Annotated in this window: 42 protein-coding genes, 2 tRNA genes and 2 pseudogenes; 38 read left to right on the top strand and 8 right to left on the bottom strand. The window is 45.0% G+C overall.

Annotated elements, in window-relative coordinates:
* On the bottom strand, positions 1-247 hold a 247-nt coding region (locus tag K2P83_RS09215; RefSeq protein WP_292928496.1), incomplete at its 3' end, for a hypothetical protein.
* Between the two features lie 414 nt (positions 248-661).
* On the opposite strand from K2P83_RS09215, the gene K2P83_RS09210 reads away from it, so the two are divergent.
* Together K2P83_RS09210 and K2P83_RS09205 are read left to right on the top strand one after the other, a co-directional pair.
* Positions 662-991, top strand: coding sequence for a hypothetical protein (locus K2P83_RS09210; protein ID WP_292928494.1), 330 nt, complete (start codon positions 662-664; stop codon positions 989-991).
* Between the two features lie 213 nt (positions 992-1,204).
* Complete coding sequence (locus K2P83_RS09205; RefSeq protein ID WP_292928492.1) at positions 1,205-1,678, top strand: hypothetical protein; 474 nt, start codon at positions 1,205-1,207, stop codon at positions 1,676-1,678.
* 172 nt (positions 1,679-1,850) lie between these two features.
* Here K2P83_RS09205 and K2P83_RS09200 read toward each other — a convergent pair whose 3' ends face one another.
* Positions 1,851-2,813, bottom strand: a complete 963-nt coding sequence (locus K2P83_RS09200; protein WP_292928490.1) for a copper oxidase — start codon at positions 2,811-2,813, stop codon at positions 1,851-1,853.
* The gene (locus K2P83_RS09195; RefSeq protein ID WP_292928488.1) at positions 2,813-4,522 is read right to left on the bottom strand and encodes a multicopper oxidase domain-containing protein; all 1,710 of its coding nucleotides are present in this window, start codon (positions 4,520-4,522) and stop codon (positions 2,813-2,815) included. The genes K2P83_RS09200 and K2P83_RS09195 overlap by 1 nt, the downstream gene beginning before the upstream one ends.
* A gap of 376 nt (positions 4,523-4,898) precedes the next feature.
* On the opposite strand from K2P83_RS09195, the gene K2P83_RS09190 reads away from it, so the two are divergent.
* The 11 genes and pseudogenes from K2P83_RS09190 to K2P83_RS09140 all read left to right on the top strand — a co-directional run bounded on the left by K2P83_RS09190 (position 4,899) and on the right by K2P83_RS09140 (position 18,182).
* Positions 4,899-6,209: an efflux RND transporter periplasmic adaptor subunit gene (locus tag K2P83_RS09190; RefSeq protein WP_292928486.1), complete on the top strand. Its 1,311-nt coding sequence runs from the start codon at positions 4,899-4,901 to the stop codon at positions 6,207-6,209.
* Positions 6,210-6,224: 15 nt separating this feature from the next.
* The gene (locus K2P83_RS09185; RefSeq protein ID WP_292928484.1) at positions 6,225-9,335 is read left to right on the top strand and encodes a multidrug efflux RND transporter permease subunit; all 3,111 of its coding nucleotides are present in this window, start codon (positions 6,225-6,227) and stop codon (positions 9,333-9,335) included.
* Between the two features lie 107 nt (positions 9,336-9,442).
* Positions 9,443-9,931: pseudogene (locus K2P83_RS09180) on the top strand (shikimate kinase); the annotation flags it as partial.
* Between the two features lie 108 nt (positions 9,932-10,039).
* Complete coding sequence (gene aroB, locus K2P83_RS09175) at positions 10,040-11,140, top strand: 3-dehydroquinate synthase (protein ID WP_292928498.1); 1,101 nt, start codon at positions 10,040-10,042, stop codon at positions 11,138-11,140.
* A complete protein-coding gene (locus K2P83_RS09170) occupies positions 11,133-12,254 on the top strand; it encodes a deoxyguanosinetriphosphate triphosphohydrolase (protein WP_292928482.1) in 1,122 nt (373 codons plus the stop codon). Before aroB ends, K2P83_RS09170 begins: the two co-directional genes overlap by 8 nt.
* Positions 12,255-12,430: 176 nt before the next feature.
* Entirely contained in the window at positions 12,431-13,504 is a 1,074-nt protein-coding gene (hemE, locus tag K2P83_RS09165; RefSeq protein WP_292928480.1) for a uroporphyrinogen decarboxylase, read from the top strand.
* Between the two features lie 44 nt (positions 13,505-13,548).
* Positions 13,549-14,244, top strand: coding sequence for a response regulator transcription factor (locus tag K2P83_RS09160; protein WP_292928478.1), 696 nt, complete (start codon positions 13,549-13,551; stop codon positions 14,242-14,244).
* Positions 14,219-15,508 (top strand): HAMP domain-containing sensor histidine kinase, encoded by a 1,290-nt coding sequence (locus K2P83_RS09155; RefSeq protein ID WP_292928476.1) that lies wholly within the window; start codon positions 14,219-14,221, stop codon positions 15,506-15,508. Before K2P83_RS09160 ends, K2P83_RS09155 begins: the two co-directional genes overlap by 26 nt.
* 241 nt (positions 15,509-15,749) lie before the next feature.
* A complete protein-coding gene (locus K2P83_RS09150; protein WP_292928474.1) occupies positions 15,750-16,706 on the top strand; it encodes a sodium-dependent bicarbonate transport family permease in 957 nt (318 codons plus the stop codon).
* 42 nt (positions 16,707-16,748) lie between these two features.
* Complete coding sequence (locus tag K2P83_RS09145; RefSeq protein ID WP_292928472.1) at positions 16,749-17,066, top strand: transcriptional regulator; 318 nt, start codon at positions 16,749-16,751, stop codon at positions 17,064-17,066.
* 321 nt (positions 17,067-17,387) lie between these two features.
* On the top strand, positions 17,388-18,182 hold the full coding sequence (locus K2P83_RS09140; RefSeq protein WP_292928470.1) for a lysophospholipid acyltransferase family protein: 795 nt from the start codon (positions 17,388-17,390) through the stop codon (positions 18,180-18,182).
* Here the strand turns inward: K2P83_RS09140 and K2P83_RS09135 are convergent.
* Genes K2P83_RS09135 through K2P83_RS09125 form a run of 3 tightly spaced genes read right to left on the bottom strand, consistent with a single transcriptional unit; the run spans position 18,133 to position 20,244 of the window.
* Positions 18,133-18,936, bottom strand: a complete 804-nt coding sequence (locus K2P83_RS09135; protein ID WP_292928468.1) for a symmetrical bis(5'-nucleosyl)-tetraphosphatase — start codon at positions 18,934-18,936, stop codon at positions 18,133-18,135. The two genes, K2P83_RS09140 and K2P83_RS09135, sit on opposite strands and share 50 nt — an antisense overlap.
* A gap of 46 nt (positions 18,937-18,982) precedes the next feature.
* Positions 18,983-19,789 carry a 4-hydroxy-tetrahydrodipicolinate reductase gene (dapB, locus tag K2P83_RS09130; RefSeq protein WP_292928466.1) on the bottom strand — a complete coding sequence of 269 codons (807 nt, stop codon included), beginning with the start codon at positions 19,787-19,789 and terminating at the stop codon, positions 18,983-18,985.
* Positions 19,790-19,830: 41 nt separating this feature from the next.
* Positions 19,831-20,244, bottom strand: coding sequence for an outer membrane protein assembly factor BamE (locus K2P83_RS09125; RefSeq protein ID WP_292928464.1), 414 nt, complete (start codon positions 20,242-20,244; stop codon positions 19,831-19,833).
* A gap of 77 nt (positions 20,245-20,321) precedes the next feature.
* Here K2P83_RS09125 and fur point away from each other — a divergent pair, with 77 nt between their 5' ends.
* Together fur and K2P83_RS09115 are read left to right on the top strand one after the other, a co-directional pair.
* Positions 20,322-20,762 (top strand): ferric iron uptake transcriptional regulator, encoded by a 441-nt coding sequence (gene fur, locus K2P83_RS09120; RefSeq protein ID WP_292928462.1) that lies wholly within the window; start codon positions 20,322-20,324, stop codon positions 20,760-20,762.
* Positions 20,763-20,766: 4 nt separating this feature from the next.
* The gene (locus K2P83_RS09115) at positions 20,767-22,038 is read left to right on the top strand and encodes a lytic murein transglycosylase (protein ID WP_292928460.1); all 1,272 of its coding nucleotides are present in this window, start codon (positions 20,767-20,769) and stop codon (positions 22,036-22,038) included.
* 38 nt (positions 22,039-22,076) lie between these two features.
* On the opposite strand, the gene K2P83_RS09110 is transcribed toward K2P83_RS09115, so the two are convergent.
* Positions 22,077-23,063 carry a malate dehydrogenase gene (locus tag K2P83_RS09110; RefSeq protein WP_292928458.1) on the bottom strand — a complete coding sequence of 329 codons (987 nt, stop codon included), beginning with the start codon at positions 23,061-23,063 and terminating at the stop codon, positions 22,077-22,079.
* A gap of 431 nt (positions 23,064-23,494) precedes the next feature.
* On the opposite strand from K2P83_RS09110, the pseudogene K2P83_RS09100 reads away from it, so the two are divergent.
* The 13 genes and pseudogenes from K2P83_RS09100 to K2P83_RS09045 all read left to right on the top strand — a co-directional run bounded on the left by K2P83_RS09100 (position 23,495) and on the right by K2P83_RS09045 (position 30,741).
* A pseudogene (locus K2P83_RS09100) lies at positions 23,495-24,281 on the top strand (DUF5995 family protein).
* A gap of 39 nt (positions 24,282-24,320) precedes the next feature.
* Positions 24,321-25,577 (top strand): RNA polymerase sigma factor, encoded by a 1,257-nt coding sequence (locus K2P83_RS09095; RefSeq protein WP_292928452.1) that lies wholly within the window; start codon positions 24,321-24,323, stop codon positions 25,575-25,577.
* 83 nt (positions 25,578-25,660) lie between these two features.
* Positions 25,661-26,035 carry a YciI family protein gene (locus K2P83_RS09090; RefSeq protein ID WP_292928450.1) on the top strand — a complete coding sequence of 125 codons (375 nt, stop codon included), beginning with the start codon at positions 25,661-25,663 and terminating at the stop codon, positions 26,033-26,035.
* Positions 26,036-26,080: 45 nt separating this feature from the next.
* Positions 26,081-26,431, top strand: coding sequence for a YciI family protein (locus K2P83_RS09085; RefSeq protein WP_292928448.1), 351 nt, complete (start codon positions 26,081-26,083; stop codon positions 26,429-26,431).
* Positions 26,432-26,596: 165 nt separating this feature from the next.
* Positions 26,597-26,728, top strand: coding sequence for a hypothetical protein (locus K2P83_RS09080; protein ID WP_292928446.1), 132 nt, complete (start codon positions 26,597-26,599; stop codon positions 26,726-26,728).
* Positions 26,729-26,773: 45 nt separating this feature from the next.
* Positions 26,774-27,004 carry a YciI family protein gene (locus K2P83_RS09075; RefSeq protein WP_292928444.1) on the top strand — a complete coding sequence of 77 codons (231 nt, stop codon included), beginning with the start codon at positions 26,774-26,776 and terminating at the stop codon, positions 27,002-27,004.
* 23 nt (positions 27,005-27,027) lie between these two features.
* Complete coding sequence (locus tag K2P83_RS09070; protein ID WP_292928442.1) at positions 27,028-27,492, top strand: VOC family protein; 465 nt, start codon at positions 27,028-27,030, stop codon at positions 27,490-27,492.
* Between the two features lie 44 nt (positions 27,493-27,536).
* Entirely contained in the window at positions 27,537-27,899 is a 363-nt protein-coding gene (locus K2P83_RS09065) for a DUF1428 domain-containing protein (protein WP_292928440.1), read from the top strand.
* Between the two features lie 52 nt (positions 27,900-27,951).
* Positions 27,952-28,551 carry a DUF1579 domain-containing protein gene (locus K2P83_RS09060; protein WP_292928438.1) on the top strand — a complete coding sequence of 200 codons (600 nt, stop codon included), beginning with the start codon at positions 27,952-27,954 and terminating at the stop codon, positions 28,549-28,551.
* 281 nt (positions 28,552-28,832) lie between these two features.
* A complete protein-coding gene (locus tag K2P83_RS09055; RefSeq protein WP_292928436.1) occupies positions 28,833-29,321 on the top strand; it encodes a VOC family protein in 489 nt (162 codons plus the stop codon).
* A gap of 83 nt (positions 29,322-29,404) precedes the next feature.
* Positions 29,405-30,142 carry a formylglycine-generating enzyme family protein gene (locus tag K2P83_RS09050; protein WP_292928434.1) on the top strand — a complete coding sequence of 246 codons (738 nt, stop codon included), beginning with the start codon at positions 29,405-29,407 and terminating at the stop codon, positions 30,140-30,142.
* Positions 30,090-30,218, top strand: a complete 129-nt coding sequence (locus K2P83_RS14330; RefSeq protein WP_363279490.1) for a hypothetical protein — start codon at positions 30,090-30,092, stop codon at positions 30,216-30,218. Before K2P83_RS09050 ends, K2P83_RS14330 begins: the two co-directional genes overlap by 53 nt.
* Positions 30,219-30,474: 256 nt before the next feature.
* Entirely contained in the window at positions 30,475-30,741 is a 267-nt protein-coding gene (locus K2P83_RS09045) for a hypothetical protein (RefSeq protein ID WP_292928432.1), read from the top strand.
* A gap of 143 nt (positions 30,742-30,884) precedes the next feature.
* Here K2P83_RS09045 and K2P83_RS09040 read toward each other — a convergent pair.
* Positions 30,885-30,960 (bottom strand) — tRNA-Asn (locus tag K2P83_RS09040).
* A 238-nt stretch (positions 30,961-31,198) separates the two neighbouring features.
* On the opposite strand from K2P83_RS09040, the gene K2P83_RS09035 reads away from it, so the two are divergent.
* The 10 genes from K2P83_RS09035 (at position 31,199) to lon (ending at position 41,691) form a co-directional block, all read left to right on the top strand.
* Positions 31,199-31,366 (top strand): helix-turn-helix domain-containing protein, encoded by a 168-nt coding sequence (locus K2P83_RS09035; RefSeq protein ID WP_292928430.1) that lies wholly within the window; start codon positions 31,199-31,201, stop codon positions 31,364-31,366.
* A gap of 6 nt (positions 31,367-31,372) precedes the next feature.
* Positions 31,373-31,894 carry a hypothetical protein gene (locus K2P83_RS09030; RefSeq protein ID WP_292928428.1) on the top strand — a complete coding sequence of 174 codons (522 nt, stop codon included), beginning with the start codon at positions 31,373-31,375 and terminating at the stop codon, positions 31,892-31,894.
* 510 nt (positions 31,895-32,404) lie between these two features.
* Entirely contained in the window at positions 32,405-32,695 is a 291-nt protein-coding gene (groES, locus tag K2P83_RS09025; protein ID WP_103965655.1) for a co-chaperone GroES, read from the top strand.
* Between the two features lie 57 nt (positions 32,696-32,752).
* On the top strand, positions 32,753-34,405 hold the full coding sequence (gene groL / locus K2P83_RS09020) for a chaperonin GroEL (protein ID WP_292928423.1): 1,653 nt from the start codon (positions 32,753-32,755) through the stop codon (positions 34,403-34,405).
* A gap of 167 nt (positions 34,406-34,572) precedes the next feature.
* Complete coding sequence (locus K2P83_RS09015; protein ID WP_292928421.1) at positions 34,573-35,331, top strand: YciK family oxidoreductase; 759 nt, start codon at positions 34,573-34,575, stop codon at positions 35,329-35,331.
* A gap of 58 nt (positions 35,332-35,389) precedes the next feature.
* Positions 35,390-35,474: transfer RNA gene (locus K2P83_RS09010), tRNA-Leu, on the top strand.
* Positions 35,475-35,582: 108 nt separating this feature from the next.
* Positions 35,583-36,887 carry a trigger factor gene (tig, locus tag K2P83_RS09005; protein WP_292928419.1) on the top strand — a complete coding sequence of 435 codons (1,305 nt, stop codon included), beginning with the start codon at positions 35,583-35,585 and terminating at the stop codon, positions 36,885-36,887.
* Between the two features lies 1 nt (position 36,888).
* Positions 36,889-37,530 carry an ATP-dependent Clp endopeptidase proteolytic subunit ClpP gene (clpP, locus tag K2P83_RS09000; RefSeq protein WP_292928417.1) on the top strand — a complete coding sequence of 214 codons (642 nt, stop codon included), beginning with the start codon at positions 36,889-36,891 and terminating at the stop codon, positions 37,528-37,530.
* Positions 37,531-37,596: 66 nt separating this feature from the next.
* Positions 37,597-38,874, top strand: a complete 1,278-nt coding sequence (clpX, locus tag K2P83_RS08995) for an ATP-dependent Clp protease ATP-binding subunit ClpX (protein WP_292928415.1) — start codon at positions 37,597-37,599, stop codon at positions 38,872-38,874.
* A gap of 405 nt (positions 38,875-39,279) precedes the next feature.
* The gene (lon, locus tag K2P83_RS08990) at positions 39,280-41,691 is read left to right on the top strand and encodes an endopeptidase La (RefSeq protein WP_292928413.1); all 2,412 of its coding nucleotides are present in this window, start codon (positions 39,280-39,282) and stop codon (positions 41,689-41,691) included.
* Positions 41,692-42,628 lie beyond the last annotated feature (937 nt).

Genomic DNA, 42,628 nt, shown 5'->3' with positions numbered 1-42,628 from the left:
TGATTTGCACGCTCTCAGGATCGAAGTACTGATCTCTACCCACTATACGCACGGCGGCGGAAGCAGGAATATCGCCTATATTTGGGCCAGTGATAATATGGATCGTGTCATCGGTTCCGCCATCAGCTAATTCCCAAATGCGATCCCAACTATTAGAAGTTGAAAAAATACCCGAAATCTCATAAGTATCATCCCCTAAACTACCGTATAAATTATCGTTGCCGCTTGTTCCATAGATTATTGCCATTTATTATTCTCCCAAAGGAAAGAATGAACATTATTGTTCATTCGATACGGATAGTAGCTGACAATTTATTTTTCAAGAAATACAAATAGCTAAAGTGATTAAATAAAGTTTTGGGTTAACTAAGTTTATGATTCCTGGTTTATGGTTTTTGAATTTCTTCGATAGATGATGAAACCAATAATATGCTCTGTAGAGGGGAAAATTACATGACTGATAGAGAGAGCATTATCCGAGTTACAGTTGTTGGCAGGCTTTCTTGAGCTTGTTTTATCTACTGAAGGAGCTCATATTTTTCCGTGAACTTTATCGATCCCTATTGATGAAATCCGGCTATGATCTTGGAATAGAATAGCGTTTTGAGTGAATGCGTGAAATATTGGTGATTTAAAATTGCAGCATAATCAGGAGATATTAATGACCAGCCAGAATGATGTGTCGATGGAGAATAAAGCGGAAGCAACAGGAAACCAGGCATTGCAAGTCAACGTTAAAATGCATCAAGGTGAGCATACCGGTCAAGCGCTGTATTCTAATGTTGTTTCTGTGCAAGGCGGACAGGGAGTTGTTATTGTAGAATTCGGTTTTCTTGATCCTCAGACGATACATACGTTGAATCGATTGGCGCGTTCGGGTGAAAAAATACCGGATACCATCGGCGCAAGAATGTCGTGCCGGATCGCTCTGAGTATTGAAGCCGCGCACAATTTGGCGCAGCAGTTGAATCAATTACTTCAAAAAAAATAGTTGGCAATTTTTGACAGGCCGTTGAAAAATGTTATCGAGGCGGCTGATGCAAGGCAAAAATAGGCGAAAAAGCGCAGTTTATGCTTAATAAATGAGCATTTTGAGCCTGTTTTTAACACCGCAGCGGCAACGCAGATAATTTTTCAATGGCCTGTTAAGGGTCAGTTTCATATAACTGATTCTTATCACGACATTATTTAACGGGAGAGCCCCATGGTTGATGACAAGAATATTTTGACTCAAGACAAAGATGAAATAACGCAGCCGGCCACGAAGCCGGTCAGTATCAGGATGTCGCCGGGTGAGCATACGGGACAACCCATTTATTCTAATTTCGCCTCCGTGAATAGCGGGCAAGGTGTTGTGATAGTCGATTTTGGTTTTCTCGATTCGCAGAACCTGAATACTTTAAATCGAGTGACTAGATCGGGCGAGGCGCTACCTGATGCGATCAATGGGAAAATGTCCAGCAGGATGGCAATCAGTATTGATACCGCCCATCATTTATCTCAACAGCTCAATCAATTACTTAGCACAAAGCCTTCTGCTACGGTTGCGCAGGGCCAGCAAAGTGCAACAGATTCGGTGCTTCAGGCTAGTTCAAGTACTGCTGCGGTTGATAGCCAGAATGCTCAGAAGAGTGATAAAAGCGGTTTCCGGTTTCCCTGGTCAAAGAAAACAGACTAATACGCATCGCCAGACTGTATTACCCAGTTCACAATTCGGATAATTTATTGATTCGAAGTCGGGAAATTTGAGATGGATGGGGCTATCGGGTAATGGTTGAGCTGTATCAGCCAATCAGACGAATAGACAACAAAATACGTCTGATTGACTCAAAGCTCAATAATCAATGCTGTTAGCCACTTTTTTTCCTAAACGGAATTTTCTTAAACAGCGGAATACACAACAAACCAATAAGAAGTCCTATCAGCATCATGCCATAATTTTGGAAATTATTATTCGTGAATGCCGTGATCTGTCTGACCATGGCGCTTTGTTCCGCTTTATCGGAGATTTTCGGTAAGTTCTCCGCTTCATAGGTGTCGTTGATATTGTATGGCGTTACCCCAGGAATACTGGGTATATTTTCCGCGCCTTTTCCAACCACCAATTGCGCTTTCATACCTTTTTCCATGTGATGGGAAATGTCGCAGTGCACCAGGAAGGTATCATCGGATCCTGGAACGATAATCGTGCCGGATACGGTTTTGGGTCCGGTGACTTCGAGGTGGAACATGCCATATTTATAGAGGTATTTTGGTAAACCGTGCATCATGAATTGATGGCGGATATTGTCCTCGTTGATGAAGTGCCAGGTTACTTTTGCGCAGGGTTTTACATGCCATTGCTGCTGATCAAACGCGAAAGCCGTTCCGGGAAATTTTGCGGAATATTTCCTGCCGGCACGCACGGTAATTTCAACTTCTTCAGAAATGCTTTTACAGCTACTGGGCAGTTTATCCAGGTTTTGCCCCATGATCATCGTGCCTTCATGATCCATAATGTGATCGTGATCCATGTGATGATGATGGTGGCCATCGCAGTGCTCTGCGGATTGGGTGCTCATGGCGTGACCGCTATGGTCACTGTGATCGCCGTGATCGATCGTGTGATCAGGTGCCATGTTGTGGCCGCTGTGATCCATGGCATCATGATCATGGCTATGATCAGTTGGGGCAGTATTGTGCTGACTCATGTCATGACCGCTGTGATCCTGGTGGTCGTGTTCGCTGGGTTTAGCCGGTTGCTGTGCCATGGCATGTGCACTGAAAGCAAGCAGACCAGCAAGTATGAAAGTAATTGTTATAGTCTTAGCCATTATTGGTTACTCCCTTTTGGGCTTTTTAGACGTGAAACCGCTGCAACAGCGCATTGTTTGATTTGTTCCCGTTTGGCGAAAATCAGATAGATCAAAAGTCCTGCCAGCAAACCATAGAGCGCATTCAACAACGAGGTTTGTGTTGTCGTATCGAAACCCGCTTGACCGGCAGGCGATCCCAGGCTGGACCATGCATCGAGGTCTTGCCACACGGGAAGTCTGCGCTCGAAATATTCCTTGGTGAAATACTTATTGAGATCAATACCAAAATGACTGACCTTTGGCATGCCATGTTCACCCAGATAAGAGGTGTAAACAATGGAACTCATACTGCCGCCTTCCGCCATACCGTTTGTGGTGATTCCCTTTTCCCGGTGATCATGAAACAGCCAATCACCTTCACCATAGCTGTGTTTGCCATCGTTGACGGTTTCTAATTTCAGGTCAAGCCGTTGTGCCGGTGCCATGTCAAACACGTCACGCATGATCTGTGCAACCGGGTTGTGCTCCACGCCGTCGTAATGCGTGATCGTGGCGTGGTGGCCGTGCGTATGGACGGCGATCAGTTCGCCGCCACTGTTCAGCAAGCGTAGTTTGATTTTCTGATCCGGCTCAACAATGATCAGTGATTCCCTGAGCGTGTAAGGGAAAGACAAGCCGTTCAGGGTAAAGTAATCCTCAGTTGAATCGGTAATGTCATAACGTTGATTCATATCGCGCGCGATGAGTCGAGGATCGTTGTGTTTCTGAATAATGCCGCTCAATTCCTTGTCCATCGCGTGATAATGCAGATCATATTCCTGATCGAATTGCTCGCGCACGGCAACGGAGGGGTGGCGAACATGCCCGGCGCCAATATTTAAAGTTTGCAGCCAGTTATTCGGTTTGTTTTCTTCAATGACGATCATTCCAGCCAGTCCCATTGCCAAATGGGTGTGCGTTTGCACATGGCAGTGGTAAAACATGGTGCCCGGTTGCCGTGCCTGGAATTGATAAATACGGCGTTCTCCCGGCATCAGTTCCATTTCGCTGGTCTGCGGCACGCCGTCTTGACCACCGTGTTCACCGTGCGAAAATGGATGATCAACGCCGTGCAGGTGAATACTGTGCGGGAAATAATGTGTATTTTCCAATACGATTTGGACGATATCGCCTACTTCAACGCGGATGACTGGCGAAGGTAATCTCAGCAGCGGATTGGCGCGTACACTTTCAAAATTTTCCGTTGACATGCCGCTGGTCTTTGGCGCGAAAACCCATGCGCCGGGTTGTATGCCGGGAGCAATATCAAACGTTGGAACCAATCCGGGGAAATCGGGTGATTTGCCGTTTAATTCCATGATTTCCAGTTTGATGATGATCCGGTCGGGATCGCCGTCACCATCCAGATCATCGGTTTTAATGATGGCATCAGGTGAAAGACCCGTCTTCATCAGGGTATCCATCGAAATGTTGTTGGTTCCTTTAACCGCAGCGGCAATCCAAGCCGGATTATCCGGACTGCAACCCGGCGATGCATCAATTTTGACCCCGTCAATTTCCTGGGCTTCCCGCCACGCAGGGGAGATCTTCGGGTCACACATCGGCTCAGCGGTTAACGCTGCCGGATCAACTTTTATGGTTTCAGGTAATTTCAGAGATGTCTGAGCAATTGTTGCTGACGTCAGCAGGAAGAAAGTTAGTAAGGCAATAAAATTATGGATAGGCATATCAACACACCTTAAAAATTTATCTAATAGTAAAAACAAATAGGGCTGATTGGATCATGTGATTTATTGATGATCAGTATCAGATTTAATAGCTAGGATCCGTCTGGAATGACAGATTGGTAGGGACAAAATACATTTAATAGTGTATCTGTAGGTAGGTAAAATTATGAGAAATATCTTATCTTCATATATGTAATACTTCTACATTATCCGTCAAGCTATCATCTCGTCTATTATACAGAACCCTATTGCGCTTTTGTGGTTTTTCCATAGTTGATTAGATTTTAAATTTTTAACTTACGAAGTAATTATCCGAGTGACAAACAAATTTCTTTTTACAGTCTTGAATCACCTGGTATGTCTACAAACCGTGAAAATGTTAGTTCCTAAATTGAAGGACGCTCTGATTAGGCGCATCGGTAGGCTCAGGGTGAACGGTAATCTATTGATCGCATTCGGGGTGAGCTTGTCAAGCCATGAATGCGATCAACTTAATCAGAAATCCTCAAGGCGGAATAATGCACCGTGTCAGCTTACTAAGAATGGGGGCGCTATTTTTATCGGTTACGGGTTAGCGGGTTTGTTATTAATTGGATGTGGAAATAACGAATCAGCACAAAAAGCACCGCGTTTGGATCAGACGATCACGGTCACAGTGATGGTTGCAGAGCCGGTCAGCATGCCTGTCAGCCTGGAAACGATCGCACAAACCGAAGGCGCTAAAGAAATTGAAATCCGTCCGCGAGTCGGAGGGATGCTACTTAAGCGGTTATATACTGAGGGTATGGCAGTTAAAGCCGGTCAATCCTTGTTTTTGATAGATCCAGAACCTTTTCAGAATGCTTTGGCAGAAGCCAAAGCAGGGTTTCTTGAGCAGAATGTTCGTGTTATGCGTGCCCGGAGTGAAGAAAATCGTCAGCGGCAATTGCTGGCTGAGAATTTTGTCAGTCAACGCGCTTATGATGTGGCAAAAGCAGATCTGGCGATTGCAGAAGCTGCTTTGCAAGCTGCGAAAGTGCGTGATCAGCAAGCGGAGCTCAATCTTTCCTATACCACTGTCAAAGCGCCAGTGAATGGAATGACGGGCCGTGCTCTTTTTTCCGAAGGTGCGCTGGTATCCGCCAATACCAGTTTGCTGACGACATTAACCCAACTCTCTCCGATTTGGGTACGGTTTAGTTTCTCAGATAATGAAGTGGCGCGATTCGGCGGACATTTAAATGACAAAAATGTACGCAGTGTCAGCATGATTTTGCCAGACGGATCTGAGTATCAGCAGGAAGGGAAGCTCAATTTTGCCGCCAGTAAAATTGATCCGTTACTCGGCACACAACAATTGCGCGCAACCTTTGAGAATAGCGATCAGCGCATATTGCCCGGTCAATTTGTGCGTGTGCGGGTTACTGCGGGAGAATCCAGAGCTGTTTATGTGGTGCCGCAGGTTGCGGTTCTGACTTCGGATCTGGGTCGATATGTGTATGTCATCAATGAGAGCAATGCGGTGATGCAGCGTCCTGTCATTGCAGGGGATTGGATCGGAAAGGATTGGATCATTCTGGATGGATTGCAAGCAGGGGATAGGGTGGTGATAGACAATATGATCAAATTAACGCCCGGCAAAGTGGTTGATCCTCAATTGCGGGATACGTTACCTTCTGCTCAATCCAATGCAATATCTACCAATTAAATAGCAACTGCACACATGGCCAGATTTTTTATTGAACGACCAATTTTTGCTTCGGTTCTGTCGATTATTATCGTTCTAGCAGGACTGGCTGCGGCTATTCAATTACCCATCGAACAGTATCCGAGGATTACACCGCCAACGGTTATTGTGACAGCAACATTTCCGGGTGCAAGTGCGGAAACTATGATCAAAACGGTGGCTGCGCCGATCGAGGAGAAACTCAGCGCAATTGAGGGCTTGTTGTACTTTAATTCCAGTGCTGATTCAAGCGGCCGTCTGACGATTACCATTACTTTTGAAATTGGAACCGATATTGATCGGGCTACTTTCAATGTCAGCAATGAAGTCAATACCGCCTTGGCACGTTTGCCCGATGAGGTGAGGCGCACCGGCATTACCATTCAGAAACGCTCGAACGATCTGTTGCTGGTTTTTGCGATAACTTCCAAAGATCCGAAGCATACGCCGCTATTCTTGAGTAATTTCATTACGATCAATATCTTGGATGATATGAGACGCGCCAGCGGTGTGGGGGAAGCCCGGATTTTTGGCGCACAGGACTATTCCATGAGGATTTGGTTGCGGCCTGACCGGATGGCGCAGTTGGGTATTACAACCACTGACATTGCAAGTGCCATCCGGGTGCAGAATGCGCAGCAAGCCATCGGGAAAATAGGTCAGGAACCGGCCTTGGCGGATCAACAATTGGTTTATACCGTGACCGCAAAAGGACGGTTATTAGCGCCGGAACAGTTTGAGAATATTATTCTGCGCTCGGATGGGCCGCGCGGTGTGCTCTATCTGAAAGATGTGGCGCGAATTGAACTGGGTGCGCAAGACTATGCAACGCGTACCTTACTCAACGGCGAGCCTGGATTAGGGATTGGTATTTTCCTGCGTTCGGGTGCCAATGCGCTGGATACCGCAGCCGCTGTTAAAGCCAGGATGATTGAGCTGAAGCAATATTTTCCAGAAGGCATGGAATACGTTATTTCTTATGATACCAGCGTGTTTGTTAAAGAATCGATCTGGGAAGTGGTAAAAACCCTGGGGGAAGCGATGCTGCTGGTGGTTCTGGTGGTTTATTTGTTTCTACAGAGCTGGCGTGCGACATTGATTCCGATTATTGCCATCCCGATTTCCTTGATTGGAACCTTTGCCGGATTATGGCTACTGGGCTATTCGATCAATACGTTGACGCTGTTTGCGATGGTGCTTTCGATCGGCATAGTGGTCGATGACGCGATTGTCGTGCTGGAAAATATTGAACGCTTGATATCGCAGGAGAAACTATCGCCGATGGATGCCGCCATCAAAGCAATGCAGCAGGTATCCAGTGCCGTGGTGGCGATGACCATGGTTTTAGTGGCGGTTTTTATCCCGGTTGCTTTTCTCGGCGGCATTGCAGGGGAGTTGTACCAGCAGTTTGCCGTGACCGTGGCGGTCGCCGGTGTTATTTCCGGTATTGTTGCTTTAACGCTGACGCCCACATTGTGTGCGGTGCTACTCCGGCCCACACACCGCCAATTTGTTTTTTTTACCTGGTTTAACGCGCATTTTGAGCGTGCACGCAAGTTTTATGTGGGCATGGTTGGTTTGAGTTTACGCCATGTGGCCAGAAGCGCGCTGATATTTCTGTTGATGATTGCTGGCCTGGTTTATTTGGTAAAAAATATTCCGGAAAGTTTTGTTCCGCCGGAAGATCAAGGGTATGTTATTGCTTCAGTGATCTTGCCAGACGGTGCAACACTGGCGAGAACAGTCAGTACGGCGGATGCCATCAATACCGAGATGGCAAAAGAATCTGCCGTGGCTTTTCAATTCGCGGTCAATGGATTGGATTTTATTGGCGGCGGCAATAAAACCAATGTTTCGACCATGTTCATCCGTTTGAAGGATTGGTCAGAACGTAGCACAACCGCTACGGATATTGTGAAAAAGTTGTTTCTGATCGGTACGCAACAACCGGATGGTTTGGCGATAGCTTTTAATCCCCCGGCGATACGTGGCTTAGGTAGTACGGGCGGCTTTGAACTGTTTGTTCAAAGCCGGACAAATTCAGAGATGGCGCAATTGGCCAGTGTGGTGAATGAGTTGGTACAAACCCTGAAACAGGAACCCAAGCTGGCGACTGTGAATACTTTCTTGCGGACATCGGTGCCGCAATATTTCGTTGAAGTGGATGAAGCCAAAGCCATTGCGCAAGGTGTATCCATCACGGATATCTACGCGACGTTGCAAAGCACTATGGGATCATTTTATGTGAATGATTTTAATCGTTCCGGACGGACCTATCGTGTGCAGCTGCAAGCTGAAGCGGCGTATCGCATGAAAGCAGAGGATTTGGGTAAGGTGTATGTGCGCTCAGAATCCGGTTCGATGATTCCTTTGTCCGCGCTGAGCACGGTAAAGCATATCGTGGGTGCAGAACAATTGGAGCGGTTCAATGGGCTGCTGTCGGCAAAAATAATGGGAAGCGGTGCAAGCGGAGTCAGTTCCGGCGATGCGATTGCATTGGTTGAAAGTACTGCAGCCAGAACATTGCCGGAAGGTTATCAAATTGCCTGGACCGGCGCTGCATTCCAGGAAAAAAAGATGGGTTCGGCGGCGATTTTTGCGTTTAGCCTAGCCGTCGTGATGGTTTTCCTGATTCTGGCAGCGCAATTTGAAACCTGGGCACTGCCATTGGCTGTCATTATGGCGATTCCTTTCGCGATGGTGGGTGCGTTGGTGGCGATTTTGTTGCGTGATATGCCGAATGACATTTATTTTCAAATCGGAATGGTGACATTAATTGGGTTGACGGCTAAAAATGCAATTTTGCTCGTCGAATTCGCCAACCAGAGAATGAAAGAAGGTGTTGCCATAAAACAAGCAGCCATTCAATCCGCTCAGCTACGTTTCCGGCCCATTGTAATGACTTCCATGGCATTTATATTGGGAGTTGTTCCTTTGGTACTTGCGACCGGTGCTGGTTCAGCGGCCCGGCAATCAATGGGAACAGGCGTCTTTGGCGGGATGATCATGGCAACTTTGATTGCGACGATATTTGTACCGTTATTTTTTTCCTGGTTTGTGAGGAAACAGTTTCCTAAGCTGCCTAAAGCTGAACAAAACACAATGTAAAACCCCGCGTTATTTTTCAGGCCTGCTAAGAAGACTCAGAATTAACTGACAAGGTGTGACTAACCAGTGAGTGTATCTGTGTACTTACTGCTGCTACAATCACAGGTATGAATTTAAGTAAATCGAAAATACTCCAGCCCGTTCAGAAAAAACTGGGGCATACCAATATTATCTTAGTGGGTATGATGGGCGCGGGCAAAACGACCATCGGTAAAGCGTTAGCTAATTCTCTCGGTAAGGAATTTATCGACTCGGACCATGAGATCCAGGATCGTACCGGTGTAAAAATTCCGGTGATATTTGAGATTGAAGGTGAGGCCGGCTTTCGTAAACGTGAATCGGAAGTGCTGGCTGAGCTGGTTAAGAAGAGTAATATTGTATTGGCTACCGGTGGCGGCGCAGTACTGAGCCGGGAGAATCGTCAGATACTGCGGCGTGGCGGGATCGTTATTTATCTCCGGGCGTCGGTTAATGATTTGTACCGGCGCACCCGGTATGACAAAAACCGGCCTTTACTGCAGACACAAAATCTGTTTGCACGATTGAGCGAACTCTATGTGCAGCGGGATGCGCTGTATCGTGAAGCTGCGCATGTCATCATCGATAGCGGAAAACAAGGTGTCCGTTTTTTAGTACAAAAGCTCATTAATAAATTAATATCCATTGATTTCAACACTATAATGCAAAATAATAACAAAAATGCCATGCAAACTATCACGGTAGATTTTACGCCTTCATCAGAAAAGCGCAGCTACTCCATCCATATTGGTCACGGAATTCTGCAACAAGTTGACTTGATCGTGTCTTGCCTGCCGCAAAAAAGAGTCGCTATCGTCAGCAACACAACGATTGCCCCACTCTATCTGGACAATCTGCGCGCAGCATTAGAGAAACAGGGGGTTATTACTGTTTCGATCATCTTGCCGGATGGTGAAGCCCATAAAAATTGGGAAACTTTAAATTTAATTTTTGATGCGCTGCTAAAAAATCACTGCGAACGAAATACTGCCATATTGGCACTGGGTGGTGGTGTGATTGGCGATTTGACCGGGTTTGCTGCTGCGACTTATTTACGGGGCGTGCCATTTATTCAGATTCCTACGACATTGCTGGCGCAGGTTGATTCCTCGGTAGGGGGTAAAACCGGTATTAATCATCCCTTAGGTAAAAACATGATCGGTGCCTTTTATCAGCCACGTATGGTATTGGCGGACAGCGCAACATTGAATACGTTACCGGATAGGGAGCTGCGCGCGGGTTTTGCTGAAATTATCAAATATGGCTTGATTCGTGATCCAGCCTTCTTTGATTGGCTGGAAAGAAATATGCATCGTTTATTAGCACGGGATCCGGTGACGTTGAATGAAGCGATCCAACGCAGCTGTGAGAATAAAGCTGAGATAGTCGCTGCGGATGAAAAGGAAGAAGGAGTCCGAGCTTTGCTGAATTTGGGTCATACATTTGGACATGCCATAGAAAATGGGATGGGGTACGGCGTCTGGTTACATGGCGAAGCGGTGGCGGCCGGAATTGTGTTGGCGGCTGATCTATCTCGGCGCATGAATCTCATCAGCGAAGCGGATGTTAGCCGTATCCGCAAGATTTTTTTACAGGCTGGGTTGCCGGTTGTAGCACCCAGAATGCCGCCGGAAAAATATTTGCAATTGATGATGCTGGATAAAAAAGTGGATGCTGGCAGAGCACGTTTTATTGTTCTCAATCGCATCGGTGAGGCTGTGATGCGGGCGGATATTTCCCCTGCCATACTGAATGAAACGATTTTGGCCTGTATGAGTGATGAATAAGCGGACTGCTTATGCGGTGTCTTCTGATAATTCACGTGGACGCATGATTCCTGAAGAGCCGCCTGCCGGGCGGAGTGAATTTCAGCGTGACCGGGATCGAATCATACACTCTACAGCCTTTCGCCGCCTGGAGTATAAAACCCAGGTTTTTGTCAATCATGAAGGGGATTTATTCCGTACACGTCTGACGCATAGCCTGGAAGTTGCGCAGATAGGGCGTTCGATTGCAAGAAACTTGGGGTTAAATGAAGATTTGGTTGAAGCAATTTCACTGGCTCATGATCTTGGGCACACCCCATTCGGGCATGCGGGTCAGGATGTGTTGAATGAATGCATGCGGGAATATGGTGGTTTTGAACATAACCTCCAATCCTTGCGGGTTGTGGATGTTCTTGAGGAACGTTATGCCGCTTTTGATGGCTTGAATCTTTGCTACGAAACACGGGAAGGAATACTCAAGCATGTGGCGAGGAAAAACATTCCAAAACTTGGCGCATTAGGAGAGCGTTTTTTGCAGCATAGAAATCCTTCTTTGGAAGCGCAGTTAGCCAATTTTTCTGACGAAATTGCCTACAATAATCACGATGTGGATGATGGATTGCGTTCGGGTTTAATCACATTGGATCAATTGGAAGAAGTCTCTATTTTTTCGCGTCACCTAACACAAGTGAAAGATAAATATCCGATACTGCCGGAACGTCGCATGGTTTATGAAACGGTGCGCAGTATGATCAATACACTGGTAACCGATCTTATTCAGCAAAGTACCCGCAACATCAAAGATGCCGGTATTGATACGCTGGCTGCAGTGCATACAGCGCCGCCGCTAATCGGCTTTAGCCAGCAGATCAAAAAGGAGCAGCAAGAATTAAAAAAATTTCTGTTCGATAACCTTTACCGGCATTTTCGTGTGGTACGCATGAATAGCAGAGCGCGTCATACGATTGAGAAGTTATTTGCTGCTTTTAGCTCGGAGATATTGTTGTTGCCTGTCAAATATCAGAAAAAATTTGAGCAGGAAGGACACCAGGCAATCGCTGACTATATTGCTGGAATGACGGACCGGTATGCGATTAAAGAGTATCAGCGCTTATTTTCTATTACTGAAAATTAATAATGAACAGAGTTTCAATTGAAAGAACCCCTTTTTTATCAAGACAGATTGATTTTCATTCCGGATAGACAATATACGTGATAGCTATTCACTGGTAATATTGCCGATTGGGGAAAAGGCTAACATACTTGCTTGCGAGTAGCCTTTCAAAAGAACAATAAGATATAGGCTTTTTAATGACAACACTTAAGAATGATACGTTTTTGCGTGCGCTTCTGAAACAGCCCGTTGAATATACGCCTGTTTGGCTAATGCGTCAGGCGGGTAGATACCTGGCGGAATATAATGAGACGCGTGCTCGTGCCGGGGATTTCCTGTCTTTATGCAAAAATCCGGGATTTGCTACGGAGGTGACACTGCAACCGCTGGCGCGATTTCCGCTGGATGCTGCAATATTGTTTTCGGATATCCTGACAATTCCGGATGCGATGGGACTGGGGTTGTATTTTTCACAAGGTGAGGGGCCTATGTTTGAGCGTCCTTTACGCGAAGAAAGAGAAATTCGTGCATTAAAGGTGCCTGATCCCGGCCAAGAATTGCGCTATGTGATGGATGCCGTCGCAGAAATTCGCAAAGCGCTGGATAACCGGGTACCGTTAATTGGTTTCTCTGGCAGTCCCTTTACACTTGCCTGCTATATGGTTGAAGGGCGTGGCGGTACTGAATTTCGTGAAATCAAAACCATGTTGTATCAGCGTCCGGAATTGCTGCATCACATACTCGATGTGAATGCAAAGGCTGTGACGGCTTACCTGAATGCGCAGATTGAATCCGGCGCACAGACTGTAATGATTTTTGATACCTGGGGCGGGGCGCTTTCACATGCGGCTTATCAGGAATTTTCATTGCGTTATATTCAGCAGATTGTTTCCGGATTAAAGCGTGAACAGGATGGTGTGCGCATCCCAAGTATTGTTTTCACCAAAGGCGGCGGTTTATGGCTGGAAGCCATTGCGGATATTGGCTGCGATGCCGTCGGGTTAGACTGGACAATAGATATTGGTAATGCACGCCGCCGTGTCGGGGATAAAGTTGCTTTGCAGGGTAATCTAGATCCTTCAGTACTTTTTGCATCGCCCGAAGTAATCGCTGCGGAGGTGGAAAAGATACTGGCCAGTTATGGGTATGGAAGTGGTCATGTATTTAATCTGGGGCATGGCATTTCTCAGTTTACTCCCCCAGAAAATGCAGCGGCATTGGTAGAGGCTGTTCATACATTGAGCCGTAAATTTCATTCGGTGAACGTGTAAACAGATTTGAACGATCATCGCAAGTAATTTGTAACTGTCGATTTATGCATATATTGATTATTGAGGACGATTTGGCGATCGCTGCCAATCTTTATGATTTTCTGGAATCTCGAGGACATACGGCCGATGCTGCTGTCAATGGAATTGCCGGGCTTCATCTTGCCGTAACACAACGGTTTGACGCAATTTTGCTTGATTTAGGTTTGCCTGGAATGAATGGGATGACTTTGTGCCGTAAATTGCGCCAGGAATCACAGATTGACACGCCGATTTTAATGTTAACAGCCCGCGATACACTGGATGACAAGCTGGCTGGTTTTGAGCAAGGCGCGGATGATTATCTCGTCAAGCCATTCGCCTTAAAAGAAGTCGAAGCACGCTTGTTGGCGATGCATAAAAGACATATTGGAAAAGTTGCGAATCGTAAGTTGGAGTTTGAAAAATTGTCTTTTGACCCGAAAACATTTTCCATTCTTTTCGACAATCAAGCTGTAAAGATTCCACCCAAGTGTATACGCTTATTGGCACTGATGATGAGTGAACCAGGCAGAGTATTCAGCCGCGAAGAGCTTGAGCTGGAAGCCTGGGAAGATGTCCAGGAAACAAGCGATACCTTACGTAGTCACATGCATATTTTACGGCGAGCTTTATCTAAGGCCGGCGGATACGATCCAATCGAGACTGTTCATGGTCTTGGTTATTGTTTGACATCCCGTGCGCAGATATCCGATAGAACATAGCCTGCGCTATCGTGTTGCTGTAGCGCTAGCGACATTCAGCATTTTTACCGTTGGTACGCTGTGCATTATTCTTTATTTTGTTTCAGATAACATAGAGGAAGATCATATCGAGCAAGTGATTGAAATGGAAATGGATCATCTTGTTTATCGTTATCAGAAGCACTCCGATTTTATCTCTCAAGTCGGCTCACATCTAAAAACCTATGTTATTCATGATATAGACGATGAGTTGCAGATTCCTGCTTATTTGCGTGGATTAAATACTGGTTATCATCGTATTTACTACGGCATTGAGGATTTTCATGTTTTAATTCGTACCGTTGATGAAGTGAAGTTTCTTGTGGCGTATCGGATTGCGCTTCATCAGCAGCGATTAAGTAAGCTTCGATTACTCATTTTATTATCTTGGCTTCTAGTCGTTGCTATTGCGTTTGTAGTCGGATACCTTCTTGCCCGGATACTGGTTAAACAAGTGACGGATTTGGCTGAGCGAGTCAATTTACTCGCCCCTGGAGATGTTCAGATCGGATTGTTGGCGCAGCCTGGCATGGATGAGGAAGTAGCACAACTTGCACGAGCACTGGATGATTATCAGAATCGTATCAAGCGCATGCTGCAACGTGAACAAGAATTTACTGCCAATATCAGTCACGAATTAAGAACGCCGATTACAACCATTCTAACCAGTTGCGAGTTGCTGGTTGCGGCAGCCGACATACCTGTCAAAGCCTACCAACGTATAAAAATGATTGAGGCCGCCGCCACCCGAATGGGTGAACAGATTCAAGCCTTGTTATTCCTTGCGCGTGAACAAGCGCTCGGCGTCATAGAGACAGTGGCAGTTGCAGAATGTGTTTATGATGCAGCAGATCCTTTACTAGCTGAAATTTCCAGGAAGAAGCTTGTTTTTGAAGTACTGATTGCTCCCGATGTGGTGCTTACGGTCAATCGCCAGGCACTGCATACAATACTGATGAATCTGATTCGTAACGCGGTGCAATATACGCCGATGGGGCATATCCGGGTTGGATTTGATCATCAACGATTGTCGATTTCAGATTCCGGAATCGGGATAGAACCGGCTTTTCTGCCATTGCTGTATGAACGCTTCTTTCGTGGTTCAACACAGGGGCAAGGATTAGGGATTGGACTTGCTATTGTGAAGCGGATCTGTAGTCACTATGGTTGGTTGATCGAAGTAAACAGCACGCCTGGGCAGGGTACAACTTTCCATATAATTTTCCCAGAGCGCGCTAATAGTTGATAGCTAATCAGATCAATAGTATTCACGAATTCTTCACATTTCCTGTGTTAACGTTTTCAACCTTAGAGTCTCGTAGAGTTTCAGATAAAATTGGGTAGTGTGGTGTCTTGCTGTCTACAGAATTTGTTCGGGTTAATTTAGTTCAGCTTCTACGAGGCTTTGAAGAAGACTGTGATAAGGGACGAATTTCTTTTAAAACTAAAATATTAAATAACATCAAATCGAATAGGGAGTTTTTTGTATGGCATCTATACAACCAGTAGTGCTTTTTTTCGTGTTCGGGGTTTTGGCAGGTGTAATCAAATCTGACCTCAAAATACCCGAAGCTTTATATAAGAGCTTGAGTATTTTTCTGTTGATCGCCATTGGTTTTAAAGGCGGTGTGTCAATGGCCAAGTATGAAATCATGGAGGTGCTGCCTGTCGCGCTTTCCATGGTTGTTTTATCAGCGCTCATTCCGCTGACAGCTTACCCGATATTAAGGTACCTAGGTAAATTCACCCAAGCTGATGCGGGCGCTATTTCCGCGCATTATGGCTCGGTGAGCGCGGTAACTTTCGCTGTGGGCGTCGCCTTTCTGGCAGCGAAGGATGAACCTTCCGAAGGTTATATGGTACTGATTATGGCGCTGATGGAAATACCAGCGTTGGTAACTGGTACGATCTTGGCACGTGCAGGTGCTGGCGGTGAGAAAACCCAATGGGGCAAGTTGATGCACGAAATCTTGACCGGTACCAGCCTGTATCTCTTGGTAATGGGTGTAATTATTGGTTATTACGCTGGCATGGTGAAGCTGGTATCACCACTAGACAAAATGTTTATGGACTTGTTTATGGGTGTGCTCGCCTTCTTCTTGTTGGAAATGGGTTTGCTGGCAGCGGCGCGACTGAAAGTGGTTGCCGCAAAAGGTGTATTCATAATTAGTTTTGGTGTACTTTTCCCGATGTTGATGGGAGCGTTCGGCGCTTACTTGGGCTGGATATTTGGCTTGTCGGAAGGCGGCACGATGTTATTGGCAGTCTTGTACGCTAGCTGTTCCTATATTGCTGCGCCTGCGGCCATGCGTCTTGCGGTGCCTGATGCAGACCCAGCGCTTTCATTAGGAGCTTCTCTCGGCGTGACTTTTCCCTTTAACATCTTTATTGGTGTACCGATTTACTGGGAAATGGCGCATTGGTTCCATAGCATCGCAGTTTAAAAACGATTAAATTTAATGAATGTTTATTGATGGGAAAAATTTATGAATAACACAATAGCAATGAAACGATTTGAGATTGTTGTCGGTATTGAACAACTCGAAAAATTGACGGAATTATTGGATAGATGCTCAGTGCGTGGCTACACTGTTCTTAAAAATGCAGGTGGGCTCGGTTCACTCGGTATACGAGACCCCGGTGATGTGATGATGGAACTAGAAAATGTGATGGTTGTTCTTGCTTGTAAAGAAGATCAAGCGCAAAGAGTGCTTGATGAAATCAGACCTGCATTAAAGAAGCTGGGAGGTATGTGCCTGATTTCCGAATGCCAGTGGGTTGAGGGGCCGGCAGTTTCTTATTAATTCCGGATTCTTTTAGATCTTTTGTATCGTTCTGTAATATGCGCAATAATTTTTTAGTTGTGAATTGCGCGTATTGCAGAACTTTTCTTTTAAAATCTGGGTGATATGTGATGTGAAATCACCATGCAGTATCTCCAATCAAATACATATAACTTTCTATAGTTGGCGCAAGGTTTAAATATTTATTGGTTAATCCCTTTGACTGGCCTTGATAAGAAGCGAGATTGATGCGCTACAATAAATTTAACTGCCGGTGAGACTTCCTGGTAAACTTCTGACCTCCTGAGATCCACTCCCTAGTTACTCTGAGCAGTTCGCTACATGCAAAAAACTACTTCTCTGTTACTGCGTGTTATTCGCATGATTCGCTTGCTGTTCCAGATTTCCTCAGGATTACTGCAATCCATTGTCTATCCGTATTTTCCTCTGAGTGTTCAACGGCGCATGATGCAGAAATGGGCGATTGGTTTGCTGTCTATCTTCAATATCCGGCTGCATTGTTACGGTAGTTTGCCGACAGCGGAAATACCACGTGTGTTGTTTGCCGCTAATCACGTCTCCTGGTTGGATGTTTGTGTGCTCATGGCAGCTTGCCCGACTCGTTTTGTGGCCAAAGCAGAAATCAGCAAATGGCCAGTGTTGGGGCTGTTGAGCCGAAATGCCGGTACATTATTTATTGAACGTGCAAAACGTAGCGATACCTTGCGTATTAATCAACAAATCAGCGAAGTACTGGAAAAAAGTGAGCGCGTCACTGTATTTCCCGAGGGAACTACCACCAATGGAATGCAATTAAATCATTTTCATGCTTCATTGCTGCAATCGGCCGTGGCAGCTGATGCATTACTTTATCCAGTAGCCATTAGTTATCGTAATAGCGCAGGGGATATTTGTCAGGAAGCTGCTTATATAGAACCATCTCTGATCTTGTCGTTACAAAGAATACTGAGCCAAACAAGCATTGATGTTAATTTGACTTTTAATCTCCCGATTCAATGTGGTATGAAGAATCGACGGGAATTGGCGCGCCTATCGGAACAAGCGATCGCTGATACGCTGATGCTGCCTATTGTGCACAAGGAAGCTGAAAAACTTTCCGGTCTTCCAGACGAATAGCAGTCAGTTGCCCACCCCAGACACAACCACTATCTAATGCAATCAAGTTATCCGTTATGTGCAGCCCTAATGCCGACCAGTGGCCACAAATAATGGTTTCTTTCTGACTGGCCCGTTGCGGTACGCCAAACCACGGCACATAACCCGGCGGAATGGATTGCAGATCACCTTTAAAAGCAAAATTCATGTTGCCTGTTGCAGTGCAGATGCGCATCCTCGTCATGGCATTGATAATTACTCGCAAGCGGATATAACCGGTCCAATCATCTTGCCAGTAATTGGGTTGATTGCCATACATTTGTGAGAAAAATTCCTGATAATTATCCTGACGTAAAGCACGCTCGGCTTCGTGCGCTAATTGTTCAGCTTGCGCAACTGACCAGCTGGGCAACAAACCGGCGTGTACCATGGCATACTGCCCTTGTGTATGAAATAGCTTCTGCTGCCGCAACCAATGCAATAATTCATCCCGGTCAGGCGCATCTAAGATAGACTGAATTGTGTCACTGGAATGGTTTTTTGCGATGCCTACTGCAACCATTAACAGGTGCAAGTCATGATTGCCTAGCACCATGATTATCGCATCGCCTGCTTGTTTGATATAACGCAATAGGGATAATGAATCGGGGCCGCGATTGACGATATCTCCAACTAGCCACAGTTTATCCTGTGCCGGATCGAACCGGATTAGATCAATAAGCCGTTGGAATGCGGTAAAACAGCCTTGTAAATCACCGATTGCATACGTTGCCATCTTTGGATTGTCGCTGAGTGAAATGTGTCGCTACTGATAGGGGGTATTAACGTAGTCCCAGCACATCCTGCATATCGAATAAGCCATTGGGTTTGTCTGCCAGAAAACGCACCGCGCGCAATGCACCCATCGCAAAGGTCATGCGACTACTGGCTTTATGAGTGATTTCTACGCGTTCACCGATACCAGCAAATAGTGCGGTATGATCACCCACAATATCACCTGCACGGATGGTCGCAAATCCGATGGTTTCCGGGTTTCTTTCACCGGTTACGCCTTCACGTCCGTAAACTGCCACTTTACTCAAATCTCTGCCCAAGGTTTCCGCGATTACTTCACCCATACGCAGTGCGGTTCCGGATGGCGCATCCACTTTGTGCCGGTGATGCGCTTCGATAATTTCAATATCGTAGCCTTCATTCAGGACTTTTGCGGCAATCTCCAGTAACTTGAAAGTCACATTTACACCAACACTCATATTGGGTGCGAATACAATAGCAATGTCCTTTGCGGCTGCTTTGAGATGAGCCTTTTCCTCGACTGAAAAACCGGTGGTGCCTATTACCATTTTTACGCCAGCTTTCTGACAAGCGGAAAGATGGGCCAATGTGCCTTCCGGACGAGTAAAGTCAATCAATTGATGGCAGCTTTCTAGGGCGCTTGAAAAATCGCTCACAATAGGGGTACCACAACTGGCGCCTATTAATTCTCCTGCGTCTTTATTCAGGTAAGGGCTACCAGCTCTTTCGAGTGCGGCAGAGAGCTGCATATCGGGTGCTTGAGTGACTGCTTCCAGCAATGTGCGACCCATACGTCCAGAACTGCCTGCAATAGCAATCTTTTGAATTGTCATTTTATTTTCGCTTGGTTTTAAATTTAAATAAAGAATTAATATCAATGACCAACTTTCTTAGCTTCCGCATCGTCAGTCTGAGTTTCTTCTGCATCTGGTTTAATCTCGACTGGCTTAGGTTTGACGGGATCCTTAGAGAAAGACAGATAATTTTCAATATTCACCAACATGTCATCTTCAAAAAAAACGGTCATTCTTTTTTGCTCGATTAATTCTCCCTTCTCACGAAACAAGTAGACGTAATCCCATCGGTTATCACGGAAAGCATCCATGATTAGCGGTGATCCCAAAACGAAGAGTACTTGGGATTTAGTCATGCCAGGTTTTAATTTTTCTATCATTTCTTCTGAAACAACATTGCCTTGCTGCACATCTATCCTGTAGAGAATAGTAGGCAGGTATGAGCACCCTGCCAGCAACAGGCACGTAAGCAGCGCGAAAATTTTTGCAGCCATTTTGTTGATATTATATGTTTCCAAAGTGAACACAGCACTATATGATACAGTAAATAATTTTACGAACAGAGAGAACCATGGGTAACTTCAACGATCTGAAAAGTAAAGACCTCAAAAATATTGGCCTAAAAACAACACTGCCAAGGCTAAAAATACTGAATTTGTTCGAGCAAAGCAGCGTACGCCACCTATCTGCTGAAGATGTTTATAAGGTATTGATCAGTGAAGGTGAAGATATCGGATTGGCTACTGTCTATCGTGTTCTAACACAATTTGAACAAGCTGGATTGTTGGAACGGCATCATTTTGAAAGTGGAAAAGCTGTTTTTGAGCTGAAAGGTGATGGTCATCATGATCACTTGGTTTGTTTGCAATGTGGCCGTGTTGAAGAGTTCTATGATGCAGAAATAGAGAAACGCCAAACAGCCATTGCGAAAGATCGGGGATTTACGCTGCAGGAACATTCATTGTCGCTCTATGCGGATTGCATTAAACCAAACTGCCCTCATCGAAAATAACAAAATGCCAGTGATCGTTACCCACTATTTCCCTACTTTTAATTTTTCTTTGGCGCATAGCGCATGTTGCAGGAAGATAGGCTCAGGAATCATAGTGTTTGTTCTTTTGACGTTCACACACACTGCTCATGCCGAAGATAACGATTTTGGCGAGTGCATTGCTCGAATCAAATCACAAGCCAAAGCAGAAGGTATTTCTGACAGAACAGTCAGCAAGGTACTGGATAAGGCAAAATACATACCGCGCGTGATTGAACTGGACCGACGCCAACCGGAATTCACGCAAACATTCGCAAATTACTTTAACACGCGTATCAATGATGAGCGCATACAGCGTGGCCGGGAATTATTTACCAGACATCGTCCTTTACTGAATCAGATTCAGCAGGAAACGGGTATTCCGGCACAATATCTGGTTTCATTCTGGGGTCTGGAAACTAACTACGGCGGGCATTTTGGCGACTGGTCAGTGATCGACTCATTAGCCACGCTTGCCTGTGATCCGCGTCGCAGCACCTTTTTCACACAGGAGTTGTTCAATGCCATGCGCATTGTCGATGCGGGAGATATCTCGCCGGAACGGATGATCGGCTCATGGGCAGGGGCCATGGGGCACATGCAATTCATGCCATCGACTTTCTTACGCTATGCCAAAGATATCGATGGCGATGGACGTCGTGATCTGTGGGGCAGTATCCCGGATGCCATGGGATCCGCGGGTAATTTTCTGCGGCAATTGGGTTGGACGCCTGGTTTGGATTGGGGGCGGGAAGTCCGGCTCCCGCCAGCTTTTGATTATTCTCTGGCAGGGCGTGATCAAATGCTAAGTGAGGCGGAATGGGCGAAACTTGGTGTTACCACAACGGCTGGAACGCCATTGCCACCCAGCGACCAGAAAGCTGCGTTGCTCGTTCCCTCAGGTCACCAAGGACCGACTTTTTTGGTTACCAAGAATTTTTATGTGATTATGCGCTGGAATCGCTCGGAATTTTATGCGCTGTCGGTCGGGCATCTGGCAGATCGCATTGCCGGTGCGACCGCATTACATCGTACACCACGGGCCGATACGGAAAAAATATCCCGCGAACAAGTCCGCCAGCTTCAGCTGGATTTATCTGCACTGGGTATTGATGCCGGAGAAGCGGATGGTGTAATGGGATCAATGACTCGTCAAGCGATCAGCCGTTTCCAGAAAAGTACACAGCGCATTGCGGATGGCCACCTGGATACAACACTATTGATGGCTATTCGTGAAGCAGCAAGTATGGTGCGCTAAAGAAAAACCTGCGAAGAATTTTGGTAGGTGCTTCCGATTTAAGCGAGCAGATGCTTAATAGCTTCCTGCTCAGCGATCAATTCTTGATAGCTTTTCTGCATTTTTTCCCGATCCGACGGCGTTATTTCTAAATCTTCGACAATTTTATACTGGCCGTTCTTGCAAGTGACCGGGTAACTGAAGATAACCCCTCTGGGTATGTCGTAGCATCCATTGGATGGCACCCCCATAGATACCCAATCATCTTCCGGCGTACCAAAAATCCAGCTCTGCATATGATTGATGATCGCATTGGCCGCACTGGCTGCGCTCGATTTGCCGCGACGCGCCTCAATAATTGCCGTGCCGCGTTTTTGCACCGTTGGGATAAAGTGATTTTCTACCCAAGCCGCATCTCCTATCAACGACTTCACTTTGTTATTGCCAATGGTTGCATGGCTTAAATCAGGGAATTGCGTATTGGAATGATTGCCCCACACGATCATTTTTTTAATGTCTGACACAGGCGCATGGAGCTTCAGTGCGGCTTGAGACACTGCGCGATTATGATCCAACCGTAACATTGCCGAGAAATTCGCGGGATCCAGATCGGGTGCATTTTTTAAGGTAATGTAAGCATTCGTATTGGCAGGATTGCCGACGACTAATACTTTGACATTACGCTTGGCAGCGACATTCAGTGCTTTTCCTTGCGCGATGAAAATAGGGCCATTGGCTGCAAGGAGATCCTTCCGTTCCATATTCTCACCCCGTGGCCGGGCACCTATCAGCAAGGCAATGTCTACATTATTAAAAACAACCTCTGGATTATCGGTGGTGATAATTTCAGTTAATAATGGGAAAGCGCAGTCATATAACTCCATGACGATGGCCTCGAAGAACGGCTGCGCATCAGTAATGTCGTGCAACTGCAGAATGACCGGTTGATCTTTGCCAAACATGTCACCAGCCGCAATGCGAAATAGCAAGCTATAACAAATCTGTCCAGTTGCACCGGTGACAGCAATACGAATAGGCGATTTCATTTTTTCCAATCCTCGAGAATCCGTCAATAACTTGGGAGATTGGCGGTATATGGGGAAAAGTGAAGGAATTATACTTGCAATCAGGGTCTCGCGGAAGAGCAAGTTTACTTAAGAAAAAATAAATGCGATAGAGCGTTGATTGCAGATTGAAATACACGGAGTATCTGGAATGTAAAGGAATCTCTGAATAATTCACTTTCGTCATTCCGAACGTAGTGAGGAATCTTTGGCAATCAACAGTATAGATTTCTCGCTCTGCTCGAAATGACAGGTCTTCAGAGGTTCCTAAAGGGACCTGTATCGATACAAAATTTTTCAGATTTTCATGTAACGATGCAGGCCCTAATCAATGATAAGCGCGTACACATCGAACTTGCATCATGAGTGGTATTGCGTATGATACTGAAGTTGAATAACTAGAAGGAGATGCTATGAATACCGCCAGTTTTCCAGCTTCTATTTCTACACCCGCAACATCGACTGGCGAAGTTATTACGCAATTAACCGCCATCATCGAATGGTCCAAACAAAATGATTCATGCATCGGTTACTTTGCCGCGTTGTATCGCAGAGTGACCATCCAAGTAAAAAAGTATTGCAGACAATTACTTTGACGATGTTTCGCGTATGGAACGGCTTGATATCATTTTTGCCAATCGCTACATTCATGCGTGCTATCAATATCAGACAGGACAAACACCGACGCAATCCTGGATACGTGCATTTAATGAGACCGAGCACTGGTGGCCGATTATATTACAGCATTTGCTGATCGGCATGAACGCGCATATCAACCTGGACTTGGGAATTGCTGCGCCAGAAACAATGCCGGCGGGAGAATTAGCCGGTCTCAAAGGTGATTTTGATAAGATCAATGGGGTACTCGCGAACTTGGTGGGGGATGTGCAAGGGGAACTGGCGGAAATATGGCCTGTCCTGAAATTGCTCAATAACGCTCTGGGTAACGTGGAAACAGCAATCATCAATTTCAACATGGAAAAAGCCCGCGATGACGCCTGGTCATTCGCAGAAAAGTTATTTCCCTTATCCGAAGAAAAACGTCAGCAAGCGATCATCGATAAAGATGAAATGATCGCATTATTCTCCCGTGTGATTTCTCATCCAGGTTATTACCCATCCCTGATCATCGGAATCATTCGCTTAGGAGAACGGGTACACGCGTCAGCGCATCGAAATATTGGAATGATGAATTCGTAGGTGTCAGTATTCTAACGGTCACGTAGGAAATTATTCAATTTGGTCGAGGAATCTGAGCAGGATTTTTCCAAAAAACTGGAACAACTTTATCGTAACGAATTCAGACGTGTACTTGCCACACTGATACGTCTGCTCGGTGATTTCGATCAAGCTGAAGAAGCGTTACATGATGCATTCAAAGCGGCATTGGAGCAATGGCCGCAACAAGGTATACCTGAGAATCCCCGTGCCTGGTTAGTTTCAGTTGGGCGTTTTAAAGCCATTGATAAACTCCGACGCGATTCCCGGTTTGATACATTCGATGAAATTCCCGCGCAACTGGATATTTTCATTGTAAATCCTGAAGACGAGCAAGACGAGTGTCTGGAAGATGATCAACTGCGATTAATTTTCACTTGCTGTCATCCTAGTCTATCCGTAGAAGCGCAAGTGGCTTTAACCCTGCGCGAAATTTGTGGACTGACTACCGAAGAAATTGCTCGTGCTTTCCTGATAGCCCCCAAAACGGCTGCCCAGCGTATCGTGCGTGCCAAGGCAAAAATCCGTGATACCCGCATACCTTATGAAGTACCTGCACATGAACAACTGCCTGAACGCTTGAACTCGGTTTTGCAGGTGATTTATTTAGTATTCAACGAAGGGTATTCAGCCTCTTCGGGGCATGTATTAGCGCGGCATGATCTTTCTGCAGAAGCGATTCGTCTCGGCAAACTCCTCATGGAATTATTATCTTCAGAACCGGAAATCCTGGGAATAGTGGCGCTCATGCTGTTACAAGATTCCCGGCGTGCGGCGCGGACGACGAGCGAAGGTGACTTGATCTTGCTCAATGAACAAGATCGCGCGCTCTGGGATCGGGATCAGATCAGCGAAGGTGTGGCGCTTGTGAAGTGCGCGCTTAGCTTGTCCGGTTTCGGTGCTTATACCGTGCAAGCCGCTATTGCTGCGGTACACGCCGAGGCGCCCAGCGCTGACAAGACGGATTGGCGGGAAATTACGGGTTTGTATGATGTGTTGTTGCGCATTTATCCATCCCCTGTGGTCGAATTAAATCGAGCAGTCGCGATTGCGATGCGTGATGGGCCGGAAGCAGGGCTGGCGCTGATTGAAGTGTTAATTTCGCAGGGACAGCTTGAAGACTATCATTTTCTTTATGCCGCCCAGGCGGATTTTCATCGCAGACTCGGTCAAACTGATCAAGCCATCCTAGCCTATCAACACGCTTTAAAACTTGCGCAACAGGAGCCCGAGCGGCGGTTTCTACAAAAAAGATTGGCTGAGTTACACAATAAATAAAAACAGTGTCGATTTAGCGCGCTGCCGATCGACTATTCGTTGTATTCAATCCTTTCCTGTCCTGTCAAAATTAGGAGCTCACCATGAAATACCTCTGTTTGATTTGCGCCGAAAAAGTTATGGAACAAATGCCGCAAGCCGATGCGGATGAACATTACGAAGAGTACCGTGAATTTACCAGTAACATTCGTAAGAGCGGACATTTTGTCGATTGCAACCGGTTATTGCCGCCGTCCGCAGCCATTACGATCAGGGTGCGCAAAGGCAAAATTTCCAGTATGGATGGCCCCTTCGTTGAAACGAAAGAACAACTTGGTGGTTATTATGTCATTGAAGCGCGCGATCTGAATGAAGCCATCCAGGTTGCGGCTAAAATACCGGGCGCTGCGCGCGGTTGTGTGGAGATCCGGCCGATTGCTAATGATGCGCAGACCCTGGACGTGCTTGGATTAGATTGAACTAATCGCTAGCTTCTAAAAAAATCTCATCAACCGGAGAAATGCATGAAATACCTATGTCTCGTTTATAGTGAAGAAAGTTTGCTCGACACCATGCCGGACAGTGATTGTCTTGAGTACGATGAAAGTATTCGTAAATCCGGACATTGTTTGGCTTCCGAAGCCCTGCAACCGGTGCATACCGCGACAACGGTCAGAGTACGTGACGGTAAAGTCAGTATTACGGATGGCCCATTTGCTGAAACCAAGGAGCAATTGGCCGGTTTTTATCTGATAGACGCCAGCCATTTGGACGAAGCCATTGAGCTGGCCGCCAAAATTCCTCCCGCGCAAGTCGGCAGTATCGAAGTCAGACCGATACGGCCGATCCGGGAAATGGCGCGGCAGGGAAAATAGGGGATTTGCCGGTTTTCTGCCCCCGGAAGCTTCTAGATCAAAAAGATTTCCAGATTGTCGATTTATCCAGTTTTCATTCGACTAATAGACAGAGTCGAACTGCATTAGGAAACATCAGCAGACAGGCTCAATTTATCAATTCTGAGGAGATATCAATTGCGTTACATGATCATAGTCAAAGCGACCAAAGATTCGGAAGCGGGCGTCATGCCCGGTGAGGAGCTCCTCGACGCGATGGCCAAGTTCCATGAAGAATTAGCGGCAGCAGGGGTTTTGTTGGATGGAACCGGATTGTAACCCAGTTCTAAAGGCTGGCGTATCCAATACCGCGGGAGTAAACGCATGCTGATTGATGGTCCCTTCGCTGAAACCAAGGAACTCATCGCCGGGTACACGCTGATTCAGGTCGCGACGAAAGCCGAAGCCGTCGAATGGACCCAGCGCTTTCCCAATCCTGCCGGTGAAGGGAATGACACGGAAATTGAAGTACGGCAATTATTCGAACTGGATGATTTTGAGCCAGGCGATACCATTAACCGATTCCGAGATCTCGAAGAGAGCAAGAACAGTTAATTTCTAATCTAAGGAGAACTTTTATGTCCCAAGTAAAACCTGTCCCTGAGGGGATGCATACCGTTACCCCACACTTGGTTTGTGCAGACGCCGCCAAGGCGATTGCATTTTATCAACAAGCTTTCAATGCTACTGAAATGATGCGGATACCAGGCCCCGGTGGCAAACTGATACATGCCTGTGTGCGGATTGGTGATTCACTCGTGATGCTGGTCGATGAAAATCCGCAATGGGGATGTCTCGGTCCGCTCGCATTAAAAGGCTCGCCCATAACGATTCATTTGCAAGTCGGAGACGTCGATGCGGTTTTTGATCAAGCGGTTAAAACCGGAGCAAAAATTACCATGCCGGTCGCAGACATGTTCTGGGGCGATCGCTACGGAAGGGTGGAAGATCCGTTCGGACACCACTGGGCGATCGCGACGCATATTCGCGATGTCAGTCCGGAAGAGATTCGTCAGGCCGCAGCGGTTGAATGCATCGGTTAAAGCGTCAATGTCCTAATATAACGTGATGATTATAGGAGAACCCAATGGCAAAGTATGTGGATGGTTATGTGATTCCAATTGCACAGAGTAACTTGGATGATTACAAAAAAATGGCCGAATTGGCGGGAGCGATTTGGAAAGAGCATGGTGCGCTGGAATATATCGAATGCACCGGAGATGATCTCGATCAGAAAGAATTGGTTTCATTTAAACAAGCAGCAAATGCCAAGGAGGGTGAAACCGTTATTTTTTCATGGATTGTATTTGAATCAAAAGAACATCGTGATCGGGTCAATCAGGCCGTCATGGCTGACCCGCGTTTGCAGGAAATGATGAATCCAGATACCGGGCCTTTCGACTGCAAGCGAATTGTCTATGGTGGTTTTAAAACAATGGTTGAATTTTAATTCATTCCATTCCTCCCCAAATTTTTAACGAACGTTCTATAAGGAGAAAGCTATGAAGTACTTGCGATTGGTTTTGATGATGGTGTTTCTTGTGCTGCTGACAACGAGTGCGATTGCAAATGACCAAAAGAGCAGCAAGCCCATGAATCCTGAAGAAATGATGGAAGTATATACGAAACTCGCTACACCTGGAGAGCCGCACAAGCTATTGGCGAGTATCGCTGGTAGCTGGATAACCAGAACGAAAGAATGGGTTGATCCTCAGAAACCACCGGTAGAGTCTACTGGCACTGTAAGCAGCCGGATGATGCTGGATGGACGTTTTTTGCAACAAGAAATCACCGGTAGTATGCATGGAAGGCCCCACACTGGGATCTGGACTATCGGATACGACAATCTGCTCAAACGCTATATTTCGACATGGATCGATACCATGAGCACGCAGATTTTTATAATGGATGGTACGGCAAGTGCGGACGGTAAGGCGATTACTTTGACCGGGCAACATGCAGAAGTGGGTGGCGGGCACATGACACATCGCGCCATCTGGAAAATTTTGAATAGCAATACCCAAGAATTTATCATGTATGGTACTTACCATGGCGGGCAGGAAATGAAGATGATGGAAGTTCTCTATATAAGAAAACAGTAGCTTGTATAAAGAGTTTTCTAGTTTCGAAACATGTGATGACGACGGCCCGAGTTAATGAAAGACGATTCGGGTTGTCACTAAAACTGTACTCTCTTAATGTTCATTAACAGCGCATTGAAAACATTTTCGAGGCAGCCGATGCAAGGCAAAAACAGGCGAAAAAGCGCAGTTTACGCTTAATAAATCAGCATTTTAAATCTGTTTTTAACACCGAAGCGGCAATGCAGATAGTTTTTCAATGGTTTTTAAACCAAATGGAATTTCTCGCGAGATAATTATCGATGCAAAAAATCAATCCTTGTTTATGGTTCGATCACCAAGCCGAAGAAGCCGCGAATTTCTACACGGCTATTTTCAGCAACTCAAAAATCAAACATATTGCTCGCTATGGCAAAGCAGGCTTCGAATTTCACGGCAAACTGGAAGGGTCGGTGATGACGGTGCAGTTTGAACTGGATGGGCAAACTTTTACTGCCCTCAACGGCGGACCGACATTCCAATTTAACGAAGCCATATCGTTCCAAGTATCCTGCAAAACGCAGGACGAGGTGGATCACTTCTGGAACAATCTCTCCCAAGGCGGCGACGAACAAGCGCAGCAATGCGGCTGGCTGAAAGACAAATTCGGCGTGTCCTGGCAGATTGTCCCGGAAGTTTTGGGTGAGTTGCTGGGCAGCGCTGATGCTGAGAAATCCCAAAGGGCGATGCAAGCCATGCTGCAAATGAAAAAGCTCGATATTGCCAAGCTTCAATCGGCTTATGACGGGTAAGAATTCAGCTCGGTAATTCAACACCCATTCAGCACTTCTCTGTGTTTTAATAATGGCTTGCTCATTATTTTTAGAAATCCACCATGTACATCCGCAAACACACCATTTTCCCCGAAGAATTTCCGGAAGCCTGGGCCTCCGATTGGGGCGAAGATGAATTCGGTCTATGGATGGCGTTTACCTACAAAGGCGTGCGGCAGGCGTTTCGTTGGTGCGAGCCGGGGACGTTTTTGATGGGGTCGCCACCAGATGAGCGGGAACGCTATGATGATGAATTGCAACATCAGGTGACTTTAACCAAAGGCTTCTGGATTGCGGATACGACGGTAACGCAAGCGCTGTGGGAAGTAGTAATGGGAGAAAATCCCAGTCATTTTAAAGGTAACGAACTTCCGGTTGAAACTGTCAACTGGGAGGATGCTCAAGCCTTTATAGCCAAAATGAACGGCCTGAAAGCAGAATTGAAATTATGCCTGCCGACCGAAGCGCAATGGGAATATGCCTGCCGCGCCGCGAGTACTGCACCATTTTGTTGGGGAGATCAGATGGACTCAACGTTGGTTAATTTTGATGGAAATTATCCATACAATAATGGCAGTCCGAGCGAATATCGGGAACAGACTATCGCAGTCAAGGAACTGCCGTGCAATGACTGGGGCTTGTACCAGATGCACGGTAATGTGCGGGAGTGGTGCCAGGATCGGTTTGGAGATTACCCGGCGGAGCCGGGTATCGATCCCACAAGGGCCGGAATCGGGCGACTCCCGCGTGCTGCGCGGCGGCTCCTGGATCGGCAACGGCAGGCGCTGCCGTTCTGCTAGCCGCCATCACTTCGATCCGTCTGTCCGCAGCGACCGCACTGGTTTCCGTCTTACCCGAGGTTATGAGCTCAAGTAGGGTGCAATACCCGGAGGGCATTGCATCAAGTAAAACAGAGCAGGCCAGCAGCCGACTGGCAGCTGCGCGGCGGAGCGCGCGGGGGACAAGCGGGGGATGGACTGCGGGATGACAGACAGTAGGGTGCAATAACCAAAAACCACCAGCGCGCCACGGCTAAACTTACTCAGACTCGAGGAGGATCTAAGCCAAGCCCAAATGAGACTATCCAGAATTTATATCGAGCACCTGTCATGGCCAGATTGCATCAAAAAATATGACAGACCCCACACACGATTCTATTGCGATCCACCGTACTGGGAGTACTGAAGGCTATGGTGTTGACTTTGGATTGGAGCAATACGACCAGATGGCAGATCTGGCCAGATCCATAAAATGCACGATGATCATATCGGTTAACGATATCCCTGAAATGAGAAAAGCATTCAGCGGACTGACCATTGATACCACTGAAATCACTTACACGGTAGGCGGAGCAAATCGATCAGCTTGCCGGTCTGAATTGATAATAAGGAATTTCTGAAAGGATGGCGTTAAAATGCAAAAGCGTTAGTGCCAAATAAAGCGAAAACTAGTATCAAATAAGGCGATTTTTTACACTGTCACGCTTTTGTCACGCTAAAGAAGCTAACCAGAGCTATAAGCCAGCTAACTCATTGAGTTAAATGGCTCCCCGACCAGGGCTCGAACCTGGGACCTGCGGATTAACAGTCCGTCGCTCTACCAACTGAGCTATCAGGGAACTGGTAAGATGCGCATGTTAACGGTTTGAAGCCTTCTGGTCAACCATCAGATCGTTTCTTGTAGAGAACAAATAAACTGTCTGGGTTTGTAGCACATGATCTGTCTGGATTATCTTTAGCCCAAGGAGGGATTGAGATGAAACGGACAGAATGGCTACAGGAGACACGGAAGATAAGGTTTGAGGAAGCATATGAAGGCTGGAGGAGTGGAGGTTTTACACAGAGGAAGAAGCGGCAATGGTGCTTGGGGTATGTGACCGTACATTTCGGCGTTACCTGGTCAGATATGACGAAGGTGGACTGGAAGCACTGATGGATAAGCGCCTGACTCAGGCTTCGCATCGTTGTGCACCCGTTGATGAGGTGATGCGGGTTAACGGAGCAATATCAAAGTTGTTATTTTAGGTTGGAATGCCAAGTGTTAAAGAAGTTGTTGAAAAACGTGGGTTATTTTCGTCCTTTTATTCGGATCGAGGCAGTCACTATTGGTATACACCGGAAGCTGGCGGCAAGGTAGACAAGAATAACCCTACTCAGTTTGGACAAGCCATGAAACGGCTGGGAATTGAAATGATTGCGGTTTATTCACCACAGGCGCGTGGGCGCAGTGAAAGCATGTTTCGCACACATCAAGAACGTTTACCAAAGGAACTAGCGCTGGCTGATATCACCGACATGGCGGCAGCAAACCAATATCTAAAGGAAGTATATTTGCCTGCTTTTAATGCTGAATTCATACAGCCTGCGGTGGTAGAAGGCTCAGCGTTTGTTCCCTGGATCGGTGAGCAACTTGAGGATTTCCTATGTGAGCGCCATGAACGCGTAGTGGGACATGACAACTGCGCCAGTTTCAACAACATCAAGCTGCAGATCCCTGCTGACCAGCATAAATGTCACTATGTGAAGGCCAAGGTGACTGTATTACGCTATTAGGATGGGAACTAGCAGTCTTGCGTTGACCACGAAAAATCGCTATTTTTGACGAAACGGGGTAGGGAATAAAACAAAATGAAAAGTTGGTGCGTAAATCCGCCGCCTCAGCTTCGCAATGAACCGCACTGTGGGTTCACTGAGTTTTAATTAAAAGCAGACAATCTATTTGCTACTCAACCGGACATTTCTATTTGTTGCCAACAGAAGCTTTGGTCATAGTTGATATGCAACTTTATCTTTCAATCTCTCATTATTTGATGCTATTTTAATTCCGGTTTTGTTTCGTTTTTTATTCCGGGTTTATTCCCTCGCTTGCACATAGACCAAAGAATTTGTGTCTCTTTACTTGAAATTACGAGAAAGAACCACTATTATTAGCACTCTTAGTGAGCGAGTGCTAATATTTATTTTTGTAATATTATGAAGCGCTAAGTGCTTCGGAAACTCATAAGAATAAAGTACAAAATACTTTGCAAATTTCGGGTTATTAATTTAATAGGAGAAAGAAGTATGAAAATTCGCCCTTTACATGATCGTGTCATCGTCAAACGATTAGAAGATGAACGTAAAACTGCATCAGGAATCGTTATTCCAGACAGTGCAGCGGAAAAACCCGATCAAGGTGAAATTCTGGCTGTAGGAAAAGGAAAAGTTGGTGATGATGGAAAAATTCGCCCATTGGAAGTCAAGGTTGGCGACAAAGTATTGTTTGGTAAATATGCTGGACAGTCTGTCAAGGTTCAAGGCGAAGAGCTTTTAGTCATGCGGGAAGAAGATATTATGGGTGTGATTGAAGGTTAAGTGTATCAATTCAATACCCTACTAAAGATAATGTTTTGAAAGATTAGGAGAAAAATTATGTCAGCAAAAGAAGTGAAATTTGGTGATTCAGCGCGCCATAGAATGGTAGCTGGTGTTAATATTTTAGCCGATGCAGTAAAGGTAACGTTAGGACCAAAAGGTCGCAATGTTGTTTTAGATCGTTCTTACGGTGCACCAACAATTACCAAGGATGGTGTTTCGGTTGCTAAAGAAATCGAACTGAAAGATAAGTTTGAAAATATGGGCGCACAAATGCTGAAAGAAGTGGCTAGCAAAACTTCTGATGTAGCCGGAGACGGTACTACCACTGCAACTGTATTAGCTCAAGCCATCGTTAAAGAAGGTATGAAATATGTTGCTGCAGGCATGAATCCAATGGATCTTAAACGCGGCATAGATAAGGCAGTTACCGCAGCCATCGGTGAATTGAAAAAACTTTCAAAACCATGTGCGACAGCCAAGGAAATTGCTCAAGTAGGCAGTATTTCTGCGAACTCAGATGATGAGATAGGCAAAATCATTGCGGATGCGATGGATAAAGTTGGCAAGGAAGGCGTGATTACTGTAGAAGATGGATCTGGATTGCAGAATGAACTGGAAGTGGTTGAAGGTATGCAATTCGATCGCGGCTATCTCTCTCCTTACTTTGTAAGTAGCGCAGAAAAGCAAATTGCTTTATTGGATAATCCTTTTGTTTTGTTGCATGACAAGAAGATTTCTAACATCCGCGATTTGCTCCCCATATTAGAACAAGTGGCGAAAGCCGGCAAACCATTGCTAATTATTGCTGAAGATGTGGATGGGGAAGCACTGGCAACTTTAGTTGTAAACAATATTCGTGGCATCCTGAAAACTTGTGCAGTTAAAGCGCCTGGCTTTGGTGATCGTCGCAAAGCTATGTTGGAAGATATCGCTATTCTAACAGGTGGGACTGTTATTGCTGAAGAAGTTGGTTTGACTTTAGAAAAAGCTACATTGAATGATTTGGGTCAAGCTAAGCGCATAGAAGTAGGTAAAGAAAATACAACGATTATTGATGGCGCAGGTGATGCTGGAAACATTGAGGGCCGTGTCAAGCAGATTCGCACACAGATAGAAGAAGCAACTAGCGACTATGATAAAGAAAAGCTGCAAGAGCGCGTGGCTAAGTTAGCAGGTGGTGTGGCGCTTATTAAAGTCGGTGCTGCTACTGAAGTTGAGATGAAAGAGAAAAAAGCGCGAGTTGAAGATGCATTGCATGCCACACGTGCAGCGGTGGAAGAAGGCGTTGTTCCTGGTGGTGGTGTGGCACTGTTACGTGCTATCCCGGCTGTCAAGCAGATTAAAGGCGACAATCACGATCAGGATGCCGGTATTAAGATTGTTTTGCGTGCTCTTGAAGAGCCATTGCGTCAGATTGTAATAAACTGTGGCGATGAGCCATCCGTTGTAGTTAATAAGGTTGCTGAAGGTAAGGGCAATTTTGGTTACAATGCAGCAACAAGCGAGTATGGTGATCTGGTGTCGATGGGTGTTTTGGATCCAACAAAAGTTACCCGTTTTGCTTTGCAGAATGCGGCTTCAGTTGCAAGTCTAATGTTAACAACCGATGCGATGGTTGCTGAATTGCCTAAAGACGAATCTGGCGCAGCTGGTGGCATGGGTGGAGGCATGGGCGGTATGGGCGGCATGGGTGGCATGGATATGTAGGTATCGGTTCCATACCTGCGCTACTCAGTATTTTGGTATAAGACAGACTCTAACATTTCGTTGGAGTCTGTTTTTTTATGTTTATTGAGCTGAATGAGGGAATAAAGATACTTATTTAGGTGTTTTATTTTTCTCTCAAAATACTTTATCGTGATAAATTCTAAATTATGAATAAATTAGAAAACTATTCGGCGCCTAAAGATCTGCTTAAAGATCGCGTAGTACTTATTACGGGGGCTGGGCAAGGTTTGGGGCGTGCTGCAGCGTTAACCTATGCAAGTTATGGAGCTACGGTGATCTTGCATGGGCGCAAAGTAAAAAAGCTGGAGTCTGTCTATGATGAGATTGAAACTATCGGTAAAGCACAAGCTCTAATTTATCCGTTGGACTTGGAACAAGCTGAAGAAGCTGATTTTGCAGTGATAGCGCAGGCCATCGAACAGCAGCTGGGACGTTTGGATGGAATTTTGCATAACGCTGCATTTCTACATGGCCTCAGTCCACTAGAAAATCAAAGTGTTGAGCAATGGCGAGCGATGCTGCAGGTTAATTTGATTACTCCTTTTGCTTTGACTAAAGCATGTCTTCCTTTGTTAAAAGCTTCTCCTGATGCCAGTGTCGTAATGACGTCAAGTTCTCACGGACATAAGCCATCAGCCTATTGGGGGGGATTCATAGTGGCGAAAGCAGGTGTTGAAGCATTAGTGAAAGTGCAAGCGGATGAATGGGAATCCATGCCAAATTTGCGAATCAATACAATTGTGCCAGGCATCGTTAACTCACCGCAGCGTGCCAAAACTCATCCAGGTGAAATTAAGCAAACGATGCGGCAACCTGAAGATTTGATGATGACTTATTTATATTTGATGGGACCAGATAGTAAAGGTGTGAGTGGACAAACAGTTCCTTGTTGCCGAGAGGATTGAATGATCTGGCTGCGGTCAATGGGATTAAAAGGTATAATCGCTTAAGCTAACATAAAAAGCGAAAGTGGCGGAATTGGTAGACGCACCAGATTTAGGTTCTGACGCCGAAAGGTGTGGGGGTTCGAGTCCCCCCTTTCGCACCAAATGGAATTTGTATGTTACCGAAAAGCTTTTTATCCGGTAATCTCAAAAAATATTGATCGGATAGTATTGTAATATATTGAAAAATATTTAATCAGCCAGGAACTTTAATGGGATCAAATGTAGAAAATCTTAGTACACTAGAACGTCGCTTTGATATTACTATTTCTCTGCAAAAACTGCAGGGTGAAATTGAAAATCGCCTAAAACGGCTAGCGAAGACAACCAAATTACATGGTTTTCGTCCTGGGAAAGTTCCATTAAGAATAATCACTCAAATGTACGGTGTGCAAGTCCAGCAGGATGTGCTAAATGATTCTATGCATAAAGAATTTCAGGATACCGTTAAGGAGCACAACCTACAGGTTGCTGGGTATCCGCGTTTTGAAGCAAAAGCTACGAATGATAACGAAACACATTATACGGTCAGCGCAACATTTGAGGTCTATCCTGAAATAGTATTAGGCGATTTAAGCGAGCAAAATATCGATCGCCCTACTGTGCAGATTGAGGAAACTGACATTGATAAAACCTTGGATATGATATGTAAACAGCGCGTGACATATGAATCGGTTAGTCGCGCAGCAAAAAAGGGAGATCGCGTCAGAATAGATTATCATGGGACTATTGGTGGTAATGATTTTCCTGGTGGAAACGCTGAAGATATTCAGTTGATAATCGGGGATGGAAAATTTCTTAAAGATTTCGAAGCTTCACTGATAGGTATGAAAGTGGGAAACAATAAATCATTTGATGTTGTTTTTCCGGATGATTATCACGGTAAAGATATCGCTGGAAAAACCGTTACATTTGAAGTAAAACTAAATGGGCTTGAAGAACCGGTATTGCCAGATGTTGATGCAGAATTTGCCAAGTTGTTGGGTATTCCCGATGGGGATATCAAAAAATTGCGAGAAGGAATACATAAAGATCTCGAACGTGAAGTTTCAAAACGAATTAGATCAAGAATTAAAGAGCAAATTATGCAAGCATTTTTAGATACTACTCGAATTGAAGCACCTAGCATTCTGATAAAGCAGGAAAAAGATAGATTGATGCAGAATGCGAGAAGTGACTTTGAAGCGCGAGGAATGAAAGCGAATGATATACCTCTTACAGCTGATCTTTTTAAAGAAAAGGCAGAGTATCGCGTAAAATTGGGTTTAATTCTGGCAGAACTTGTAAAGGTTCACGCTCTTAAAGCCACGCCAGACCAAGTTCGAAACATAATTGAAGATGCGTCGCAAAGTTATGAAAATCCAGAACAAGTAGTTAAATGGCATTACGCTTCTCCAGAGCGGTTGCAAGAAGCGGAATCATTGGCACTGGAAGAGAATGTGGTAAATTGGGCACTCGATAAAATAAAATTAATTGATAAAACAGTGACATTCGATGAGCTGATGAGGATATCCTGAAATGGTTCAACTATCTGATAACATGCGTGATCTTGAGCCTAAGAATTTGGGTTTAATTCCAATGGTGATAGAAACAAGCGGGCGGGGGGAACGTGCTTATGATATTTATTCGCGTTTATTAAAGGAAAGAGTGGTTTTTCTAGTTGGTCCTGTAACCGAAGCTACGGCCAACTTGGTAGTGGCGCAATTTTTATTTCTTGAATCTGAGAATTCAGAAAAAGACATACATTTTTATATTAATTCCCCGGGAGGTATGGTATCTGCTGGTTTGGCCATTTATGACACAATGCAGTATATTAAACCGGATGTAAGTACCTTATGTATCGGCCAAGCGGCTAGTATGGGAGCATTGCTACTAACTGCAGGAGCAAAAGGGAAACGTTATTGTTTACCTAATTCACGTGTAATGATTCACCAGCCGCTGGGAGGGTTTCAAGGGCAGGCCTCGGATATTGAAATACATGCTCGTGAAATACTATATCTTAAAGCTCGATTAAATGAGATTATGGCAAAGCATGCGGAGCGACCAGTGTCTGATTTAGATAAAGATACAGATCGTGATAACTTTATGAGTGCAGTTGAATCTGTAAATTATGGCTTAGTTGATGCAGTATTAACACATAGAGATGAAAGTCCGAATTAAGTGAAGTACTTGTAAGAAATTGTTTCAATCACGGGTATTTAAACTCGATCACTGTAGGATAATAATATGCCAGACAAAGCTAGTAGCGAGAAACTTCTTTACTGTTCTTTTTGCGGCAAAAGTCAACATGAAGTAAGGAAACTTATTGCCGGTCCTTCCGTATTTATTTGCGATGAATGTATTGATCTTTGCAATGACATCATTCGTGAAGAAATGCAAGGTGATGAAGCGACAAAATTGGTTAAGTCAAATTTGCCTGTTCCTCGTGAGATCTGTCAAATATTGGATCAATATGTAATTGGGCAAGAATCAGCAAAAAAAATACTGTCCGTAGCGGTTTATAACCACTACAAACGCCTGAAGAATGTAACAAAATCAGATGATGCTGATGATATTGAACTTTCAAAAAGTAATATTCTACTTGTCGGTCCCACTGGTTCAGGTAAAACACTGCTCGCACAGACCTTGGCTAGGCTTTTAGATGTTCCTTTTATCATGGCAGATGCCACAGCTTTGACAGAAGCAGGATATGTAGGTGAAGATGTTGAAAATATTATTCAGAAATTGCTGCAGAAATGTAATTACGATGCTGAAAAGGCGCAGCGAGGTATCGTGTACATAGATGAAATAGATAAAATTTCACGTAAATCGGATAATCCTTCGATTACACGCGATGTTTCAGGTGAGGGAGTGCAGCAGGCATTATTGAAATTAATTGAGGGAACCATTGCTATGGTCCCTCCTCAAGGCGGAAGGAAACATCCTAACCAAGAATTTATTCAAGTTGATACTACCAATATTTTGTTTATCTGTGGCGGCGCGTTTGATGGGCTAGATAAAGTGATCAGAGCACGAACCGAGAAGAGTGGGATTGGTTTTGGTGTTGATGTAAAAAATCATACTCGTAAAGATATGAATAAAGTCTTACAACAAGTCGAGCCAGAAGATTTGGTTAAATTTGGCTTGATCCCTGAATTTGTAGGGCGTTTACCTGTTGTAGCTACATTGGAAGAACTTAATGAAGTAGCACTGATTCAGATACTAACAGAACCCAGGAACGCACTCGTTAAGCAATACTGGAAAATGTTCAATATGGAAGGTGGCGTAGACCTGGAATTCCGAGAGCCTGCACTCAAGGCAATTGCGAAAAGGGCTCTGACACGCAAAACCGGAGCGCGTGGATTACGCTCAATTCTGGAAGAAATATTGCTGGATATTATGTACGAGCTCCCGTCATTAGAAAATGTTTCTAAAGTCGTCATTGACTATAATTCGACTAATGATGATATTAAACCGATACTGATTTATTCTGATCAACCCAAGGTTGCCAAACGATCCAAATAATTAGCTAGAAATCTAATCAATATTATTTAAGTTGATAAGTTGCTAAGATGGATTGGCGCGTCGTTGAAAAACGTAATCAAGGGCAGCCAATGATAGGCAGAAACAGGAGAGAAAGTGCAGTTTATATATATTAAATGAATACTTTATCCTATTCTTAATTCATAAACGGCAATATAGATCTTTTTCCCTTGGCTTGTAGATTTTAAGATAATGAGATTGTTTCTTGTCGTCTCTCAGACTTAAGTTCATTAATCGTGCTATTAAAAGCAAATATGCATATTTAATACCTCTATTTAAGTATTGTGCGTGGCAGATATATGCTAGTGTATATTGTATTTCCACCTTGAATTTCTGATTAGTACATATATATTATCAATCAGTTGTGAATTTTATAAATGAGTAAATATGATTTCTTTGATCGAGAATTCTGAGCAATTAATACTGCCTCTCCTGCCATTGCGTGATGTGGTTGTTTTTCCGCATATGGTAATACCATTATTTGTAGGTAGGCAGAAATCTATTAAAGCACTTGAACTTGCAATGGAGTCGAATAAAAATATTCTACTTGTTGCTCAAAAAGTAGCGTCTAAAGATGACCCTGCACCTGAGGATCTCTATAACGTATGTAGTATAGCGAGCTTATTACAGATGCTTAAACTGCCTGATGGCACAGTTAAGGTCCTGGTAGAGGGGAATTGTCGTGCTCGCATTCTCGATTTAATCGATTCTGAAACTCATCTCTCTGGAAGAGCATCGCAAGTATTATTTGATATAACAGAAAACCCTGAAGCAGAAGCTATGCGGCGGGCCATTCTGACCCAGTTTGATCAATATGTAAAACTTAACAAAAAAATTCCACCAGAAATTATCACTTCGTTGGGTGGCATAGATGATGCTGGACGACTAGCCGACACAATTGCCGCTTACTTGCCATTAAAGCTTGAGCAAAAACAGGAAATTCTTGAAATTTTTGATGTATCCAAACGTCTGGAGCACTTGCTGAGTTTGTTGGAAACCGAATTAGATATCCTGCACGTAGAAAAACGTATCCGCGGTAGAGTTAAACGGCAGATGGAAAAGAGCCAGCGTGATTACTATCTAAATGAGCAAGTAAAAGCAATCCAGAAAGAGTTAGGCGAAGGTGAGGATGGTGCAGATATAGATGAAATTGAGAAAAAGATCAAATCTGCTCAAATGTCAAAAGAAGCATACACTAAAGCTGAATCAGAATTAAAAAAACTTCGCTTGATGTCTCCAATGTCTGCGGAAGCGACAGTAGTGCGTAATTACATTGACGCACTAGTAGCACTTCCTTGGAAAAAGAAGAGTAAAATCAATCATGATTTAAAAGCGGCAGAGACAGTGCTTGAGAAGGATCACTATGGTTTAGAAAAAGTCAAAGAACGGATTGTTGAATATCTGGCTGTTCAGCAACGTGTAAACAAGATGAAGGCACCGATTCTATGCCTTGTCGGGCCACCAGGGGTCGGTAAGACTTCACTAGGCCAATCAATTGCACATGCTACGAACAGAAAGTTTGTGCGCATGTCACTGGGTGGCGTACGAGATGAAGCTGAGATACGAGGCCATAGGAGAACTTATATCGGATCAATGCCAGGAAAGATATTACACAATATGAGTAAAGTTGGCGTTAAGAATCCTTTATTTCTACTTGATGAAGTAGATAAAATGGGTATGGATTTTCGTGGAGACCCTTCTTCTGCCTTACTAGAGGTTCTTGATCCAGAACAGAATAATTCTTTTGTGGATCATTATATTGAAGTGGAATATGATTTGTCAGATGTTATGTTTGTGGCAACTGCAAATACACTAAACATCCCTCCCGCTTTACTTGATCGTATGGAAGTAATCCAGTTATCAGGGTATACAGAAGATGAGAAACTGAATATTGCTATACGTTATTTATTAACCAAACAGATACGCAATCATGGTCTCGAGGAAAATGAGTTGGCCGTTTCAGATTCTGCTTTGCGGGATATTGCTCGTTATTACACAAGGGAAGCGGGTGTAAGGGCAATGGAACGAGAAATCTCAAAGATCTGTCGGAAAGCTGTAAAAGCGATGTTGCTTAAAAAGGGAAAAAGCAAAGTAATCGTTACATCCCGTAATCTGGACAAATTCTTGGGTGTAAGACGATTCACATATGGAATTGCAGAAGAAAAAAATCAAATAGGGCAGGTAACTGGGTTGGCTTGGACAGAAGTAGGTGGTGAATTATTGACTATTGAAGCTGTAGTATTACCTGGAAAAGGAAAAACTATTACTACCGGAAAATTGGGCGAAGTGATGCAGGAGTCTATTCAGGCTGCACTTTCTGTAGTTAGAGGACGTTCTTACCTATTAGGTATCGCGGAAGACTTTTATCAAAAGAATGATATTCATATACATCTTCCAGAAGGTGCAACACCTAAGGATGGACCAAGCGCAGGTATTGGGATATGTGTTGCGATGGTGTCGGTTCTGACAGATATTGCTGTGAGAGCGGATGTGGCTATGACAGGAGAGATTACTTTAAGAGGTGAAGTGCTTCCGATAGGCGGATTAAAGGAGAAACTATTGGCAGCACATCGAGGTGGAATTAAAGCCGTGATCATACCTGAAAAGAATGTAAAGGATTTAGCTGATATTCCTTCAAATGTAAAGAGTCAACTGACTATTTATCCCGTCAAATGGATAGACCAAGTGCTTGATTTAGCATTGGAGCACAAGCCAGAGAGGCTATCTGCTGCTATTGCTCAACCAGCTTTACAGTCAGCTAGTGAGGAAAAACTAGTGGAATCCCTAATTAAACATTAAGTTATATATTATTTTTTTGTAAAAAATATATGTGGATTCAATTTCGAAGTGCAACGCCTAACGGTGGTTTGGTGTAGTACACCCTCTTCCCGAAGAATACCTCAAACGGGGTTCTGAATCCAAGCGCCTTGCGTGGCCAATGGTTGAGTTTATCTACCGCTTACTGCACTTGTCCTTGGGTAACCCAAACAATTCAATCCCTTTGGGAAATTACTGCTGCAGCAGCCCATTGTTGTTCTCATTCAAGCCACGCTCTCATGAATGTTCAGGGTGGGCGAAATAAACACCCGCATCGAGTTCCGCTGCGATGTGGTTTCGTGTTCCGCAAATTCCTTCCCGTTGTCGATCATGGTGTAGTACTTGCCTTTATGGGGGCGAAGCAGTCGCGTTACCGCTGCTGTTACCCCGATGCATGTTAGTCGGGCACTTAGGCTGCCAGAATGTAGCGCGACCTCCTCTCGGCCAATGTAACCAATGCTCCTTGATGGTTCTTGCCGATCACGGTGCCGCCCTCCCAGTCGACTATAAGACTCTTCTGATCCACAATCTCCGAACGCTCGTCAATGCCGATTCGGTTCTTGATTGTGCCTCGGAGCTCTTGTGACCACTCGCGTAACATTTTCTGCGTGACTTCTGGCCGCGCAGGTGCCGCCAAAGGTCACCACCCCGCTAGCTATAGTCAAGTCTGGTGTATAGAGAGAGAGCTTTGCACGGCTAGAGTCATTTTCAGGTGCGGATAATATGATAATGTTTTTAATCATATTATTAAGTTAATTAATATGAGTTTTTCAGAGTTTGATGTCACCCGCCGCACTCGCAAAGGAAATTTTCTCAATCAAATCGATTACCTGATTGATTGGACACCGATAGAAAAAGCAATCGCTGAACATTACTCCCCCACATTTGATGCCGCAGGCCGTCCTGCCTATTCCGGTCT

Source organism: Nitrosomonas sp. (assembly GCF_019752415.1).
Classification (GTDB): Bacteria; Pseudomonadota; Gammaproteobacteria; order Burkholderiales; family Nitrosomonadaceae; genus Nitrosomonas.
The sequence above is the reverse complement of the archived record's forward strand: the minus strand, read 5'-3'. Positions and strand labels throughout refer to the sequence as shown.

Bases quoted from the DNA above. Each gene is read 5' to 3' on its own strand.
- K2P83_RS09210 (WP_292928494.1), top strand. From the start codon at position 662: ATGACCAGCCAGAATGATGTGTCGATGGAGAATAAAGCGGAAGCAACA.
- K2P83_RS09205 (WP_292928492.1), top strand. From the start codon at position 1,205: ATGGTTGATGACAAGAATATTTTGACTCAAGACAAAGATGAAATAACG.
- K2P83_RS09200 (WP_292928490.1), bottom strand. From the start codon at position 2,813: ATGGCTAAGACTATAACAATTACTTTCATACTTGCTGGTCTGCTTGCT.
- K2P83_RS09195 (WP_292928488.1), bottom strand. From the start codon at position 4,522: ATGCCTATCCATAATTTTATTGCCTTACTAACTTTCTTCCTGCTGACG.
- K2P83_RS09190 (WP_292928486.1), top strand. From the start codon at position 4,899: ATGTTAGTTCCTAAATTGAAGGACGCTCTGATTAGGCGCATCGGTAGG.
- K2P83_RS09185 (WP_292928484.1), top strand. From the start codon at position 6,225: ATGGCCAGATTTTTTATTGAACGACCAATTTTTGCTTCGGTTCTGTCG.
- aroB (WP_292928498.1), top strand. From the start codon at position 10,040: ATGCAAACTATCACGGTAGATTTTACGCCTTCATCAGAAAAGCGCAGC.
- K2P83_RS09170 (WP_292928482.1), top strand. From the start codon at position 11,133: ATGAATAAGCGGACTGCTTATGCGGTGTCTTCTGATAATTCACGTGGA.
- hemE (WP_292928480.1), top strand. From the start codon at position 12,431: ATGACAACACTTAAGAATGATACGTTTTTGCGTGCGCTTCTGAAACAG.
- K2P83_RS09160 (WP_292928478.1), top strand. From the start codon at position 13,549: ATGCATATATTGATTATTGAGGACGATTTGGCGATCGCTGCCAATCTT.
- K2P83_RS09150 (WP_292928474.1), top strand. From the start codon at position 15,750: ATGGCATCTATACAACCAGTAGTGCTTTTTTTCGTGTTCGGGGTTTTG.
- K2P83_RS09145 (WP_292928472.1), top strand. From the start codon at position 16,749: ATGAATAACACAATAGCAATGAAACGATTTGAGATTGTTGTCGGTATT.
- K2P83_RS09140 (WP_292928470.1), top strand. From the start codon at position 17,388: ATGCAAAAAACTACTTCTCTGTTACTGCGTGTTATTCGCATGATTCGC.
- K2P83_RS09135 (WP_292928468.1), bottom strand. From the start codon at position 18,936: ATGGCAACGTATGCAATCGGTGATTTACAAGGCTGTTTTACCGCATTC.
- dapB (WP_292928466.1), bottom strand. From the start codon at position 19,789: ATGACAATTCAAAAGATTGCTATTGCAGGCAGTTCTGGACGTATGGGT.
- K2P83_RS09125 (WP_292928464.1), bottom strand. From the start codon at position 20,244: ATGGCTGCAAAAATTTTCGCGCTGCTTACGTGCCTGTTGCTGGCAGGG.
- fur (WP_292928462.1), top strand. From the start codon at position 20,322: ATGGGTAACTTCAACGATCTGAAAAGTAAAGACCTCAAAAATATTGGC.
- K2P83_RS09115 (WP_292928460.1), top strand. From the start codon at position 20,767: ATGCCAGTGATCGTTACCCACTATTTCCCTACTTTTAATTTTTCTTTG.
- K2P83_RS09110 (WP_292928458.1), bottom strand. From the start codon at position 23,063: ATGAAATCGCCTATTCGTATTGCTGTCACCGGTGCAACTGGACAGATT.
- K2P83_RS09090 (WP_292928450.1), top strand. From the start codon at position 25,661: ATGAAATACCTCTGTTTGATTTGCGCCGAAAAAGTTATGGAACAAATG.
- K2P83_RS09085 (WP_292928448.1), top strand. From the start codon at position 26,081: ATGAAATACCTATGTCTCGTTTATAGTGAAGAAAGTTTGCTCGACACC.
- K2P83_RS09080 (WP_292928446.1), top strand. From the start codon at position 26,597: ATGATCATAGTCAAAGCGACCAAAGATTCGGAAGCGGGCGTCATGCCC.
- K2P83_RS09075 (WP_292928444.1), top strand. From the start codon at position 26,774: ATGCTGATTGATGGTCCCTTCGCTGAAACCAAGGAACTCATCGCCGGG.
- K2P83_RS09070 (WP_292928442.1), top strand. From the start codon at position 27,028: ATGTCCCAAGTAAAACCTGTCCCTGAGGGGATGCATACCGTTACCCCA.
- K2P83_RS09065 (WP_292928440.1), top strand. From the start codon at position 27,537: ATGGCAAAGTATGTGGATGGTTATGTGATTCCAATTGCACAGAGTAAC.
- K2P83_RS09060 (WP_292928438.1), top strand. From the start codon at position 27,952: ATGAAGTACTTGCGATTGGTTTTGATGATGGTGTTTCTTGTGCTGCTG.
- K2P83_RS09055 (WP_292928436.1), top strand. From the start codon at position 28,833: ATGCAAAAAATCAATCCTTGTTTATGGTTCGATCACCAAGCCGAAGAA.
- K2P83_RS09050 (WP_292928434.1), top strand. From the start codon at position 29,405: ATGTACATCCGCAAACACACCATTTTCCCCGAAGAATTTCCGGAAGCC.
- K2P83_RS09045 (WP_292928432.1), top strand. From the start codon at position 30,475: ATGACAGACCCCACACACGATTCTATTGCGATCCACCGTACTGGGAGT.
- K2P83_RS09035 (WP_292928430.1), top strand. From the start codon at position 31,199: ATGGTGCTTGGGGTATGTGACCGTACATTTCGGCGTTACCTGGTCAGA.
- K2P83_RS09030 (WP_292928428.1), top strand. From the start codon at position 31,373: ATGCCAAGTGTTAAAGAAGTTGTTGAAAAACGTGGGTTATTTTCGTCC.
- groES (WP_103965655.1), top strand. From the start codon at position 32,405: ATGAAAATTCGCCCTTTACATGATCGTGTCATCGTCAAACGATTAGAA.
- groL (WP_292928423.1), top strand. From the start codon at position 32,753: ATGTCAGCAAAAGAAGTGAAATTTGGTGATTCAGCGCGCCATAGAATG.
- K2P83_RS09015 (WP_292928421.1), top strand. From the start codon at position 34,573: ATGAATAAATTAGAAAACTATTCGGCGCCTAAAGATCTGCTTAAAGAT.
- tig (WP_292928419.1), top strand. From the start codon at position 35,583: ATGGGATCAAATGTAGAAAATCTTAGTACACTAGAACGTCGCTTTGAT.
- clpP (WP_292928417.1), top strand. From the start codon at position 36,889: ATGGTTCAACTATCTGATAACATGCGTGATCTTGAGCCTAAGAATTTG.
- clpX (WP_292928415.1), top strand. From the start codon at position 37,597: ATGCCAGACAAAGCTAGTAGCGAGAAACTTCTTTACTGTTCTTTTTGC.
- lon (WP_292928413.1), top strand. From the start codon at position 39,280: ATGATTTCTTTGATCGAGAATTCTGAGCAATTAATACTGCCTCTCCTG.